The organism is Streptomyces sp. NPDC041122 (assembly GCF_055592445.1).
On record NZ_JBVIYQ010000004.1, the window covers coordinates 54639 to 112012 of the forward strand.

At 70.9% G+C, this 57374-nt stretch carries 47 protein-coding genes and 2 pseudogenes (1 of these 49 only partly in view); 12 read left to right on the forward strand and 37 right to left on the reverse strand.

Features of this window, described 5'->3' with window-relative positions:
- Positions 1-65 precede the first annotated feature (65 nt).
- From ACZ6B8_RS16270 to ACZ6B8_RS16345, 16 genes are all read right to left on the reverse strand, one after another.
- Positions 66-1529, reverse strand: coding sequence for a nitrosuccinate lyase (locus tag ACZ6B8_RS16270; protein WP_471607911.1), 1464 nt, complete (start codon positions 1527-1529; stop codon positions 66-68).
- A 100-nt stretch (positions 1530-1629) separates the two neighbouring features.
- Complete coding sequence (locus ACZ6B8_RS16275) at positions 1630-3738, reverse strand: FAD/NAD(P)-binding protein (protein ID WP_471607593.1); 2109 nt, start codon at positions 3736-3738, stop codon at positions 1630-1632.
- Between the two features lie 344 nt (positions 3739-4082).
- On the reverse strand, positions 4083-4292 hold the full coding sequence (locus ACZ6B8_RS16280) for a hypothetical protein (RefSeq protein WP_471070686.1): 210 nt from the start codon (positions 4290-4292) through the stop codon (positions 4083-4085).
- 602 nt (positions 4293-4894) lie between these two features.
- Complete coding sequence (locus ACZ6B8_RS16285) at positions 4895-6421, reverse strand: MFS transporter (RefSeq protein ID WP_471070690.1); 1527 nt, start codon at positions 6419-6421, stop codon at positions 4895-4897.
- A 206-nt stretch (positions 6422-6627) separates the two neighbouring features.
- Positions 6628-7185, reverse strand: a complete 558-nt coding sequence (locus ACZ6B8_RS16290; RefSeq protein WP_471607594.1) for a TetR/AcrR family transcriptional regulator — start codon at positions 7183-7185, stop codon at positions 6628-6630.
- 180 nt (positions 7186-7365) lie between these two features.
- Positions 7366-7503, reverse strand: a complete 138-nt coding sequence (locus tag ACZ6B8_RS16295) for a hypothetical protein (RefSeq protein WP_471070695.1) — start codon at positions 7501-7503, stop codon at positions 7366-7368.
- Positions 7504-7651: 148 nt separating this feature from the next.
- Entirely contained in the window at positions 7652-8557 is a 906-nt protein-coding gene (gene metF, locus ACZ6B8_RS16300) for a methylenetetrahydrofolate reductase [NAD(P)H] (protein WP_471607595.1), read from the reverse strand.
- Positions 8554-8793, reverse strand: a complete 240-nt coding sequence (locus ACZ6B8_RS16305; RefSeq protein WP_471607596.1) for a hypothetical protein — start codon at positions 8791-8793, stop codon at positions 8554-8556. The genes metF and ACZ6B8_RS16305 overlap by 4 nt, the downstream gene beginning before the upstream one ends.
- Positions 8790-9776, reverse strand: coding sequence for a carbohydrate kinase family protein (locus ACZ6B8_RS16310; protein WP_471607597.1), 987 nt, complete (start codon positions 9774-9776; stop codon positions 8790-8792). Before ACZ6B8_RS16310 ends, ACZ6B8_RS16305 begins: the two co-directional genes overlap by 4 nt.
- 541 nt (positions 9777-10317) lie before the next feature.
- Complete coding sequence (metK, locus tag ACZ6B8_RS16315) at positions 10318-11529, reverse strand: methionine adenosyltransferase (protein WP_471070710.1); 1212 nt, start codon at positions 11527-11529, stop codon at positions 10318-10320.
- A gap of 1511 nt (positions 11530-13040) precedes the next feature.
- A complete protein-coding gene (locus ACZ6B8_RS16320; protein ID WP_471070713.1) occupies positions 13041-14627 on the reverse strand; it encodes a class I adenylate-forming enzyme family protein in 1587 nt (528 codons plus the stop codon).
- 761 nt (positions 14628-15388) lie between these two features.
- Positions 15389-16051 carry an NAD(P)H:quinone oxidoreductase gene (wrbA, locus tag ACZ6B8_RS16325; protein WP_471607598.1) on the reverse strand — a complete coding sequence of 221 codons (663 nt, stop codon included), beginning with the start codon at positions 16049-16051 and terminating at the stop codon, positions 15389-15391.
- Positions 16052-16289: 238 nt separating this feature from the next.
- The gene (locus ACZ6B8_RS16330) at positions 16290-17285 is read right to left on the reverse strand and encodes a class I SAM-dependent methyltransferase (RefSeq protein ID WP_471607599.1); all 996 of its coding nucleotides are present in this window, start codon (positions 17283-17285) and stop codon (positions 16290-16292) included.
- Positions 17282-18451, reverse strand: coding sequence for a DegT/DnrJ/EryC1/StrS family aminotransferase (locus ACZ6B8_RS16335; protein WP_471607600.1), 1170 nt, complete (start codon positions 18449-18451; stop codon positions 17282-17284). Before ACZ6B8_RS16335 ends, ACZ6B8_RS16330 begins: the two co-directional genes overlap by 4 nt.
- Before the next feature lie 5 nt (positions 18452-18456).
- A complete protein-coding gene (locus ACZ6B8_RS16340) occupies positions 18457-18996 on the reverse strand; it encodes a cupin domain-containing protein (protein ID WP_471607601.1) in 540 nt (179 codons plus the stop codon).
- A 1993-nt stretch (positions 18997-20989) separates the two neighbouring features.
- The gene (locus ACZ6B8_RS16345) at positions 20990-22054 is read right to left on the reverse strand and encodes a type III polyketide synthase (protein WP_471607602.1); all 1065 of its coding nucleotides are present in this window, start codon (positions 22052-22054) and stop codon (positions 20990-20992) included.
- Positions 22055-23663: 1609 nt separating this feature from the next.
- On the opposite strand from ACZ6B8_RS16345, the gene ACZ6B8_RS16350 reads away from it, so the two are divergent.
- Positions 23664-23984, forward strand: coding sequence for a hypothetical protein (locus ACZ6B8_RS16350; RefSeq protein WP_471607603.1), 321 nt, complete (start codon positions 23664-23666; stop codon positions 23982-23984).
- 269 nt (positions 23985-24253) lie between these two features.
- On the opposite strand, the gene ACZ6B8_RS16355 is transcribed toward ACZ6B8_RS16350, so the two are convergent.
- Positions 24254-25135: a hypothetical protein gene (locus ACZ6B8_RS16355; RefSeq protein WP_471607604.1), complete on the reverse strand. Its 882-nt coding sequence runs from the start codon at positions 25133-25135 to the stop codon at positions 24254-24256.
- Between the two features lie 640 nt (positions 25136-25775).
- Complete coding sequence (locus ACZ6B8_RS16360; RefSeq protein WP_471607605.1) at positions 25776-26414, reverse strand: LysE family translocator; 639 nt, start codon at positions 26412-26414, stop codon at positions 25776-25778.
- Between the two features lie 112 nt (positions 26415-26526).
- Here ACZ6B8_RS16360 and ACZ6B8_RS16365 point away from each other — a divergent pair, with 112 nt between their 5' ends.
- Both ACZ6B8_RS16365 and ACZ6B8_RS16370 read left to right on the forward strand, forming a co-directional pair.
- Positions 26527-27078: a CGNR zinc finger domain-containing protein gene (locus tag ACZ6B8_RS16365; RefSeq protein ID WP_471607606.1), complete on the forward strand. Its 552-nt coding sequence runs from the start codon at positions 26527-26529 to the stop codon at positions 27076-27078.
- 284 nt (positions 27079-27362) lie between these two features.
- Positions 27363-27752, forward strand: a complete 390-nt coding sequence (locus ACZ6B8_RS16370) for a hypothetical protein (protein WP_471607607.1) — start codon at positions 27363-27365, stop codon at positions 27750-27752.
- A gap of 224 nt (positions 27753-27976) precedes the next feature.
- Here the strand turns inward: ACZ6B8_RS16370 and ACZ6B8_RS16375 are convergent, their stop codons facing one another.
- Positions 27977-28798 (reverse strand): AfsR/SARP family transcriptional regulator, encoded by an 822-nt coding sequence (locus ACZ6B8_RS16375; protein ID WP_471607608.1) that lies wholly within the window; start codon positions 28796-28798, stop codon positions 27977-27979.
- Between the two features lie 2557 nt (positions 28799-31355).
- On the opposite strand from ACZ6B8_RS16375, the gene ACZ6B8_RS16380 reads away from it, so the two are divergent.
- From ACZ6B8_RS16380 to ACZ6B8_RS16390, 3 genes and pseudogenes are all read left to right on the forward strand, one after another.
- On the forward strand, positions 31356-32048 hold the full coding sequence (locus ACZ6B8_RS16380) for a ScbR family autoregulator-binding transcription factor (protein WP_471607609.1): 693 nt from the start codon (positions 31356-31358) through the stop codon (positions 32046-32048).
- 749 nt (positions 32049-32797) lie between these two features.
- Positions 32798-32998: pseudogene (locus tag ACZ6B8_RS16385) on the forward strand (SDR family NAD(P)-dependent oxidoreductase); the annotation flags it as partial.
- Between the two features lie 113 nt (positions 32999-33111).
- Complete coding sequence (locus tag ACZ6B8_RS16390) at positions 33112-33222, forward strand: hypothetical protein (protein ID WP_471607610.1); 111 nt, start codon at positions 33112-33114, stop codon at positions 33220-33222.
- Positions 33223-33312: 90 nt separating this feature from the next.
- Here ACZ6B8_RS16390 and ACZ6B8_RS16395 read toward each other — a convergent pair whose 3' ends face one another.
- Both ACZ6B8_RS16395 and ACZ6B8_RS16400 read right to left on the reverse strand, forming a co-directional pair.
- On the reverse strand, positions 33313-33975 hold the full coding sequence (locus ACZ6B8_RS16395; protein WP_471607611.1) for a ScbR family autoregulator-binding transcription factor: 663 nt from the start codon (positions 33973-33975) through the stop codon (positions 33313-33315).
- A 327-nt stretch (positions 33976-34302) separates the two neighbouring features.
- Positions 34303-35031: an HAD family hydrolase gene (locus ACZ6B8_RS16400; RefSeq protein ID WP_471607612.1), complete on the reverse strand. Its 729-nt coding sequence runs from the start codon at positions 35029-35031 to the stop codon at positions 34303-34305.
- Positions 35032-35732: 701 nt separating this feature from the next.
- Here ACZ6B8_RS16400 and ACZ6B8_RS16405 point away from each other — a divergent pair.
- Complete coding sequence (locus tag ACZ6B8_RS16405; protein WP_471607613.1) at positions 35733-36677, forward strand: ScbA/BarX family gamma-butyrolactone biosynthesis protein; 945 nt, start codon at positions 35733-35735, stop codon at positions 36675-36677.
- A gap of 76 nt (positions 36678-36753) precedes the next feature.
- Here the strand turns inward: ACZ6B8_RS16405 and ACZ6B8_RS16410 are convergent, their stop codons facing one another.
- On the reverse strand, positions 36754-38154 hold the full coding sequence (locus tag ACZ6B8_RS16410; protein ID WP_471607614.1) for an AMP-binding protein: 1401 nt from the start codon (positions 38152-38154) through the stop codon (positions 36754-36756).
- A gap of 311 nt (positions 38155-38465) precedes the next feature.
- Here ACZ6B8_RS16410 and ACZ6B8_RS16415 point away from each other — a divergent pair, with 311 nt between their 5' ends.
- The 3 genes from ACZ6B8_RS16415 (at position 38466) to ACZ6B8_RS16425 (ending at position 41285) form a co-directional block, all read left to right on the forward strand.
- The gene (locus ACZ6B8_RS16415; RefSeq protein ID WP_471607615.1) at positions 38466-39572 is read left to right on the forward strand and encodes a BUD32 family EKC/KEOPS complex subunit; all 1107 of its coding nucleotides are present in this window, start codon (positions 38466-38468) and stop codon (positions 39570-39572) included.
- Between the two features lie 115 nt (positions 39573-39687).
- Complete coding sequence (locus tag ACZ6B8_RS16420; protein WP_471607616.1) at positions 39688-40158, forward strand: DIP1984 family protein; 471 nt, start codon at positions 39688-39690, stop codon at positions 40156-40158.
- Positions 40159-40769: 611 nt separating this feature from the next.
- Entirely contained in the window at positions 40770-41285 is a 516-nt protein-coding gene (locus tag ACZ6B8_RS16425) for a lytic polysaccharide monooxygenase auxiliary activity family 9 protein (protein WP_355820430.1), read from the forward strand.
- 199 nt (positions 41286-41484) lie between these two features.
- On the opposite strand, the gene ACZ6B8_RS16430 is transcribed toward ACZ6B8_RS16425, so the two are convergent.
- Positions 41485-41910 carry a pyridoxamine 5'-phosphate oxidase family protein gene (locus ACZ6B8_RS16430; protein ID WP_471083849.1) on the reverse strand — a complete coding sequence of 142 codons (426 nt, stop codon included), beginning with the start codon at positions 41908-41910 and terminating at the stop codon, positions 41485-41487.
- 112 nt (positions 41911-42022) lie between these two features.
- Positions 42023-42937 (reverse strand): NAD(P)H-binding protein, encoded by a 915-nt coding sequence (locus tag ACZ6B8_RS16435; protein ID WP_471607617.1) that lies wholly within the window; start codon positions 42935-42937, stop codon positions 42023-42025.
- Positions 42938-43005: 68 nt separating this feature from the next.
- Between ACZ6B8_RS16435 and ACZ6B8_RS16440 the strand changes: the two genes are divergently transcribed.
- The gene (locus tag ACZ6B8_RS16440) at positions 43006-43815 is read left to right on the forward strand and encodes a LysR family transcriptional regulator (protein ID WP_471607618.1); all 810 of its coding nucleotides are present in this window, start codon (positions 43006-43008) and stop codon (positions 43813-43815) included.
- A 63-nt stretch (positions 43816-43878) separates the two neighbouring features.
- Here ACZ6B8_RS16440 and ACZ6B8_RS16445 read toward each other — a convergent pair whose 3' ends face one another.
- From ACZ6B8_RS16445 to ACZ6B8_RS16470, 6 genes and pseudogenes are all read right to left on the reverse strand, one after another.
- Positions 43879-44238 (reverse strand): GNAT family N-acetyltransferase, encoded by a 360-nt coding sequence (locus ACZ6B8_RS16445; protein ID WP_471083839.1) that lies wholly within the window; start codon positions 44236-44238, stop codon positions 43879-43881.
- Entirely contained in the window at positions 44235-45473 is a 1239-nt protein-coding gene (locus ACZ6B8_RS16450) for an acyltransferase family protein (RefSeq protein ID WP_471607619.1), read from the reverse strand. The genes ACZ6B8_RS16445 and ACZ6B8_RS16450 overlap by 4 nt, the downstream gene beginning before the upstream one ends.
- 485 nt (positions 45474-45958) lie before the next feature.
- Positions 45959-47413 carry an argininosuccinate synthase gene (gene argG, locus ACZ6B8_RS16455; RefSeq protein ID WP_471083833.1) on the reverse strand — a complete coding sequence of 485 codons (1455 nt, stop codon included), beginning with the start codon at positions 47411-47413 and terminating at the stop codon, positions 45959-45961.
- Between the two features lie 183 nt (positions 47414-47596).
- On the reverse strand, positions 47597-48010 hold the full coding sequence (locus ACZ6B8_RS16460; protein ID WP_471607620.1) for a hypothetical protein: 414 nt from the start codon (positions 48008-48010) through the stop codon (positions 47597-47599).
- A gap of 252 nt (positions 48011-48262) precedes the next feature.
- On the reverse strand, positions 48263-48856 hold the full coding sequence (locus ACZ6B8_RS16465) for a hypothetical protein (RefSeq protein WP_471607912.1): 594 nt from the start codon (positions 48854-48856) through the stop codon (positions 48263-48265).
- A 186-nt stretch (positions 48857-49042) separates the two neighbouring features.
- Positions 49043-49237, reverse strand: a pseudogene (locus ACZ6B8_RS16470) (HAD domain-containing protein); the annotation flags it as partial.
- Positions 49238-49420: 183 nt separating this feature from the next.
- On the opposite strand from ACZ6B8_RS16470, the gene ACZ6B8_RS16475 reads away from it, so the two are divergent.
- On the forward strand, positions 49421-51451 hold the full coding sequence (locus ACZ6B8_RS16475; RefSeq protein ID WP_471607621.1) for a hypothetical protein: 2031 nt from the start codon (positions 49421-49423) through the stop codon (positions 51449-51451).
- Between the two features lie 68 nt (positions 51452-51519).
- On the opposite strand, the gene ACZ6B8_RS16480 is transcribed toward ACZ6B8_RS16475, so the two are convergent.
- From ACZ6B8_RS16480 to ACZ6B8_RS16510, 7 genes are all read right to left on the reverse strand, one after another.
- Positions 51520-52947: an MFS transporter gene (locus tag ACZ6B8_RS16480; protein ID WP_471607622.1), complete on the reverse strand. Its 1428-nt coding sequence runs from the start codon at positions 52945-52947 to the stop codon at positions 51520-51522.
- 126 nt (positions 52948-53073) lie between these two features.
- Complete coding sequence (locus ACZ6B8_RS16485; protein WP_471607623.1) at positions 53074-53433, reverse strand: ArsR/SmtB family transcription factor; 360 nt, start codon at positions 53431-53433, stop codon at positions 53074-53076.
- A 55-nt stretch (positions 53434-53488) separates the two neighbouring features.
- On the reverse strand, positions 53489-54565 hold the full coding sequence (locus ACZ6B8_RS16490; protein WP_471607624.1) for a DUF8094 domain-containing protein: 1077 nt from the start codon (positions 54563-54565) through the stop codon (positions 53489-53491).
- 139 nt (positions 54566-54704) lie between these two features.
- Positions 54705-55925 carry an MFS transporter gene (locus tag ACZ6B8_RS16495; protein ID WP_471607625.1) on the reverse strand — a complete coding sequence of 407 codons (1221 nt, stop codon included), beginning with the start codon at positions 55923-55925 and terminating at the stop codon, positions 54705-54707.
- Positions 55926-56006: 81 nt separating this feature from the next.
- On the reverse strand, positions 56007-56234 hold the full coding sequence (locus ACZ6B8_RS16500) for a hypothetical protein (protein ID WP_471607626.1): 228 nt from the start codon (positions 56232-56234) through the stop codon (positions 56007-56009).
- A 100-nt stretch (positions 56235-56334) separates the two neighbouring features.
- Positions 56335-57057 carry a hypothetical protein gene (locus ACZ6B8_RS16505; protein ID WP_471607627.1) on the reverse strand — a complete coding sequence of 241 codons (723 nt, stop codon included), beginning with the start codon at positions 57055-57057 and terminating at the stop codon, positions 56335-56337.
- A 70-nt stretch (positions 57058-57127) separates the two neighbouring features.
- On the reverse strand, positions 57128-57374 hold the 3' end of the coding sequence (locus tag ACZ6B8_RS16510; RefSeq protein ID WP_471607628.1) for a diadenosine tetraphosphate hydrolase. Its footprint extends 254 nt past the window's final position; 247 of the gene's 501 nt are visible here — the last part of the coding sequence; the start codon falls outside the window, past its right edge; the stop codon is at positions 57128-57130.

Sequence of the window (57374 nt, forward strand, 5' to 3'; positions counted from 1 at the left end):
CGCACCGCCCGGCGGGTCCGGGCGGGCCGGCGGCGGCGCGGGGGTCCACCGGTGCGGCGCCGGCATCACTCCGGGGTGGTGCCGGCGCCGTCGGGTGCCGGGCCGGTGGCCAGGGTGCGGGTCAGGGCCCGGTCGGTGAGTGCGGCGGCGGCTCCGGTGTAGTTCTCGGGGGCGAACAGGTCGCCGCCGGGCCCCTGTTGGGCCAGGGCGGCGACCTGGGGGTCGGCGCGCAGCACGTCGGCCAGGGCCAGGCCCTGCTCGGCGGCGCGGGCGCAGGCCCGCTCCAGCAGGGCGCGGGCGGGGGCCGGGCCCAGGTGGCCGGCGAGGACCGCGGCGATCTTCTCGGAGACGATCTGCCCTGCGGTCAGGGCGGTGTTGGCGCGCATGCGGTCGGCGTCGACGCGCAGGCCGGCGGCGAGTTCGGCGGCCTGGCGGGCCGCTCCCCCGGCCAGCCGCAGCAGGGCGCGCAGCGGCTCCCATTCGGCGTGCCAGGCGCCGGCGGAGCGTTCGTCCTCGCTCAGCATGCAGCCCAGGACGCCCGCCGCGAGCGGGGGTGCCTGCAGGGCGGCGGAGCGGATCGCGGCGGAGAGGACGGGGTTGCGTTTGTGCGGCATCGCCGAGGACGCGCCGCGCCCGGCGGGGCCCGGTTCGTGGACCTCGGCGACCTCGGTGCGTGCCAGTGACAGCACGTCCACGGCGATCTTGCCCAGGGCGGTGCAGGTGAACGCGGCGGCGTGGGCCAGGTCGGCGACGGGGGTGCGCAGCACGTGCCAGGGCAGCAGGGGTGCGCTCAGGCCCAGTTCGGCGGCGAAGGCGGCGCTCAGGTCGCGGGTGTGGGCGGCCGTCTCGGCGGTGGCGGGGGCGTGCTGGAGGTAGCCGGCCAGGGTGCCGGCGGCGCCGCCGAGCTGGACGGGTGCGCGGGTGTGCCAGTGGGCCAGTTTCTCCTCGGCGTCCAGGACGAGGTGGCGCCAGCCGGCCGCCTTGCAGCCGAAGGTGGTGGGCACCGCGTGCAGGGCCAGGGTGCGTCCGGCCATCAGGGTGTCGCGGTGGGCGCGGGCCAGGCGTGCCAGGTGGTGGGCGGTGCGGGCCAGGTCGGCGCGGATCAGGTGCAGGGCACGGTGGGCCACCAGGACGCAGGCGGTGTCGAGGATGTCCTGGCTGGTGGAGCCGCGGTGCACGTAGGCGGCCGCCTCACCGTCCCGGGCGGCCACCTGTGCGGTCAGGTCCTTGACCAGGGCCACCACGGGGTTGGCGCTGTGCCGGGCGCGGGCGGCCAGGGCAGGCAGGTCGAAGTGTTCGGCGCGGGCCGCGGCGGTGATGGCCGCGGCGGCGGTCTGCGGCACCGTGCCCAGGCGGGCCTGGGCGCGGCTGAGGGCGGCCTCGGCGTCCAGCATGGCCTGCAGCCAGGCGCGGTCGCAGACCGCCGCGGCCACCGGGGTGTCCGCCCAGACGGGGGCGAGCAGTCCGCCCTCGCCCGCACCCACCGGCCCGTACGCCGCACCGCTCTCCGGCACTTCGGCGGCAGGCATGCCGCTCTGCGGCATCTCCTCCCGCGGCATCTCCTCCTGCGGCATCTTCTCCTGCGGCATCTCGGCGGCGGGCGCGCCGGCCGGCGCGAGGGGGGCGGGGTCAGCGGGGGGCATGCGGGCTCCTTGGGTCTCGGCCGGATGCCGGCCCGGTCGCCGGCCGGCCCTCGGCCCCGACGGGAGCGGCAGGGCGGGCGATGAGGCGGGTGAGGGCGGCGGCGGGGTGGGTGAGGGCGGCGCGGGCGATGGCGTCGGCGTCGGTGAGGGTGAGCGAGCCGACGCCGGGCCGGATGCCCGCGGCGGTCACCCAGTGCACGCCTTCGGTGGGCACGCCGAAGGCGAAGCGGCGCGGGTGGGGGCGCCCGGCCGCGTCGATGAGGTGGAAGGGGCGGCGGGTGACGGCCAGTCCGTCGCTGTCGTGGGGCTGCTGGGTGCGGGCGGGGATGCGGTGGGTGGTGCACTGGCCGCGCTCCAGCAGATCGCGCAGGAGTACGTCGCCGGTGCGCGCCAGCGTGGTGGCGGGCAGCCGGGCCTCGATGAGGAGGTCCGCGCGGCGGGCGGAGCCGGGCACCATCGGGGAGTGCGCACGGTAGCCGCCGGCCTCGGCCCTCACCCGCAGGCCGGGCCCGAGCACGCTCAGGACGCCGGCCTCGATCAGGGCGGTCATCTCCTCGATGCGGCGGGCCGGCGGGCCGATGGAGAGGTGGGCGTTGAGCGGGGTGTACCAGCCGTCCAGGTCGGTGCGGTGGGAGTCGCCGTGCAGCCCGGCGTGGTCGACGGCCAGGCGGACCTCGTTGCGCACGTCGCGCAGCACGTCCAGGGCGGCCTTGAGGGGGTTGCTGACGTTGCCGGCGCGGGCCTCGGCGACGTCCTGGCGCAGGTGGTCCACGAGCCAGCCGGTGAAGTCCTCCGGGCCGGTGAACTGCCGGTCGCGGTAGGGGCGGGCCAGCGTCTGCCAGTCGAAGCGGTACTTCTCGCCGATGCCGTAGGCGTCCAGGACCGCGGGGCGCTGCTCGGGGGCGGCCGCCAGGTAGTCGGCCTGCAGCTCATCGGCGCGGGTGCGGTGGCCGCGGGAGGTGAACAGGGTGCGGTAGTAGACGGTCTCGACCTCGTGGGCGATCAGCGGCCACAGGTGCTCGGTGAAGTCCAGGCCGTGCGCGCCCTGGGCGCGGCGCAGCGCCTCCAGCCGCTCGGCGGTGAGCACCAGCGGTTCGTGGCGGCCGTGGGGGCCCTTCTCGTTCTCCCCGCGGGCCTGGTGGGGGATGCCGCGCCGGGAGCCGGCCAGCAGGCGCGGCTCACGCCCCGAGGGCTGGTAGAGCAGCCGCCCCGCGCTGCGGGTGAAGGTGCCGCCGCGGCCGTGGGTGAGCTGGGCCAGGTAGTCGAAGAAGTTCAGCCCCAGGCCGCGCAGCAGCACCGTGGCGTGCTCCGGCACGGCCTCCAGGCCGACGTCGGCGGGGTTGGCGGGCGGGATGTGGGCCAGCGACAACTGCCGTGCGCGGGCGGCGAATTCCGCCTCGGCCGCGGTGGGCCGGGCCGGGAGGTGTCCCTGGCACAGGATGACGGCGTCCAGGTCCTCCAGCAGGCTCTCATCGCTCAGCCGCACCCGCTGCAGCGGCGCACTGCCCTGCCCGCGGGGTGCGCCGGCGGGGCGGGGGTCCTCCTCCAGGGCCAGGGCGCGGCAGCGGTGGGCGGTGATCGTGACGGAGGCGGGGGCCTCCCGCACGATGCGCCGGTAGGCCCAGCGCAGGTAGTGGCCGTAGAAGGCGCGGGTGGGATAGGAATCCGGGCCCAGGGCGCGGGCCTGGTCCAGGACGCTCTGCGGATACCCCTCCCCCGCGCCGCCCCCGGCGTCCCCGCCGGGGCCCTCGTCGGCGTCCCCGCCGGGGTCCTCGCCGGGGTCCTCGCCGGTGTCCCCGTCGGCCAGGGCGGCGGCCCAGGCGTGGAGGCTGGGCCCGGGCTCCAGGGGGCCCTCCAGGTCGACGGTGGCGTCGGTGAACACCGATATCTGCCCGGCCACGGTGTTCATCAGCAGATGCGGTGACTGGTCGGTGCGCCACACCTGCCCGGCACCGGGCGGGTAGGGGTCGACGACGTGGATGTGGACGGTGTGCTCCGCGGGCTGCGAGCGGGCGTTGGCGCACAGCCGCTCCAGGACGGACAGCCCGCGCGGTCCGGCACCGATCAGGCAGATCGTGCGGTGGAACATGGTCATGTCGGCCGTTTCTGCTGGTCTCACCAAGGGGCGGGAGCGCGGCGCGGGCCGGCGCCGCACCCGAAGGCGGCGCCGCTCACGTCCGGTCCGGGGAAAACACCCTCCCGTTGCCGCCGCCCCGTACGGGCCGGGCTGCGTGGGGATCGGGTGCTCCGGCACGCACGCCCCGCCCGGCCCCTGCACGGGGCAACTCCCCCTTGAAGGGGCGGGCATGGAACACGTGCGGCAGGGGTGGCTCCGAACGGCCGAGGACCGCGGCCCGGGCAAGCGGGGCCGTCCAGTCGGTCCTCGGCGCGGTGGTTGCGCGCCCCGTCACCCGCTGTCGCGGGGCGGGCGGTAGCCGTTCACCATGCCGCCTCCCGCATGACCGGCAGCGGCACAGAGCCCCTGCCTCCGTACTCCTTCGTCGGCCCGTTGCGGGCCCCGGCAGCCGGCGGGCAGGCTCCGCCACCGATACCGGGCGCGGGGCCGCCGCTTCGGCCGCTGCTGCCGTCATGGCCGGCGTGGCGGCCGTGGCCGTAGGTGGTGCTGGTGGTGCTGGCGGTGGTGTTCACGGGCCTGCTCCTTTCCGTATCGGCTCCGGTTCCGGCGTCTCTTCGCATTCCCCGGCCGTGCGGGTCAACTACGTTTCTTTCAAGGGCAGTTGACGGTCGCCCGGTCCATTCGCCCCGGCCTTGGCGCCGGGGGCCGGCGCCCGCGCGGGCCGCCGCGGAAGCAGGAACGACGGGCGGGCGGGACCAGCGCAAAGGGCGCGGCAGACACAACGGGCGGGGCAGGCCGAGCGCGCGGGGCGGGGGAAGAACACCGCCCCTTCTTTCCCTTGCAGGTATTCCGCGCCGGGTCCAGGAATGAGAGAGCGCCCAATTCCCTTTCCCGGTACGGCGTTCGGGCAGGGTGGACGCACCAGAATCGTGACACGCGGTCCGGCCCCGCGCCTAGAGCGCCTGGGCGTGGTGTGGGTCACGCACCCGCAGCACGCCGGCCAGAAGGCCCCCGGGCCCCCGGTACGGGGCGAGGACGTGGCGCCCGCCCCCTGGATAAGACGAGACGAGATGAGGCGAGGTGAGGTGCGGCAGGCGCCGGGCACAGGGCACCGCCCCCGGGGGGAAGCCGGCTCCCCGGGGGCGGTGCGTGCAAAAGGCGGTGCGGGTGGTGCTCAGGTGGTGGCGCCGGTGGCGGTGGGCTGGGCCACCGCTTCCTCGCCCGGTTCGGCGTCGGCCTCGGCGAGCACGTTGCGCGGGGTGGCGTCGACCTTCTGCATCAGGGCGACGACCAGGGCGGCGGCGACGGCCACCAGGATGGCGCCGATGCGGAAGGCGCGGGAGGCGCCGTCGGACTGCGCGACGGTGGGCAGGACGCCCTCGCCGATGTGGTCGGTGGTGTAGCGGATGGCGACCGGGACGAGGGTGGCCAGGCCGAGCGCGCCGCCGATCTGCTGCATGGCGGTCTGCACGCCGGAGGCCAGGCCGGAGTCCTTGCCGGTGACCTGGTAGAGCGCGCCGTTGACCAGGGCGGGGTAGCACATGGCGCTGAAGATGCCGAAGACGAGCATGCCGGGCAGGACGCCGCCGACGTAGGAGGAGTCGGCCTCCAGGGTGCTGGCGACGAACAGGCCCACGGCGGCGCCGCCGAAGCCGATGGCCAGGACCGCCTTGACGCCGATGCGCGGCATCAGGGCGGAGGCCGCGCCCATGCCGGCGCCCATGGCGAAGGCCAGCGGCACCACGGCCATGCCGGACTTGATCGCGGAGTAGTCGAGGACCTGCTGCATGTAGAGGATGAGCAGGAAGGCGTAGCAGTGGAAGCTGGCCAGCAGCGCCAGGGTCACCACGTTGGAGGTGACGCGGGTGCGGTTGGTGAAGAAGCGGATGGGCACCATCGGGTCGGGGGTGCGCACCTCCCACAGGGCGGCCAGGAGCAGCACGCCGACGCCGGCGAGCAGCGGGATGAGGACGGTGGAGGAGCTCCAGGAGTGGTCGGCGGCCTTGATCAGGCCGTAGACGACGGCGACGAGGCCGCCGGTGATGGCGACGGCGCCGACGACGTCGACGCTGCGGCCCTCGCGCTCCATGCGGCTCTCCGGCATGACCCGGGGCACCAGGATGAGTGCGGCGATGGCGATGGGGATGTTGATGTAGAAGATCCAGCGCCAGTCGACGTACTCGGTCAGGGCGCCGGAGACGACCGATCCGATCACGCCGCCCAGGGCCGCGGTGCCGCCCCACACGCCCAGCGCCTTCATCCGCTCACGGGCGTCGGGGAAGAGGATGGGGATCATGCCCAGGGCGGCCGGGCCGCACAGTGCTTCGCCCAGGCCCTGGACGAAGCGGCTGGAGACCAGCATGCCCGAGGACATCGCCGCGCCGCAGGTGGCCGAGGCGAGACCGAAGCAGACCACGCCGACCATGAAGATCTTGCGGCGGCCGAACATGTCGGCCAGCCGGCCGCCCAGCAGCAGGAATCCGCCCGCCATCAGGACGTAACCGTTGATCACCCAGGCGAGGTCGCCCTTCGGATTGAAGGTGAGGTCCTTGTCGATTTCGGGGAGCGCGACGAGCACGATCGTGACGTCCATGACGAGCATGAACTGGATCGCCGCGAGAACGGCCAGTGCTTTCCATCGCCGCGGGTCGCCGGCGGGGGCCTGTGCCCCGCCCGTGGACTCTTTGTCGAGAGTACTCATGGCCTGGTTACTTCCTCCGGATAAAGGTGCGACCCAACTAGGCCGTCCGCGCGGACATTCCGGCCGGCGCCGGTCGGTGGCCGCGCCCGCTGTGCGCGGGGTGGCGGCGTCTTCACCGGTACGACGAAACAGGGCCGCCGAATGTGAGGGGGCCGGCGCGGTGGGCGGGAACCGAACGGGGGTGGGAGCGGGGCGGGGTGGGGTGGTCAGCCGACCAGGTAGCGCTGGATGGTGGGGGCGACCAGAGCGATGACGTCGTCGACGGAGGCGGAGGCGAGCGGCTCCAGTTTCACGACGTAGCGCAGCACGGCCACGCCCCAGACCTGGGCCTGGGCGGCGTTGATGTTCATGGGCGGCACGCCGAGGGCGCGGGCGACCTCGTCGAAGTCCTTGGCCGGCTCCTGCAGGGAGTCGGCCAGCTGGCGGAAGATCTGGCGGGACATGAAGTCACGCATCCGGGCCGCGCCGTCCTCGCCGCTGAAGACGGCGCTGAAGGCGGCCAGGAGCTGGGGGCGGGCGGCGGGGTCCTCCCACTTGGACAGGGCGGCCCGCAGCAGGCTCTCGGCCAGTTCGGCGCGCTGCCCGCTCAGCGAGGCCGCCCCGGCCTGGGCCAGGGCGTCGCCGATGTCGTCCAGGGCGCCGGCACCGTCCGCGCCCGGCCCGGGGCGGGCGTCCTGCCCGGGGTGGGCGTCCTGCCCGGGGTGGGCGGGCTGGCCGTCCTGCGGGGCCGGTGCGGTGCGGGCCTGGTGTGCGGCGTGGGACATCTCTTCTCCTTCTGGGACGGGGAGTTGGGCAGGGCGGGGGCCTTCGCCGCTCCTTTCCTGCCCGCCTCGGCGTGAGGCCTGCCGGATACCGGCTCGACTCCGGCCGGATGCGGGCTGGGCCTCTGCTGGACGGCCGGGGGCGGCTCAGAGGGAGGGCGGCTCAAGGGGGGGCTGGAGGGGTCAGTCGATGCCGCGTACGACGTGGGGTTCGACGATGTCGTCCTCGTCGATGCCGGCGAGCCGGAGCGGCGGGGTGCGCGGCGGTGCGAGGGCGGTGTCCCGGGAGGGCCGGGGGTGGTCCTCTTCGCTGTCGTGCACGTGATCCTCCTGCCGGTTGGGGCCAGTAGCGGTAGTGGTCGTCGGACGTACAACAGGGGCCCGCGGCGTCTAAGGGCGAGGGAAGGCGGGCGGGTTCACGCCGGGCGCGTCGGGGCGGCGGCGGGCGGCGTTCTGGGCCAGGGGGGTGTCAGTTGTGGGCTGCGAGGCCGTGCGGGGCGCTCTGTGCGTGGGTGATGTTGCGGTGGATCTCGAGCGTGGCCGTCGAGCGGTTGAGGGTGATGTAGTGCAGTCCGGGGGCGCCTTCGGCCAGCAGCCGCTCGGCCATGAGCGTGGCGTGCTCGACGCCGATGCGGTGGCCCTCGGCGGGGTCCTCGCGGGCGGCCTCCAGGCGGTGGGCCAGCGCTTCGGGGAAGGCGGCGCCGCTGAGTGCGGCGAACCGGCTGATCTGGCGCACGTCGGTGGCCGGCATGATCTCGGGGATGATCGGGGTGGTGCAGCCCGCGGCCGTCACCCTCTCGCGCAGCCGCAGGTAGTCCTCGACGTGGAAGAACATCTGGGTGATGGCGTAGTCGGCGCCCGCCCGGCACTTGGCGACGAAGTGGCGGATGTCGCTGTCCCAGTCGGCCGAGCGGGGATGGCGTTCGGGAAAGGCGGCCACGCCGACGCTGAACTCCCCCGACTCCTTGACCAGGCGCACCAGTTCATGAGCGTGGGCCAGGCCCTGGGGGTGGGCGGTCCAGGGCCCGCCCGGGTCGCCGGGCGGATCACCGCGCACAACCAGCACGTCACGGACGCCGGCATCGGCGTACTGGCCGATGATGTGGCGCAGTTCGGCCACCGAGTGGCCGACCGCGGTCAGATGGGCGACCGGGCGCAGCGTCGTCTCGGCGGCGATGCGCTGGGTGAGCTCCACGGTCCGCTCGCGGGAGGAGCCGCCGGCGCCGTAGGTGACCGAGACGAAGGCGGGGGCGAGGGTCTCGATGCGGCGGATGGTGCGCCACAGCTGGCGGGCGGCGGACTCGTTCCGGGGCGGGAAGAACTCGAAGGAGAAGCTGGGGGCAGGGCCGGCGACGACCTCGCGCAGGCTGCTCATGTCCGCTCCTGCGGCGGGAACGGAGAGGCAGGCGAGCGCAGGCCGCCGCTCGGCTCCGGCCGGGGCGGGGCGGTGATCTGCACACGGGCCTCCAGGACGGAGGTCTTCAGGACGGAGGTCTTCAGGGCGGGGGCCTGCGCCCGCAGCGTGGGGCCCGCCGTCCTGCGGGTCGCCATCACGCGGCGGGCCAGGGCCCGGCGCGGGGCGGCGGTGTGTTCGCGGGGCGGGCGGGTCATGAGGTGCTGCCCGTGAGCGGTGTCTGCAGGGTGCGGGCGGCGGCGGGCCCGTAGGTGTCCTCGATGCGGGTGAGCAGGTCGGCGGGCAGGAGCTTGTACTCCTGGGTGCCGACCGATTCCAGGACGGTGGTGGCCAGGGCGCAGCCGAGCTGGGCGGCGCGTTCCTGGGGCAGTTGCCAGGCGGTGGCGGCCAGGAAACCGGAGCGGAAGGCGTCGCCGGCGCCGGTGGGGTCGGCGATGGTGCCGGCGGGGACGGCCGGGACGTTCAGGCGGGGGCAGCCGGCGCGGTCCAGGCTGACGCCGTCGGCGCCCCGGGTGGTGATCCAGGTGCCGGTGCGCTCAAGGAGCTGGGCCCGGCTCCAGCCGGTGCGTTCCTGGAGCAGGGCGGCCTCGTACTCGTTGGTGAACAGCCAGCGGGCGCCGTCGACGAGGCGGCGGGCCTGGCCGCGGTCGAGGCGGGCCAGCTGCTGGGAGGGGTCGGCGGCCAGCGGGATGTTCAGGGCATGGGCGGCGGCGGTGTGGCGCAGCATCGCGGCCGGGTCGTCGGCGCCGACCAGGACGAGGAGGGGGGTGCCGGTGCGGGCGGTGACGGCGGCGAGGTCGATGTGGGCGGCCTCGGCCATGGCGCCGGCGTAGAAGGTGGCGATCTGGTTCTGGTCCTCGTCGGTGGTGCACACGAAGCGCGCGGTGTGCAGGGTGTCGCTGACCTGGACGGCGGAGGTGTCCACGCCGTGTTCCTCCAGCCAGCGGCCGTACTCGGCGAAGTCCAGGCCGGCCGCGCCGATCAGGACCGGGTTCAGCCGGAGCAGGCCCAGGCCGAAGGCGATGTTGGCGGCGACACCGCCCCGGCGGACCTCGAGCCGGTCGGCGAGGAAGGACAGGGAGACGCGCTCCAGTTGCTCTTTGATCAGCTGCTCGGCGAAGCGTCCGGGGAACACCATCAGGTGGTCGGTCGCTATCGATCCGGTCACGGCGATACGCACGGAAGAAAGCACTCCCTTGAAGCTGGGCCCGGCGGTGGAGAGCGGCGAAGGCCGGCGGGCAACGGGCAGGGCGGGCGAGACGGCGACGCGGCGAGGGGGCGGTGAGGCGGGGGCCGGTGGCGACGCGGCGAGGGGGCAGCGAGGCGGGGGCCCGGTGGCGGTGCGTGGTCGGTGGCGGGCGGGCGCGCGGAGGACAGGGGCGGGCCGCCCGCGGCACCGGCATACGGCAGGCGGCAGGCGGCCACCGGGCCGGGCCCGCCGGGGCGGGCCGGGCGGCAGGTGAGGCGGGCAGGCCACGGATACGGGGGGGGTGGGGCGGTACGGCGCCGGGGGTGCGGCCACCGCCGGGCGGGGCGGCGGGTATTACGGGCGCGGCGCCGGCCGGGGCCGGGGATGCGGATGTGGACGTGTGGCGGGGGCGCGCGTGGGCGGGGCGCCCTCCTGCCCGGCCCCGCCCGCACCCGCGCCCCGCGCCCGCCCGGCCGGGTGGCCGGGTGGCCGGGTGGCCGGGTGGCCGGCGGGTGTGCGGTGGGAGGAGGGGTCAGGCGGCGCCGGCGGCCGCGCGCAGGGCGTCGGCGCGGTCGGTGCGCTCCCAGGTGAAGTCGGGCAGCTCACGGCCGAAGTGGCCGTAGGCGGCGCTCTGGGCGTAGATGGGGCGCAGCAGGTCCAGGTCGCGGATGATCGCGGCGGGGCGCAGGTCGAAGACCTCGCCGACGGCGCGTTCGATGTGGGCCTGGGGGACGGTGGCGGTGCCGAAGGTCTCGATGAACAGCCCGACCGGTTCGGCCTTGCCGATGGCGTAGGCGACCTGGACCTCGCAGCGGGTGGCCAGCTGGGCGGCGACGATGTTCTTGGCGACCCAGCGCATCGCGTAGGCGGCGGAGCGGTCGACCTTGGAGGGGTCCTTGCCGGAGAAGGCGCCGCCGCCGTGGCGGGCCATGCCGCCGTAGGTGTCGACGATGATCTTCCGGCCGGTCAGGCCTGCGTCGCCCATCGGGCCGCCGATCTCGAAGCGGCCGGTGGGGTTGACGAAGAGCCGGTAGTCGTCGGTGTCGAGTTTGATGCCCTCCCTCGCGAGCTGGGCCAGCACGTGCTCGACGACGTGTTGGCGCAGGTCGGGGGTGAGCTGGTCGTCCAGGTCGATGTCGGCGGCGTGCTGGGAGGAGACCACGAGGGTGTCCAGACGGGCCGGCCGGCTGCCCCGGTACTCGACGGTGACCTGCGTCTTGCCGTCGGGGCGCAGGTAGGGGACGGTGCCGTCCTTGCGGACCTCGCTCAGGCGCCGGGCGAGACGGTGGGCCAGCTCGATCGGCAGCGGCATCAGCGTGGGCGTCTCGTCGGTGGCGTAGCCGAACATCAGGCCCTGGTCGCCCGCGCCCTGCTTGTCCAGCTCGTCCTCATCGCCCTCGACCCGCTGCTCATAGGCGGTGTCGACGCCCTGGGCGATGTCGGGGGACTGCGCGCCGATGGACACCGACACACCGCAGGAGGCGCCGTCGAAACCCTTGGCGGAGGAGTCGTAGCCGATCTGAAGGATCTTCTGGCGGACCAGGGTGGCGATGTCGGCGTAGGCGGCGGTGGTCACCTCGCCCGCGATGTGCACCTGGCCGGTGGTGATCAGCGTCTCGACCGCGACCCGGGAGGCGGGATCCTGGCTGAGCAGGGCGTCCAGGATGGTGTCGCTGATCTGGTCGGCGATCTTGTCGGGGTGGCCCTCGGTCACGGATTCCGAGGTGAACAGGCGATGGGACATGACTCTCCAGGGCGTAGCAGGGTGAATGGATGGACGGTGCGCGGCGGCCGGGCGGGCCCCGTACGGGCGGGAGCGGCCGGTCAGACCACACACGGGCCCGTCGGGCACGGGGCCGTTCCGCCCGCGGGCGTGCGCGCGGGCAGGCGGGCGCGGGGGCGACCCCCCGTATACGGGCCGGGCCTTGGAACCAGCCGCGCGGCGCCGGGCGGAGCTGAGGGCGAACGCAGGGGGCACCCGGGGCCCCTGCCGTGCACGGGAGGGGTTCCTGGCCCGGACCGCGCGCCGGGGGGGGCCGGGGGCGGGCATCGGATCCACGGGGCTCAACTCCCGCGTACGTACGGGACAGCCCGCGCACTGAAACCTTGCCGGGGGCGCAGCCGGGGCCGGGACCGGCGCCGGGCATGAGGCCCGCCGGGACCAACTCACCTGTGCGGGAACGCACTTGGGCCAAGCCGCGCACCGGGCGAAGCCTGGGGGCGAGTAGAGGGATCGTCAGGGGCAAGTCCGCGTGCGGAACGGGGCCTTGGGAAGCAACCGTGTGCCGGACGGAGCTGAGGGCGTGCACCGGAAGGCGACCGGGGTGGGGCCGCTCCCGTGCACGGGAGCGGGATGGCGGGCCGGACCGTGCGCCGGGCGGGCTCGGGCACGACGGGCTTGGGGCCCCGTGCCTGGGCCGGACCGCGCGCCGGGCGAGAGCGGGGGCGGGCGCCGGCTCACCGGACTCACCTCCCGCAGACGGGCACAGCCTTTGAGCCGGACCGTGCGCCGGGCGGGAGCAGGGGTGTGCGCGGGGATCTCCGGGATCCCCTCCCGCGCGTCCCTCGCGTACGGGACAGCCCTTGAGCCGAACCGCGCGCCGGGCAGGCCCCGGGGGGCGTGAGGTTCACCGGGGCCAACTCCCGCGCAGGGGCGAGCCCTTGGGCCACACCATGTGCCGGGCGGTCCGGGGTTCGGCGTACCCGGGCGTCCGGCGGTACGGGTCCGGGGGCGGACGGCACGGCCCCGGGGCTGCCCCGCCGTGCCGGTGCACCGCGACACTCCCCTGCGGCAGGCCCGTACGCCTCTCCCCCGCCCCCTGGCACGCCGAGTGCTCGTACGCCACTCCCCCGCACTTGGACCGCAGAGGACTCCTACTCGCCCCCCCGGGGCTCGGGCCGCAGGCCTCTGCTCCAGGCGGTGCGCCGGTGCCGTCCGGGTTAGTTTTCGGGCAGCACCGTGTACGCGGGCCGGGTCTGCCCCGCGGGGTGCCCCCCCCTCCGGCAAGGGGGGGTGGGGCGCCGGGCGCATACCGGCCCGCTCCCGGCCCGTACGTTTCTGGGCCGCCTCGGGCCCGGCCGCACCTCGCGCGGCGAGCCCGCCCCCCCCGGCCCCCGGCCCCGGTCCCTGCTGGGTGTGTGCGCGTCCCGGGGCCGTGTGCCCGGCGGGTGGGTTTCGCTGCCGGGGTGAACGCGGGTGCGGGGCGCCGGTGGTGGTGGCCGACCGCTCCGGGATGAGGGGTGGGTGGGGTGGTTTCAGGCGGGGTCGGCCAGGCGGGTGTGGAGCTGGTGGGCCAGCGCGCTGCGCTGGACCTTGAGGGTGGCGGTGCGCGGCAGTTCGGCCTGGGGGATCTGGACGGGGTCGGCGAGCTGGGGGAACTCGGTGACGGCGGCCTGCCAGCGGGCGTGGTCCAGGGGGGTGTCGTCGGTGGTGCAGATGACGGGGACGGGCCGGTCGCCGGGGCCGGTCACCACGACGAGTTCGGTCAGTTCGGGCAGCCGGCCCAGGACGACGTCCTCGACTTCCAGGGAGCTGCTGACGCCTTCGATCATGTCGACTTCCCGGTCGAGCATGTGCAGGCAGCCCAGCCGGGTGCGGTAGCCGACGTCGCCGGTGCGCCACCAGGCGCCGTTGCGGTTGGCGGCGTAGCGGTCCTGTTCGGCGAAGTAGGTCTTGGCCAGGCCGTCCCAGGCGACTTCGATGAAGCCGGGGTTGTCCTGGGAGGGAGGCCGGCCGTTGCGGCTGGTGACGCGGACCTGGGCGGCGCCCAGCGGCATCGCCCAGCCCACGCAGCGGCCGTTGGCCTTGTGGGCGGAGGAGCGGAAGTAGGCGCGGCCGACGGCGGGGCCGACCTCGCTCTGGCCGTAGATCTGGAAGAACAGGGCGCCGGGGCGGTCGGAGGCGTTCAGCAGCCGGCTCATGGTGCGCGGGTGGATGGCGTCGAAGGTGCTGCTGAAGATCTTGACGGAGGAGAAGGGGCGGCGCGGGTCGGCGGCCAGTTCCTCCCAGTCCATCAGGGAGTTGGGCAGGGCCTCGATGAAGCCGGGCCGGTGGGCGGCGAGCTGCTCGGCGACGCTGTCGGGGTCGGATTCGTTGAGCAGCAGGATCGGCAGTTCCTTCAGCAGCGCCAGGGACATGGCCGCCACCATCCGCGAGTGCACGAAGGGGATGTGGATGGCGACGGTGTCCTTGCGGCGCATCAGGGCCAGCAGCCGCCACTGCGGCAGCAGGCGGATGCCCTGGGTGCGGGGGGTGTGCACGACGAGTTTGGGCAGTCCGGTGGTGCCGGAGGTGTGGGTGATGACCGCCGCCTCGTCGATCGGGCGGACCCGCGCGCGGATGCGGGGGGAACCGGCGAGCGCGGCCAGGGACTGGGCGCCGGGGTGTTCGCCGGCGGTGAGGATGATGCGGCGGGTGATGTCCTCGAGCCCCACCTGGGCCATGCCCTGCAGCTTGGGTGTGTCGGTGAGCAGGCTGGGCCGCTCCAGACGCTGGATGAGGGCGCCGACGGTCGAGCCGTCCAGGGCGGGCGAGAGCATCACCGGGATGGCGCCGATACGGGAGGCGGCGGCGCCGAGCATCCAGATGTCGGCGTTGGCGCTCTTGTGGACCACGATGTGCTCATCGGGCCGCACCCCGGCCGCCCACAGCCGGGCCGCCAGGTCGTCGACGGCATGGGCGAACTCCGCGACCGTCAGGCGCCGTCCCAGATGGGGCAGGACGTCCAGGTCGTGGTCGAGGGTGAGCGGCGTCGAGCCGTTGACGGCCGCGGCCATCTCCGGCAGGAGTCCGAGGTGCAGGCCGCGCTTTTGTATCGATCGGTAGACCGTGGAGCCCTTCATCGGGCTGCCTCCTTCTGCGGGATCGGGTGGACGGACGGCCCCGGCCCAAGCCCAAGCCCCCCCGGCCGGGCGAACCCCCGGACGGAGACGGACGGAACAGGCAGGGCAGGCGGAGCCGACGGGGCAGGCAACGCAAAGGGGGGTGATGGGGGCAGGGATAAGCAGGGCACGGCGGGGCACGGCAGGGCACGGCGGGGTACGGCGGGGCGGGGGAAGCAGGATGCCCCCCGGGGGGGCCTCACATTGCGTGCGGCTGCGTCGTCGAAAGCATTGAGGCGGACGAGGCGGACGCCGGCGGCCCGGCACCCTTCACAGGGCGCGGGCCCGACGGCCGCCTGGACCGCGCCGGGACGCCGGGGGCGCCCCCTCGGGCCGGGCCACGCAGCCGGCCGCGCCCCCGGCCTGGCCCGTGACCACCCGCCGCCTGCAGGACACGACGCAGAATGACGCCCCACACCCGCCCCGGGCCGGGAGACCGACCGGACTCCCCCGCCCCGGGCCGGGGGGTGCGCACCGCAAGGGGTCCGGCACGGCAAAGGGGACACAGCAGCGCCAGGGCGCAATACCCGTTAGAGCAGCACCCGTTAGGGGTGCGCAGCACCGCAAGGGCTGGAGCGCCCGCAAGGGTGGAGCGCCGCAGGGCATGGAGCGCCGCAGGGGGGGTGCAACCGGCCTTCTGCGGTGGGGGGTTGCCGCTGCTCCTCCCGTGCCGGCCGTCCTCGTACCGGCCCCTGCTTCTTATCCCGGGGGCGGGTGTCTGTTCAGAGGGTGGCGCGGCCGGTTTTGAGGGCGGCGGTGGTGTCGACGACGCGGCGGGCCTGGTGGCGTGCGGCCTGGAGGGCGATTTCGCCGGGGGCGCCGTCGCCGGCGACGTGGGAGGTGCCATAGGGGTTGCCGGACTGGAACTGGACGGGGTCGGTGTAGCCGGGGGGCACGATGATGCCGCCCCAGTGGTAGAAGGTGTTGGACAGGGCCAGGATGGTGGATTCCTGGCCGCCGTGGGCGGTGTTGCTGGCGGTGAACGCCGAGAACACCTTCCCGGCGATCTTCCCGGCGAACCACAGGGGTCCGGTGGTGTCGATGAAGGCCCGCAGCTGGCTTGCGGGGTTCCCGAACCGGCTGGGGGTGCCGAACAGGACCGCATCGGCCCAGGCGAGGTCCTCGTGGCCGGCCTCGGTGACATCCGCGGTGGCCGCACGGTGGGCCGCCCAGGCCGGGTTGGCCTCGATCGCCGCCTGGGGGGCGGTCTCGGCCACGGTACGCAGCCGCACGCGCGCACCGGCCTTCTCCGCGCCCTCGGCCACCGCCTGGGCCAGCGTGTGCACGGTGCCGGTCGCGCTGTAATAGATGATGGCAACGTTCACAGGTTCCACAACTGAATCCTTTTCTCTGCTTCTCTGCTTCTCTGCATGACATTCCGGCATTCCGGCGTTGCGGCATTCCCGCGTTGCGGCGTTGCGGCGTTCCGGCGTGCCGGTGTGGTGCGGGGCATGGGGCCGCTCCCCGCGCGCGGTAGCGGCGCCGCCGCTGCCTGATGCCCCCGCCTGCCCCTGCCCCCCTGCCTCCCTCCCCCTGGCCCCTGACACACCCGACGTGTCTGACGCGGTGATGCGGCTGACGCGTCTGGTGGGCCGGGCAGTTGGGGGGCCCGGGGGTGGGTGGTCAGCGGGCGATGACGAGGGTGGCGGGCGGGGCGGAGTGGAAGGTGATGTCGCTGAAGCCGGCCTTGGTGAGCCAGGCGTGGTAGTCCGCACGCCGCCAGGTGCCGCCCTGCTTGCTCTTGAGGAGCATTTCGGAGGCGAAGAGGAGCGGGAAGGCGGGTCCGCCGCGGTCGTCGTCGACGACGTAGTCGCACACGACGAGGGCGCCGCCGGGTTTGAGGGCGTCCTTCAGGCGGGTGAAGACGGCGATGTTGTCCTCAGGTCCTTCCTGGTGGGCGATGTGGGAGTACAGGGCGACGTCGTAGGTGTCCTGGCCGAAGTCGGTGTGGTGGAAGTCGCCGTCGATGCAGGTGAAGCGGTCGGCCAGGCCGCGTTCGGTGAGCAGGCGGCGGGCGATGGCGTTGATGGGTTCCCAGTCGAGCTGGGTGGCGCGGGCGGCCCGGTTGCGTTCGAGCCAGGTCGCGGAGTAGATGCCCGAGCCGCCGCCGATGTCCAGGATGGACACGGCTCCGGCCTCCTCCAGGCCCAGGACGTCGGCGGCGACGGCGGCGGCGGGCACGGACTGGGCGGCGATGGCGGGCACGACCTGGCCCCAGTGCGGGTTGTCGGCGACCTCGGTGGCCGGGTCGCTGACCGGGCCGCCGGCGGCGACCACGTCGGGCAGCGCCGTCAGGCTGCCCATGTGGGTCAGCTTCAGGCGGGCCATGGCGCTCAGGTCGGCCGGCCGGCCCTCCACGAGGTAGGCGTCGGCCTCGGCACTGTTGCGGTAGGTGCCGTCCTCAAGGACGACCAGGCCGATGCTGACCAGGCCGTCCAGCAGGCTCTGCGCGCCGCGCGGGGAGATACCGGCGCGGCGGGCGAGAGCGTCGGCGGTGCCGGCGCCCTCGTTGAGGTGGGTGAAGAGACGGTGGCCGGCCGCGGCGCCGATGATGCCGGTGGACCAGTAGCCGTTGATCAGGCGCAGGACCGTGTCCGGGGTGGGCTGCTGCTCGCTCATGGGGTTCCTCCCAGGCCCCGGGCGGGGGCCGCGTGGGTGTGAAGGGCGGTGCGCAGCCGGCTCGCGACCCGTTCGACCTGCTCGGGGGTGAGTTCGGCGTGCATGGGGATGGCCAGGTGGTGGTGGTAGAGGTCGGCGGAGACGGGGCAGGTCTGCTTGGACTCAAAGACCGGCTGCAGGTGGGTGGCCCAGGTGCCGTGGCCGCAGCCGATGCCCTGGGCGCGCAGGTCCGCGGCCAGCGCCGCGCGGTCCACCCGCTCGTCCAGGCGCACCAGGTAGGACTGCCAGGCATGCGTACGGTCGTCCGGCACCGTGGGCAGGCTCAGCAGTTCCTCGTCCGCCAGGAGCTCGCCGTAGCGGGCGGCCGTCTCGGCGCGGCGCCGGCGCAGTTCGCCGATGCGGCCGATCTGGACCTGCAGGATCGCCGCGGCGATGTCGGAGAGCTTGAAGTTGTAGCCGATCTCGGTGAACTGCGGGATGGGCAGGCCCACGACCTTGGACTGGTCGAAGATGCTGCCGATGCCGAAGGAGGACCGCAGCCGTGCGTCGTCGGCGAGGGCGGGGTCGGCGGCCAGCAGGGCGCCGCCCTCGCCGCTGGTGGCGCCCTTGCGGCCGTGGAAGGACAGGCAGGCCACCTCGGCCAGCGCGCCGGCCTCACGGCCCTGGTAGGTGGCGCCGACCGCGCAGGCGGCGTCCTCGATAAGGAACAGGCCGCGGGCATCGGCCAGGGCCTGCAGTTCACGGTAGTCGGCGGGCAGGCCGACGGTGTCCACCGCGATGATCCCCACCGTCCGGGGCGTGATGAGGTCGGCGACACTGTCGGGGTCGATGGTGTGGGTGTCGGCGCGCACGTCGGCGAAGACGGGCACCGCGTCCAGGTAGCGCACGGCGTGGGCGGGCGCGGGGAAGGTGTAGTCGGCGACGATCACCTCATCACCGGCCCGCACGCCCAGGGCGAGCAGCGCCAGGTGCAGGGCGGCACCGCAGTTGCTGAGCGCGACGGCCTGGCGGGCGTAGCGCTGGGCGAGCTGAGCTTCCAGGGCCTTGCCCCTGGGGCCCTGCCCGGCCGGCCAGCCCGAGGCGAACACCTCGGCGACAGCGGCCAGTTCCTTCTCGCCCAGGCTGGCATGGACCAGGGGTATGGGGGTGGTGTTCACGGTGGTCATGGCTCTCACTTCCCGCGGGTGGCGGTCGGGGGCGGGGTGTAGCGCAAGGGGGTGAGTTCCTCGACGTCGTAGCGTTGGCGCATCTCCTCCACCGCCGCGGGATCGACGCTGGCCCCGCGCGCCCAGATCTCGGTGATCTCTTCGAAGTACTGCTCGTGATCGGGTGAGGGATAGCTCTCGAAGAGCATCGTGACGGGCTTGTCGGTGGCGTTGCGAAAGGCGTGCGGGATACCGGGCGGCACGAACATGCAGCCGCCCGCGCTCGCGCGGATGACGCGTTCCCCGGCGGCCGAACGCCAGTGGTGCCAGGTGTCCTTGGTCCGCTCCACGGGCTCGAAACACATCAAATCCAGCTCACCGTCAAGGACGTAGAAGAACTCCTGGGACTCGCGGTGCACGTGAGCACCGACATCGAAGCCGGGCGGCACGACCACCTCGAAGATGGAGATGGAAGAGCCCTGCGCCTGGGTGGCCTTGAAGGTCACTTCCTGCGCCGGAGTGATCAGCTTGCGTCCCCCACCGGGCGGGACGATCAGGCCAGTCATGTGATCGGTTTCCTTCATGGACGAGAGGAACAAAAAGAGAGAGATCAGGGGGTGGCGGCGGTGCCGGCGCGGGCTCACGCCCCGCCCGCACGGGCGAACACGCTGTGCACCCCCCGCCCGAGGACCATCACCACAGGCCACAGGCCACAGGCCGCAGGCCACAGGCCGCAGGCCGTGAGCCGTGGACCATGGACCACCACCACAGGCCGTGGCCCGTGCACCGTGCGCCATGAGCCGTGCGCCATGGGTCGTGCGCCATGGGCCACCACCACAGGCCGTGGCCCGTGGGCCGTGCGCCATGGACCACCACCACAGGCCGTGGGCCGTGGGCCGTGAGCCATGGGCCCTGAGCCGTGACCGCAGGCCGCGAGCCGCAGGCCCGTGAGCCGAAAACAGCGGACCTGCACCGAGGGCCGAGAGCCCGCAGGACAGAGACCACCGGCGCGAGCCGGAGACCACGGCAGCAGCTGGGAGCTGGAGACACCCACCCGAGGACCCGAAAACCCTTGAGCCGAAACCCTGGTGGGCCCGACTCCGGGGCCAAGAGCCCGCAGACCGGAGGCCGCGAGCCACGGCCACAGGCCGTGAGGCGTGGCCACAGGCCGTGAGGCGTGGCCACAGGCCGTGAGGCGTGAGCCATGGCCACAGGCCGTGAGGCGTGAGGCGAAGGCAGCGGACCATGAGCCGGGGCCGGAAACCCTTGGCCCGAAGGCCTGGTGGACCCGAACTCCGAGGCCAAGAGCCCGCAGACCGGAGCCAACCCGTGGCCGCAGCCGGAGTCGGTACCGGAGCCGGGAATCGTGGCCGCAGGCCCGTGAGCCGAAGACGGCAGACCGTGCACCGGGTTACCAGCCGGAGCTGAACACCGGGGGCCGAGGCCGAGGCAACGGGCCGCGTGCCGGACCGAACGAAGGGCCACAACCCGAAAGCAGCAGCCCCCGACACCAAGGGCCGTCAGCCGAAGACAGCGGACCACACGCCAGCCGGAGGCCGCAGGCCGCAACCCGAGACAACGGGCCGTGCACCAGAGGCCGCAGGCCGTAATCCCACAGCCACGGACCACACGCCGCAGACAGCGGGCCGCAAACCGTGGGACAAGGCCAAAGGCCCATAACCCGACAGCGGCAGACCGCACGCCAGGGCCGGACCAGAGGCCGTAACCCAAAGACAACGGACCACGTCCAAAAGGGGACAGCAGCCGTTACCCGAAAGCAGCGGACCCTGCACCGAGAGCCGGGAGCGAGGCCGCACCCCGAAGACAGCAGACCGCACGCCGCGGGCTGTGAGCCACAGACCGCAGACCATGCCGAAGGCCGTACTCCGAAGGCCGCGACCCGAAGGCAACGGACCGCACGCCAAGGCCAGGCCGAAGGCCGCACCCCGAACACAGCGGACAGCACCCCGAAGGCCGCGACCCAAAGACAACGGCCGTACGCCAAGGGCCGGAAAGCCGTAACCCGACCCGACCCGACACCAACGGGCCCTACACCCGGAGGGGACGGGGACCGGAGGCCGTAAACCGAAAACAGCGGACCGGACACCGAAGACCGTAGCCGGAAGGCTGCAACCCCAAAGCAGCGGACCCTACGCCAGGAAGGGCGGACCGAAAACCGCACCCCGAAGACGGCAGACCCGACACCGGGACCGGGACCGAAAACCGCACCCCGAAGAGGCAGCAGACCGTACGCCGGGGCCGGGACCGAAGGCCGCACCCCGAAGACGGCAGACCCGACGCCGAGGCCGGGCCGAAGGCAGCACCCCGGAGACAGCGGACCGGACGCCAGGGGCCATGAGCCAAAGACGACAGACCGTACGCCGGGGCCGGACCGGAGGCCGTAGCCGGAAAACCCGTGGGCCGTGCGCCGGGGGCCGGAGGCCGTAGCCGGAAGGCCCCTGGGCCGTGCGCCGGGCGCCGGAGGCCCGGGGGCCGTGCGCCCGGGGCCCGGGAGGCGGGTAGCGCCGGTCGGGGTGGTGGGGGCGGACCGGGGCGGGGTCAGGGGGCGGGCGGGGCGTCGCTGTTCCAGCGGCCCAGGGCCATCTCCGCGGTGATACCGGGCCCGAACCCCGCGATCAGCCCCCGCGCATCAGGCATCGGGGTGTCCTCCTCGAACAGCCGCAGCGCGGCGTCCAGGACGACGGCGGAAGCGATGTTGCCGTACTCCGTCAGCGTCGACCAGCTGTGCCGGAAAACCTTGCGGTCCACATCCAGGAACTTGGCCAGATCGTTCAGGATCCGCGGGCCGCCCGCGTGGATGATGTAGAAGTCGAGATTGGAGGCATCCCAGCGGTGACCGGCGGCGAACTCCCGCAGCACCGGCGCCAACGGCTCCATCGTCCCCGGCACCCGCCGGTCCAGCTGGAAATGGAAGCCGGTGTCCCGCACCGCATAGGAGATCCAGTCCTCGGTGTGGGGAATGAGATAGGAGGAATTACGCTCCAGCTCGATCCCCGTGCCACCGATACCGCGGACCACCGCGGCCGCGACCGCGTCCCCGAACAAACCGTCGGACAGCAGCGAGCCGATGTCGTCCATGTCCGGCTGGTAGCACAGCGAGCACAACTCGCACGAGACGATCAGCACATTGCTGCCCGGGTGAGCCAGGCAGAAATCATGGGCCCGGTTGATCGCCGCACCACCGGCCGCGCAGCCCAGCTGCGCAATAGGAATCTGCCGGGTGTCGGAACGAAAACCCAGCGTATTGATCAGCCACGCCGTCAACGACGGCATCAAAAACCCCGTGCACGACACATAGATGATCGCGTCGATGTCCCCCGCACCCACCCCCGCGTTGGCCAGCGCCTCCTCGACCACGGCCGGAGTACGCTTCTTCGACTCCGCCTCATAGAGACGGTTGCGCTCAGTCAGCCCCGGATGCTTCAGGGTCTCCTCGATCGGCTGCACGATATGCCGCTTCAACACCCCCGTGTTCCGGATCAGCCGCAACGCCAGCGGAAGCTGCGGCTTCCCGGCATGAACCCTCTCGGCGAACTCCAGCGTCTCATCCGCTGTGATGACGTATTCCGGTACACGCACTGACGGCTTGCATAGCCTGGGCATAACGGGAATCCACTTTCTCTAGAGTCTGCCTGAGACACACGAACGAAACACCCACACACACCACAACCGCACCAGCCAGGCCAGCACGAACACCCCCAACCATCCCCCTCCTTGAACCCCAACCCGCCCCTCCCCCAACCCCGCCTTCCTCAGGAACGCCCGTAGGAAGGAACGCCCGTAGGACGAGCCTTCGAAAACCAGCCCCACAGGCGGCGCAGAGGAACAACAGCAAAGGAAGAGGAAAAGCAGAGAGAGGAGACGACAGGCGAAGAGGAATGCAGGAAACCCACCACAGAGGGGCGCGCAGGAAAGGCCCGGGAAAAGCAGCGGGCTGCAGGCTCGAACATGCTGGAGGCCCTGCCGGAACGGAACCATCCGAGGGCGTACTGGACGTACCGGGGGTGTGCAGGAGACACCGCGGATGTTGCGGATGTGCTGGACGTACCGCGCGACACGCGAAAAGCACTGCAGGTGCAGGAGGCACCGCGAGCGCTGGAGGCACTGCACGACACGCCAGAAGCACTGAGGAAGCCGGAGGCACTGCGGGACTTGCTGCACGACACACCAAAGACACTGAGGGTGCTGAAGGTGTGTACCGGGGCGGCCGGGACACAGCCTGAAGCACTGTGCAACGAATACCCGCCGCCCGGGGGCTGGACGGTGACCGGGGGCTGGACGGTGAAACGACACCAGACCCGAACCCGAACCCGGCACACCCCCCCCTTCCTGCCCCCTCCCCCTTCCAGCGGCCGGCGCCCGCGATCCGGAACACACCCGAACCCGACCACCCCGACAGAACAAAACCCCCCTCCCCGACACCAGAACAAGACGAGGCCAACAGGGCAACAGCACTACACAGAACGGGAAACGAACCCACCCAACCCAACAACACCCAACCAAGCCCACCCCCGGAGGAGAGCAGAACAAGGCAGAACAAGACAGGGCAGGGCAGAGCCTTCGGTTTGGGACCAGCCCAGATCAGTACGCCGGCCCCCATCCGGGCCACCGCACCACGAACGAAGGCACCATGACCCAGCCACGACGAGCACCAAGCCCCAGCCACACAGAACATGCCCCAAGGCAAATGCGGCCGGAGAACTCCCAGTCACAGGGCCGACAGCCCAGAACACCCCGACACACAGACGTCACCGCATACAGGCGCGCAAACACCAGGAGCAGGCAGGAGGGGAGAAACTTCGGCGCCGCAGAGGCCAGAAAACACGGCACGACCCGGGCGGGGCGGCGGTGACGAACCCTCAACCCACCGCCGCACAACCGGCTTTGGGCAGGGACGTCGTGCAGGAATAGTGACACGCCCACCACCCCGACACCAAGACCCCCCGAAAGTGACGTAAATCACCAGCGAAGATACTTGTGCTTCATAAGCTCCAACTACCCGCAGAGCAAGCCCCGATGACACCCGCCCTGCGTACCGCCCGCTGCCCCACCACCGGTCACCACCCTCGACAGCACCTCGACCGCGTACCCCACCTGCACCACAGGCTCCCCGGCTCGCCGTCACCGTCGCCTACGTGGCTGGCATCCTCGCCTGGTGCGCCACCCCTGAGTACGCCAATCACCGCTGCACACTCGCCGAGCGCGGGAGGGCGTGGCCGACCGAGTGGACGCGGCGGCGTCCCCGACCCACGCGGTCGCGACCGCCGTGCTGAGTGAGCGGGCCACACCCGACTGCGTCGAGCCCCTGGTGGCGCTGCTCGATACCGACGTGCATCCCCATACCCAGGAGGCCGCCGTACGCGGCCTGCTGCGGATCGGCACCGACGAGGAGCACGAGGCTTGCTGGCCCACTGCCTCACTGCCGGGCACCTGCACCGGTGGCACGTCGAGGCGCTGGACGTCATCGCCGCGGCCCGAGGAGCCGGTGACCTGCACACGCGGGCGGGGGGCGCTGGGTCTCGTTCCAGGCTGATCAGGTCCCCTCCGCACGTCACGCTCGGGCGTGCGTCCGACTTCTGGGGCAGACAGGAAGGGCGATCAAGGCTCTCACGATGCCGGCAGCGAACTCCATGTGCCGCGGCTCCCCTTCGACCCGCGAGCTCTGCCGACGCAGTGGCTGCCAGCTGCACGCTTTGCTCGACGAGCGGCACCAATCCGGCAGAACGGCGACTCCGTGGAAGCGCTGCCCGGCTGAACTCACGTGCTGCTCGTGCGGCTCGCAGTCGTACGAGTCAGCCCGCCTCAGCCAGTGGTGGTCCATTGGGGTGTGGGTCCGGGGCGGGCCGTGATCGGCTCGCCTTCGGTCCAGTCCCGGTACTTCACCTCGAAGGACTCGTCGCCGGTTGCCGTGTCGGCCGCCGAAGGCACCCGCGTCTTCAAGCTCTTGGGCAGGTCGCGCGTGGTGACGACCAGGGTGAAGCGGACGGTGCCGCCGGGGCGGTCGGCCGCGTAGGGGCGGTAGAGGGCGCCGACGGCCGGGTCGGCGGCCAGGGCGCGCAGCGGGGTGTTTCCGGTGAGGGTGCGGGTGCCGCCGTCCCGTTCGGTGCGCACACCGGTTGCGCCGTCGAGGAGCGCCTCGATGTGGGCGGGCTGGGCCAGCCAGCGGGTCTCCAGGGCGGCGTGCACATCGGCGTCGTCCTCGGCCGCCGCGGTCGCGTCGGGCTCGGTGCGGTATCCGCCGTCCGGGCCGGCCCCCGGTCCGGCCACCGCCTCGTGGGGCGTGATGGCGGCGCGGTTGCCGATCAGCACCACCTCCGGCGGATACCAGGGGTGGCCTTCGCCCCCGTCGTAGGCGACATGGGTCGCCGCCTTCGCGGTGATGGCGTCGACCAGGTCGAGGCGGGCCTGGCCGTGGAACGAGTCGGAGGCTCCGAGATCGCGGGCGCTGACGTCGACGCCGACCAGCCGCTGGGCCAGCATCGCGGAGCGGACGGTCTCGGCCCGGGAACCGGACGGTGCGGCGACGGACCGCTCGGGCTCGGACCCGTCGTCTTCGCCGGGCCACCACAGGTGGGCGGCGAGGCCTCCCAGGGCGCCGAGCACCAGCCCGATGGCAACCGCCGCCGCCATCGCACGGCGGCGCCGCAGTTGCGCGGACCGCTGCGGGGACTCTTCCTCGGACATGGCCCAGCCCCCTTCGGCACCGCCCGGCACGAGAAGCGCCGCGTTCCGTACACGGTAGGGCCGCCGGGGCGCAGACCATGGCGCTTCGCCGGATTCTTCGCGGGCCGGTGAACGGACGCGCCGCGGCCACAACGGCCGAGCGTCCCGCCTGCCTGCCGTGCCGTCAGATCCGCAGCAGCCGCTCGGCCGTCACACGGTAGTCGCGCAGAGCCAGGCGGTGCTGTTCGGTGTCGGTGGTCGGGGCCTCGGAGGGCGCTCCCCCCCTCCCCGCCCCCAAGGCGCCTCCAGGGACGACGCCACCGGTTGGTGTGACACGGGAGTGACCGCAGCCCGGCCGGACACGAGCTGAGGCAACAGGAAAAGCAGCAGATCAAAGCGCTTTCGTCAGACAGCGAAGCTGAGAACCCATATTTTCACGCTGCGCCAGCGGGCCGCCCTAGCTGTCTCAACGACATGTCAGTCCCGCAGTAGGGCCCCAACTGCCTCCCGATGCCCCCAACGATCGCCACTCGAACGCGACCGGCATCGTCCTGCCGCACAGGGTCTCCGCCGCGCCCGCAGTCACCAACGGCAGGTTGGACCACGAGATTCAAGAACGCCGTCGTCAAGCATGATGTGACAAGCCCGAGTAGCGCACGCGTCACGCCACGACGGCGGTCAGCACGTCTTTCAGCAGGAAGGCGGCGAGGACGGCGAAGGTGACTCCGGCGACCATGTTCACCGTCACGGCAGTGCGGCGACCTCGTACCAGTCCCTGACCCAGCCGGCCGGCGCACAAACCGATCGTGCTGTCCCAAACGAGCCCCATCACCAGGAAGATCAGTCCGAGGGCGAGCAACTGGAGCCAGAGCGGGCCGCGTTCGGGGTTGGTGAACCGCGGCAGGAACGCGGCGAAGAACAGCACGATCTTCGGATTGAGCAGATTGGTGAGGACGGCCCGGCGCAGCAACTGGCGCCCGGGCAGCGCCTTGGGGGCCTGCGTCGGCGTCTTTCGGGCCGAGCGGATCGTGGTGAGCGCCAGCCACCCCAGATAGAGGCCGCCGACCAGTTCCACCAGCGTTAGCACCACGGGCGTGGAGCGCAGCAGGACGGCGAGGCCAAGCACCGCGGCCATCACGTGCACGACCATGCCGAGCGCCATGCCGGATGCGGAGACCAGGCCGGCCCGCGGGCCTCGCTCCAGGGCCACGGCCACGATGTACGCCACGTCGGGCCCCGGAGCGACGGTGATGATCGCGACCGCCGCCAGATAGGCCGGCAGAAGAGTGAGGTCCAGCATGTCAGCTCCCGAGAGTCAGCCACGTAACACCCTTCGTACGTTCAACACGTTACTCACCCGACCCGGAGTCACGCAACGCGAAAACTGCTGTCAATGCGTTACGCTGGGATGCATGGCTGTCACTCTCACGGAGATCCCCCTCGAGACGCTGACGGAACTGGTCAACGGCTGGGGCACGCTCCCACGCCAGGAGGACGGCCGGGGAGAGAGCCCCCACCGCCCCGTCGCAGACCTCGCCGAACACCTCGGCCTGCCCGCCCGCGTGAGCGACGCGCTGAGCCCGGAGGCACTCGCCGACGCGGCGGACCGCCTCCACGTGGTCTTCTGCGCACCGGACGGTGCGGCCTGCGCGCGGCGCCTGACGCGGCTGTTGCGCGACAGCGGGGTTCGCCCCGTCATGCAGTCCGGGGCCGACGGATCACCGCGCGCCGCGTGGAGCGTCGACGACGCCCCGCACGCCCTGGTCGCGGCGGCGGCGGTCACCCTGCGCAGGTACGTCAGCGATCACGGGTTCGCGCGGATCGGCATCTGCACGGGAAGCCATTGCGCGGACGTCTACCTCGACCAGTCGCCCGGCGGCCGGCGCCGGTTCTGCTCGGTGACCTGCCAGAACCGCACACGTGTGGCGGCATTCCGCAGCCGCAGGGCCGCCACAGAGCGCTGAGCCCAGGGCCGCGGCGCCGCCGGAACCTGAGCGAACGGCCGCGGTGGGCCCGTCACGAGCGGCTGAGATAGATGCCGCGCTCAGCTCCTTCACGCGGACCAAGTGTCGCCGCCGAGCAGACTACGGCCGTGGCTTCCACATCGTGCACACGGGACAGTCGCAGTCGGATCCGGTCGGCCACAAGAGAGTCCAGGTCGGCCCTTCGCCGGACTGATTCGTCCCAACGTGCGCGTTGTTGGGACGGTCAGCACCATCGAACGGCCGCCGGCCCTAGGCTAGCCAGCATGGCGACCAACGACTTACGAGACGACGAGCTGTGGCCGCTCCCTCCACCCTGGCTGATGGCCTGCGACGAATGCACGCGCCTGTATCAGCGCATGATCACGATGCGGGACGCCGTCGCAGAGGCTGAGCTCGTGTCGCCGCCCGGGGTGGATTACGACCCGTTCGACTCCGGGCTCTCCGCGCAGCTGGCCCTCGGACAGCACATGGCGACCGAACACGTCGAGCTTCTACCGGATTTCGTAGCGGCGTGCCCGCGGTGCACGACGTGCCGGGAGAGTCTGGAGCGCCCGGCCATGTCGGACCAAACCACCAACTGGGCAGTCACGGCGGCAGCCGAACATCGGGCGCGGCATCTGATCGTCCCGGCGGCGATGGCCGAGCGGCTCTGATCAGGTCGCCTCCTCGTGGTGTTCCGTTCTTGCACCGGATCAGGTGTGCAGGTTGGCGGGGAGCCGAAACGGCTAGGAGCCGCCTGCGACGCGGCGGTTGAGGAAGTGGGTTCACCCCGCCCCACACCGGACCGGAAAGGGCCGAGACACCGACTGGCGACGCCCGGCCAGCGGCAGAGCCCTGGCCACCGGCGCGCGGAACGACCCCGGCAAGCGTCCGGACCTCAGGCGGCGTACAGATCAAACGTGGAACTGCGCCGCGGCCCCGCCACCACATCCAACTGCGGGTCCACCGCCAGCATCGCCTGATGCAACCGCTGCACCTGCGGCGACGGCTCCACCCCCAAACCCTCGATCATCCTGATCCGCAACCTGCGATAAATCTCCAACGCCGACGCCTGACGCCCCGACCGGTACAACGCCACCATCGCCTGCGAATGCAACCCCTCATGCTGCGGATACCGCGCCGTCAACTCCGTCAGCTCCGCAATCAACCCCGCATGCCGGCCCAACCGCAGATCAGCGTCGATGCGCCGCTCCACCGTCCCCAACCGGCTCTCCTCCAAACGCATCACCTCAATCTCCAGAATCGGCCCCACCCGCACATCCACCAACGCCGGCCCACGCCACAACGCCAACGCCCGCCGGAAACAATCCGCCGCCCCCGCATCATCACCACCATCAAAAGCCGCCCGGCCCTCCCCCGCCAGACGCTCGTACACCTGCACGTCCACACTCTCAACAGGTATCTGCATCAGATACCCCCCATGCCGCGTCGCCAGCACCTCCTTCGCCGACCCAGAACCACCCGCCCCCAACGCCGCACCCAAATGCCGCCGCAACTGCAAAATGTAGGTCTGCAACGTCGTCAACGCACTCTGCGGCGGCTCCGTCCCCCACAACTCCTCCATCAACGTCGGAACAGGCACAACCCGCCCCGGATAAAGAGCAAAAAGAGAAAGAATCTGCCGCGGCTTCCCCGCCGTCGGAACAATCGACTGCCCATTGACCTCAGCACTCAACGGACCCAAAACCTGAACCTTCATGGAAAACTCCCCCGTACATCATCGAATTCCAAGCACAACGCTCAATCCATCGACCACCAACGCACCCCGCTCCGCCAACACCCCCCACCACACGACTCGAGGACAACCCCGGACCTACGACACATCAGCCACACCTGCTCCGCGACGACGCGGCATCTCGTGCGACTCAGGAACAGCTAACGCCCGCACCTCGCGTGCGTCTCGCCCCGCGGCGATCCCTACCCGCACCAATACGCGAGACAGACACCAACTCAGCTAACAAACCGTCAACATGCCCTGTACGCACGCACGTTAGAGACTCAACGCCAGGAGCGAGCAGCCTCAAACGACGACCACGCGACCACCAGGAAAACGTTGCCCCCCAACACCCCAGACGGGACAGGACGAACAAGAGAGACGAGGGAGCCGGAACACAGCCACCCCCACCAAGCGCCAGCGCACGGCCCGCCCAGACGGCCAAGCACGCAACAAGCCGCAACACGCAACGAGCGGAGGGCTGCTGGCAGGAGACAGGGCGGCGGGCAGCACAAGAGACCCGAGAAGGGCCAAACCAGAGAAACCGAGAGGGCCGGAGCGCGTCACACCAGCCGCACTCAGCCACACCAGGAGCCGGACCGCGCGCTACCCCGCAACAGCCGACAGCCCCCCACCGTCCCGCCGAGCACATCATCGTCCACAGCGTCCCCCTGAAAGCGAAGATCAAAAACTCCCGCACAACCACGGCGCTGAACCGCACCCAAATTCAATTGGATCCCCCACTTCCTGTCAATAGAAAACCGCGTAGCTGGTTTCTACCCCCGCCCTACCCACAGCCCGCCACGACACCACCCACACTCCAGAAAACCCCAGCTCAACAACCTGGCATCACGGCAGTCCGCACCTCACAGAAACAGCGACCACCCGCTGTTTCCAGCCAACCACCCCCCGAGCCCTCCCCCGGCCGACGAGCGACGAGTGATGAGCAGCTACAGAGGCAAGCGCAGGATGCGGGCACAGGAGGGCAACAGGCCCGCCTCGCCCGGGACTCGACCCCTCGCGGGGGACCCACAACAGCGAGATCGGCGAGCCCAGAGCGGCACAAAGGCTGCGAGCGAAGCAAGGGCGACGGAGACAGCGGCCACCAGGAGGCCTGGGCGTCCCTGAGGACGTAAGCCACGACGCAGTCGACATGCCGCGGTGGCGTGTGGCGCTCGGCGACGTCCGACAGGCCGAACGCGAGGACGGGGAGTCTGGCGCACGGCACAGAACGTCGCTGCCCCAAAGGCCGAACGAGCGCGCCGCGCCGGGCCGGGCAGACGGTCCGGCGATCGAGCGCGCGAGGTTACATCGAAACGAGGCGGGCAGCGGCGCCATGTGTGACCGCCTCACCGAACTGCCGGAAAGCACAGGAGTCCAGTGCACGCGGCAGGCCGAGACGGATGCCGCCTCCGAACAGCAGCGTAGCCACGGCCATCCCGACGACCTGCTGAGCGGAAGAGGCCTCGGCCGTCCTGAAGAATCGCGCATTCGACCAAGCGGAAGACCACAGACGCAACGCAGCTGCAACCCGCCCGACGGCAAGCGAGTCGGGCCCACGGGTGCAGGGCTCGCCAGCCCCACAGCAACCACCGGATACACGACAGGCGCGCTGGCCTCAACTAGCCGCAAGATCAATAGCTTTGCGGCAACACAGGGCCTTAGGAAGCGAGGCAGAGGCCGGCGACTCGGCCACCGGTCACGCACCCCCTACGGCGAACCTCGCACCTGTGCACCGCGCATCACGCACTGAATCCCGAGTCTCAGATGCGGCGATCTCCTGAGGCGCAACGGGCGGGACGGCCCCCGTCGCCGCCTCAGCCGGCCCGGAGGCTCATCGCCAACTGTGCGGCGCCCTATACGCGGTGGCTTCTGGCGCGCGCCAAGAGGCCCTCCCACCAACCCCGCCACCTGCACCTGAACCTGCTGACACACCGGCACCTACACCAGCGCCAGCGACAACCGATCGACTCTGTCCCGCCGCGAGTGAGAACAACGTGACCGCGACCGCAGCGAGTTCCTCCTCAGAGGCTCGACCGCGCACCACCTTGAACAGTGCGACCTCAACGGCGTCCACGCGCCCCCCTCCCTGCGGTACGCCCACAATCGACCAACCGCCTCAAAACACACTCGGATACCGCTGGACCACGGGACCGCCCTTCACGCTCCCCCCTCCCCTGCTCGCCAGCCACCATCCAGCACTTCGGGCATCTGGTCGGCCGTTTCGAAACGTTGAACATACCATCGACCCGGTTTCTTTACGGCCCCCATACCAGGGCGATCGTTCGATCACCTCTCCCCCGCATCCAGGCCTGACCAAGAAGAACGGAAGAGCAGCCATTCAAGCCAATTGGCCGTCCCGACCCGCCACTCCACCGCTAGGCAACCACCAGGGTGGCCATCACCGCGACCCTCTCCCTCGGCAAGCGGAATGCGATACATCCGACCCACGAGGACAAGCCGCAGTGACGCACCTCTAGATACGAAACCGCCATGCTGGTTTTATATGGTGACCGGAATCCACCCTCGACAGGAGTCACCCGTGAGCAAGCAGGAACGGGCCACCCGTACCCGCAACGCCCTGATTCTTTCCGCCGCAAGACTCTTCGAGCGGCACGGCTACACCAGAACCAGCCTCGACGACATCAGCAGCGGCGCCGGCGTCAGTCGCGGCGCCCTCCACTTCCACTTCGAGAACAAGGCCGCCATCGCCCACGCCGTGGAACAGTCCGCCACCCAGGCCCTCCATCAGACCGCGAACGACATCCCCCACCGCTCCAACTCTCTCCAGACCCTCATTGACCTCACACACCACCTCAACCACCTCCTACATCACAACACCACCGTTCGGGCCGGATTCCGCCTCAACACCGACACCGCCCCGCACACCACGCACAACCTCCGCCAGCAGTGGCACACCTGTATCCATCAACTCGTCACCCGCGCCGCCAGCCAAAACACCCTCAACAGCAACATCCACCCTGATCACCTCACCACCACCATCGTCGCGACCACGACCGGCCTCGAAATCCTCAGTCGCACCAATCAGCAATGGCTCACCCCCGCCCCCCTCACCACCTTCTGGGAACTCCTCCTCCCGACCATCACCGCCCCCACGGCCCACAGCGCGTTCGACCCGCACGGCACCGACGGTCCTCCCGGCGAGGGCGGCATCCACCATGACGAACGTGGAGCAGAGGCGAAGAGCGGCGGAGCAGGAGGCACACGCTCCTGACATCGCTCGACAAGGCGGGTTCAGCTTTCACTACCAGCAGTCGGCAGCCCAGCCGGCGCGCAGTACCACGCGCCGAAAACCGCCCTAGGTGCACCCGCTGCGCCAGGCTCCTGGCGGTCACTGCGCGGCCCTCGTACGGAGAGGCCCCCCAAGCCCAGGAATTAGCCCAGAGCGATGGTCAACTGCTTCGGAGTCGTGCCCGGCCAGCTCCTTGCGCCGGTCCCCAACACGGGCCGGTCCCCAACACGGTAGGAAACAGCCTGCCGCCTGCCGCACACGTCAGGCTTTCGGGAACCTTTGCGACCTGGGACGGGGTTGTGTGCGGCGTAGGCGTTGCCCGTGTAGGGGGCGGGGAGGGATGCGGCCAGAATGCTGACGCCACGATCGTTGTCGCTGCCCGCAGCGATCGCAGTCGCCTGCCCGCAACGGCCCTCCTGTAGCCCGACTTTTCGACGGTAGGGGCCACACTACTCACAGCACCGTCCAGGGGCGGTGCGGAACAACTAGCGGGAATCCGAAGCCTGTTATCGAACAGACACGCTAAGCTACCAACGTTGTGATCTGCACACCGTGGGCGGAGCGTAACGTCGCGGCGTCTGCCGCTCAAGGCGCATAGGGAGAAAGCAGGTTGACGCACGCTCAAGGGTCGCACGACGGCAAAGTCGCCCTCATCCGGCCCTCAACAACGCGGGCACCGCCGTGGAGAAGAGCCCCTTGCCCTGATGGATGACACCGTCTACGACCTGATCATGGACACCAACGTCCGCGGGGTCTGGAACTGTTTGCGCCCCGAGATCGGCGTGATGATCGGGAACAGTGGTGGAGCGATCGTGAACACGAGCAGCGTGGCCGGCATGGTCGCCACCTCAGCGGCTGCCGCCTACATCGTCGCCAAGCACGCCGTGGTCGGTCTCACCAAGGTTGCCGCGGTCGAGTACGCCTCCAGCAATATTCGAGTCACCGCCATCGCCCCGGGCCTGGCCCGCTCCGAAATGGTCGAGGACTGGTTCAGCCGTTCCCTGCCCAGGAAGCCAGGAGCAAAGCCTCTTCACCGCAGAACCGTATGGCGGGAGCCGATGAAATCGTCGAAGCCGCCGCATGGCTGTGCAGTGACCGCGCCTCCTTCGTCCCCGGCGCCCCTTCGCCCGTCGACGGCGGCGCCACCACCTGGTGAGCCGTGGTCCCGCCCAGCACGGCCCCGACACGGCCCTGGTTGCCCGCAGGCTTCACGCCTCCCGAAGGATGAGGCGGTGGGCGGAGCGTTTCAAGAAACACTGTCGGTCAGGACGGGGCGCGGAACGGACACGGTCTGCGCGAAGAGGCGCGCCCCGCGGTCCGGCGTCAGATCCAGACGGGCCAGGACCGCGGGCACCGCGATCGCCGGTACCACGTGGTCGTAGAGCGTCGCGATACGTCGCTCGACATCGGTCAGGCCATGCTCCAGTTGCGAGAACAGCTGAACTCCGTGGAAGGCACCGACGAGAAGCTCCGCGGTCTGCCTCGGCACCACATGCGAGAGGATCTCACCCCGTTCCTTGGCATCGGTCAGCATCCCGACGGACAGTTCGACCCACGCCGGCCAGGCACTGCCGTAATGTTCCCTGCCCAGCGCATCGGATGAGAGCACGGCGCCGGCTCGAACCACCGGATCCCTCGGCAGCCGGTGCGCGAGCAGCAACCCTACATCGATCCATTCCTGGAGCTTGAGGTCCTGCGGCGGTCCCGTATAGGCGGTCTGCGCCTCCAACACTCCCCGGGCCAAGGCTTCCTTGGAGTCGAAGTGGAAGTACAACGCCCCCTTGGTGACTCCGGCGATCTTGAGGATGTCCGAGACCGTGGCCGCCGCGTATCCATGCTGGCCGAACACGATAGCGGCTGCCTCCAGCACCGCGCGGCGCGTCCGAACCGCACGCTCTTGCTGCGCCACGTGACCTCCCCTGCACTCCGCGCCATATCGGGTATGCAGCGGACCCGAAAACAATCGTCGTGGGCGTACCTTACCCACAACTTCCCCGAGCGACCCCGCCAAGGATCTTGAGCATCGTTCTGCCCGCATCTGCCCACCTGAAGGCATGTCTCTGCTCTCAAATCCATTGCACTCCGTGCCGCTGAGGCCGCCCGGCGCATCCGGCATTCAGCTGCACCCGGCCACGCGAAGGATGCGGTGCACGCGCATGGGCAGGGGCGGACGGCTGCCGCCCAGCGTCAATATATGGGCGGAGGGCGGGAGTTGCCTTGCCCGGGCGTTGACCCGCTAGCCCCAAAAGTCTCCGGCAGCTGCCTCCGCGTCCACTCTGCGCAGCAGCTCCTCATCGATCTCCCTCAGCGCACCGACCACGTGCCGGACTCCGGCCCGCTCCATCGACCGCCGCTGGAAGCCTCTCCCGTCACCACTGGGATGCCCGATGAAGGGCGTCCCCAGCTCCCGCGCCGCCTCCGCCACCCGCGCCACATCGTCAATGAAGAGCACTTGATCCATACGGAGTGCGAACATCTCCGCGATCTCCCGGATACCCGGACGGAAATCATTCGTACAGACATATACCGGACCGTCGAAATACCCTGCCCTGTCTCCCAAATAGCGGTCGAAATGCGATCTCTCCAAACCTCCATAGCAAACAGCGGGAACGTTCAGCGACCGCAGCCTCCGCAGCAACTCATCCGCCCCCTCCAAGATCCTGACCGGATGCTCGAGCACATAGCGCGCCCGTTCCTCGAAATACGCTTCCAGCAGCTCTTGTGCACTCCCACCCAAAACTTCCGCGGCAACATGCGCCGCCACCATCTGCGGCTGCGACAACAACGCCCTCTCGAATTCCTCCCCGTACACCCCGCCTCGCGATTCCACCAGGCGCCTGATCACCGGACCGAAACTGTCATCCAGCAGAACGCCGTCGATGTTGACCGCCACCAGGCCCAGGTGGGCCAACCCCTGCCCTTGCCCCTCCTCACGTCTACCCTCGCCACCACCGGTGCGGCTCATTTGCCCAGCTCCACGATGCACACTCCCGTCACCGACCACGACAGCTTCCAAGTCTCTCCGGCGCCTCCGACCGCCACCCCACCGGCGAACCCGACCCCCACGCAAAACGGAGCAAGAAAATCTCCTTCCAGTTATGACCTTAAGGAAGACCGGTATCCGATCTCTCTCAGCCGACTCTCCGTAGAGAATCACGAGCACTGGTGGCACGGCCAGCTGCAGTTCGCGGAGGCCACGACCAACACCACGGCGATATCAATGAAACCGACCGCCCGGTTTTGTGCTAAACGGACGTCACGGATCCCCTTACGCTGAACCCTCCATCAAAAGGAGCTACGCAGCGTGACAGAAGCCTGGTTCCTCTGACTGGCTGCCATTTCCTACGCCGTCGCATGTAATCGCCATCGACTCTTGTCTCAAAAACCGGTGGGTATGTATGTTATGGCCTCAGTTTCATTCACCTCCAGGGGGAGAGGTTCATGAGCGGTCTTGTCCTGACGCCACGGAACAGTTGCAACAGCGGGACCACACACGACGATCAGGATCTACAGTGCCCGGAGGACCTGATCGGGCTCTTCGAGGCGCAGGACGAGCCCCGGACACCGAGCCTGACGCCCCCCCTACGCGAACAGGAATCGCAGGACGCCGCGACGACGGCCCACTCCGCCGCAACCGTCCCCGCGTCGGCGAAGCCCCGGAGCGCGATGCCGGCTCAGAAGTCGCTGGCTATACCCGGTCCCCTCACCGTTCCCTGCACGCCGGCACCACCGTCCGCGCTCGCCAGCACCGTCGCCAGGCAATACGTTCATCGCGCGGCGCATGCCGAAGTCTTCCTCACCGGACACCACAAGACCGGTGAGAACACTTATGTCCTCACCGGTCAGTGGCCCCGCGCCCACGCCTTCTTCTCCACTCCGGACGGGCGCAGCCACGATCATCTCCAAGCGTGCGAAACGGTCCGCCAGTCCGGCATCTATCTCGCGCACACGGAACACCAGGTCCCCCTGGACCATCACTTCGTCATGCAGGACCTGACGGTCACCACGCATCCCCAGCACCTCGGCATCGAGACCACACCCACCGATCTCACCCTCAACGCCATCCTCACCCGCAACGCCCACGGTGCGCACTTCGCCATCTACCTCACCATCACCAACGCTCACCAGCACATCGTCGCAACCGGCCGTGGACACTTCACCTGCGTCTCCCCTGCCGTCTACCGACGCATCCGTGCCACTCCGATGGCCACCCTCAGCGCTCTCCGTCACACCCCCACCGACCAGAACCCCACCGCCTTCGGTCGCTCCCACAGCCACGACCTCGTCCTCGCCCCCACCTCCCGGCACGACACCTGGCTCCTCAATCCCGACCCCATGCATCCGATCCTCTTCGACCACGACACCGACCACATGCCCGGCATGGTCCTCGTCGAGGCCGCCCGCCAGGCGACCCGCCCCCACCTCCCACCCGACGCCACCACCACGCACACCCGCACCCAGTTCCACCGGTACGTCGAGCTCACCGACCCCTGCTACATCTCCATCACCCCCCAGCCCACCACCGCCCCGCAAACCCGGACCCACACCATCACCGGGCACCAGAACAACCAGCCCACCTTCACCACCCACCACACCGCGACCACCGCGTGATGGGGCGGCATCGTGTGAGCTACGGGGTTGCTGGAGAAGTCGACCTGGATGATCAGTGGTCGGTCGGTGCTCAGTTCTACGCGAGGCCGTCTCGCGACTCCAAGTCGCCCATCACGACCACCTCGCCCTCCGGAGTACTCCTTGCGAGGATGCCGGTGCGGAAGTAGCCGTCGGTGGTGAAGGCGCGTGTGTTGTGGTCGGGTGCTCGGTAGTAGCCCCTGATCGTGCACGGGCCGCGGGTGAGGAGTTCGCCGGGCTCGCCCTCGGGCATCTCCTTGCCGTGCGCGTCGACTATGCGGATCTCGTCGTCGGGTGAGAGTGGACGGCTCTGCATGGTGCGGATGGGGTCCTGCGGGTCGTCGAGCGGGTCGACGGCCCGGGTCAGGGTGAGCAGCCCCTCGGCCATGCCGAAGAGCCGTTGGACACCGCAGCCCAGTTCCCTTGCCATACGCTCCGCGGTCGCAGGCGCAGCCGCCGTCGTCTGGTGCATCGGCCCGCCGGCGAGCTGGACCAGGCGCAGGGTGTTCACGTCGGCCTCAGCCGTGGGGAGGACGTCCAGCCAGCGCTGGGCAGCGGTCGGTTCCAGTGTCGTGACGGTGACCCGCTCTCGCTCCACGGCCGTCAGGCACCTCTCGGCTTCCGGGTCCTCGACCAGGACGACGGTGCCGCCGACGGTGAACGTGCCGATGATGCCGGGGCAGCCGAACGCGAAGTTGGACTCGGCGGGCAGGGCGGCGAGGTACACGTCGTCGTCAGTGAGCGAGAGCAACTCGGCGGTCGCACGGGCCTGGTAGGCGTAGTCGTTGTGCGTGCGCGGGACCAGCCTGAAGCTCTCGGCACCGGTGCCGACACCGGAGAGCAGAAAGAACGCCACCCCGTCCGCGCCCCGTACTTGCGGCCGTTCAGGCGGCGCGTCCACCGAGGTCAGCGGGAAATAATGACAGCCCGTGGGGTCGATCGTGAGGCCGCCGTACGGAGAAGCCGTACCCGGTGCCTCGTACGTGAACACCCGCCGCAGAAAGACCCCTTGGGCCGCGACGTCGGCGACCATCGCAGAGTGGTCGAAGCCCTGGTAGGTCGACGGGCCGACGTAACCGGCCGCCTCCGTGATCCGTACGAGGTTCGAGATCTCGGCGCCGCGGTGTGACATCGGGCAGAACACGGGGATCGCGCCTGTCCGCATCAGCGCGAACACGGCGACGACGAATTCGGGAACGTTCGGCATCTGGACGACGACCCGTTGGCCCGGCCGCAGACCGCGCAGCCGGAAGCCGGCGGCCATGCGGTCGGCGCGCCTGTTCAGCTGCGCGTACGTGAGGCGGGTGCTGTCCTGGACCAGCGCGGTCCGTGCTCCGTGCTGCACGGCCCAACCGCGCAGCAGGTTGTCGAGCGTGTTGCCGCGCCAGTGACCGACCTTCCAGTACCGGTCGACGAACTCCTCTGGCCAGGGCGTGCAGCCCACGAGCACGGATGTCATGCGGTTCCTTCCGTACCAGGCGTGCCGGGAGGTCCGGGCGCTCCGGTACGTACTGGTCGCACTGGCTTCCCGACCTCTTGATCCATTCATCCCAGTCGGCCCACGCGGTCGCAGGCAATCCGCTGTACGAACCATGGGTGACGATTTCCCTCGGCAGAACATCCAAGGTGCCCCGCTCCCCTGGACTGGATTTCGCGTCGGCAACTTCCCGCGGCGGGACGAGTGGCCTCGCCCGCGCGGCTCTGCCCTCTCTCCAGGCGCCCGACACATCGCACAATCGCTGTAGTCCATGAAGCGAAGGTGGTACACCGATGCACTCCAGTCCCGGCCCCAGCTCCGGCCCCGGCCTCACTCCAAGCCCCCGCCCCGCCAACTACAGTCGCGTCTCCACCGACCTCGCCCTGCGCAGTGACCGTGAGCTACAGCGCCTTCTGGATGCGGCCTCGCCTCTCGGATCCGGCATCGGCGGGAGCTCCGCGCTTCTCCAAGTCGCGGGTCTACCGGTCTTCGTGAAACGTGTGCCTCTCACCGAGGTGGAGTTGGAACCGGATCATCTCCGCTCCACCGCCAACACCTTCGGGCTGCCCCTCTTCTGCCAATACGGCATCGGCGGACCGGGCTTCGGCGCGTGGCGCGAGGTCGGCGCTCATACGATGACCACGAACTGGGTGCTCGCGGGCGCACATCAGGGGTTCCCGCTCATGTATCACTGGCGGGTACTCCCGAACCCGGCGTCCGTCTCCCTGCCGTCGGAGCTCGCCGACGTCGAGCGGGCCGTGGCCTATTGGGGCGGAGGGAGCGCCGTACGACGCCGTATCTCCGCCCTTCAGAAGTCCTCATCGAGTGTTGTCCTGTTCCTCGAGTACATTCCCCAAACCCTGCACACTTGGCTCAGCGAGCAGGTGCGAACGGGCCACGACGCGATCGTCCGGGCCTGCGCCCTCATCGAGAAGGAACTGGTGACCGGGACTTCCTTCATGGACGACCGCGGGCTTCTCCACTTCGACGCCCACTTCCAGAACATCCTGACCGACGGGCAGCGGCTCTACTTCTCCGACTTCGGGCTGGCACTCTCCTCGCGGTTCGATCTGTCGTCCGCGGAACGAGACTTCTTCGAGGCGCACAGGACGTACGACCGCGCGTATACCCTCAGCTACCTCGTGAACTCGCTCCTCACCGCCCTCTTCGGCTGCGGGCGAGCCGAACGAGAGGCGCTGATACGCGCGTGCGCCGAAGGTCGGCCTCCATCCGCCGGCCTCCCGGAAACGGCTGCGCTCCTCGCTCGTCTTGCACCGCTCGCGGCGGTCGTGACCGACTTCCTCGGGCGGCTGGAGCACAAGAGCCGGAGCGTCCCGTATCCCGGGGAGGACATTCGACGGATCCTGAGCCGCGAAAGCTCGACCGGCGCAAGAACCTGAGGAGTCGCGAGTGCCGCGAAAGCCGCGAGTGCATGAGATAACCCCGTGCGCACGCGCCATCCCTGTGTTCCTATACTCGTGCGATCTTGCGCATTCAGTGAACGGGGGGAAGACAGTGAAACTTGCTGAGGCACTGGCCGAGCGGGCCGAAGCGGCGCGTCGTGTGGAGCAGTTGCGCTCGCGCGTCGTCAGCAGTGCGCGGTACCAGGAGGGCGAGACGCCCGCCGAGAACGCCGCCCAGTTGCTGTCCGACGCCGGCGAGGCACTGGACACCCTCGAGTCGTTGATCCGACGGATCAACCGCACCAATGCGACGGTCGACTTGGGTGAGGGCGACACACTCACCGACGCGCTCGCGCGCCGGGACGTCCTGCGGCTGCGCCACTCGGTGGTCACCGCGGCCGCCGACGCCGCGGCGGGCACCGGCGATCGCGGCTACGGCCGGCAGTTGCGGTCCGAGCTGATGATGCTGTCCGCTCTCCCCGTCGCCGAACTGCGCGGGCAGGCGGATGCGCTCGCACGGGACATCCGCGAGATCGACGTACGCATCCAGCGTGCGAACTGGGAAGTCGATCTGCTGGACTGATCCGTCCGGCGGACGCGAGCGTTCCAGCTGGAGGCGATGGGGAGCAGGTAGCTGTTCCGGAGGCGTGCACACACCGAGAGCCGCGGTTTACGGCTCACTCCTGGCGCGTGGAGAGCAACGCAGGGGTTCGATTCCCCGTTAACAATGCAGCTCCGCACCGCGTACAGGTGACAGTGCACATTGCACAGCACATCACCACGTGCAGATCCGGACAGTGAGGGCGGGCTCGGGGTTTCCCCATCGTATGCAGTCGGCGGCGATTGCACCGCGTCGCAGACCACCGCGTTGCAGGCCACCGTGGGCCGCCGTAGGCGTTCGCACGCGGTAGTCCCATTGAGGTGCTCGGGCGCCTGACGCGACTGCCGTACGCCGCCCCGAGGGCCGAGTTCCTCTGCGTGGCGTGAAACCGACCTTGACCGCGGCTCGCCGAAGTCTATGGTCCGGACTAATCAGCAGTCGCGCCCACGTGGCCACATCCCTCGATGCGGTCACCCCCCTATACGCCCTCCCCGTTCCTCCCTCGCCCGCACCCGCGTCCCCACCCGCCCCCTCCCCCACAAGAGCACTTCGCGCTGCACACCCCCATGAAGCAATGCAGTGAAGGAGTACGTATGGACAAGAAGCGGAAGATAGCCGCCGCGATCGGTGCCGGTCTGGCACCGGTCCTCGCCCTCACGCTGCCGACCGGTTCGGCCAGCGCGCACGGCTATGTCAACGCACCGGCGAGCCGGCAGGCGCAGTGTGCGGCCGGCACGGTGTCGTGCGGTGAGATCAAGTACGAGCCGCAGAGCGTCGAGGGGCCCAAGGGTCTGCGCAGCTGCAGCGGCGGCAACGCCAGGTTCGCGGAACTCGACAACGACAACAAGGGCTGGCGGGTCAGCGACGTCAGCAGGACACAGACTTTCACCTGGACGTTCACCGCACGTCACCGCACCGCGAACTACGAGTACTTCGTCGACGGCACCAAGGTCGCCACCATCGACGGGGGCAACCAGCAGCCGCCGGCGACCGTCACGCATCAGGTCAACCTCGGCAATGCCACCGGCAGGCACAAGGTCCTCGCGGTGTGGAACATCGGTGACACGTCCAACGCGTTCTACGCGTGCATCGACGTCAACATCCGCTGACGGTGGGCCTCTTGCTCGCACATCTCGTCGACCGCACACCGCGGTAACCGACCGCCCCGGTGACCGTACGTCCGCCGGCCGCATGACCGCCGGTCGTGCGTCGGCTGAGGCACGTCCCCACTCCGGCCGCTCAGTGGGGGCGTGCCTCAGAGCTCGCCGTCTGACGCCTCAGTCCCTGCCCCGTCGGCCGGGCGAGGCGTCAGACGGCCCCGAGGTCCGACGAGTACCAGCGCTCGGGCCGCAGGGTGAAGACGACCTCCTCGCCGTGCGCCTTCCAGGCGCTCTTCACGTACGGCTCGACCTTGTCGGCCGGGAGGTAGCGCGCCGTCATCTCCCGCAACTGCTCGATGGTCGCCGCCTCGGTCCGGACCACCGGCCCCTCGACGGACACATAGCGCACGGTCGGCTCCAGGCGGTCGACCATCAGTGAGAAGCGTCCGGCCTCGGCGATCAGCTTGCCCTTCTTGGAGTCGCGGGCGGTCATGACCCACAGCTCGCCGCCCGGTGCGTACTGGTACCAGATCGGCAGCGTGAGCGGCGCTCGCCCCTCGCCCGCCGTCACGGCCAGCGCTCCGATGTGCGGCTCGGCCAGGAACTGCTCGCGCTCTTCGACGCTGAGAGGCATCGCGGGTCTCCTTCGATCGTGGGCGTGCCGTCATGATCCCCAACTCGCCCCGTTCCGGAGGTATTCCACGCCCCCGTGTCGTCGTATGAACGGGCCCGGATCCTCCGTGGCCCTAGCTCTGTCCGTGCCCCTCCGCGTCGATCGTCGGCTTCAGGACCTCCTCGCACCAGGTGCGGAAGCTCGTCGTTCCTGCGGTCTGCGGGGTGCGCCGTACGCCGGTGTCGAGGCCGGCGTCCTTGGCGCGCATCATGTCGAGGTAGCCCTCGATGAACGCGTCGCCGGCGCCGTACGCGCCGAACGTGGCGCGGCAGTCGTCGTACGACTGCCGCTCGTAGCGGACCGGGCGATCGAGCACCTCGGACATGATGCGCGCCTGGTCGTTCGGTGACAGGTCCTCGGGGCCGAGCACGGGGACCTCGCCCACCCCCGTCCAGGAGCGGTCGAGCAGCAGGTCCGCGGCGGCCGAAGCGATGTCGCGGCAGGCCGCCATCGGCGCCTTCCGGTCGGCGGACATGATGTCCGTGAACACGCCGTGGTCGCGGATCGACGGCACCTGCCGCAGCAGGTTGTCCATGAAGGTCGGGTTGGCGAGGGCGCGGTAGGCCACCCCCGTGCCCGCGATGAGGTCGTCCATGTCCAGTGAGGCCGTCACCTGGCCGGCGCGGCCCGCGACGGGGGTGCCTCGGCCGAGCGCGGAGACGCCGACGACGTGCCCCACCTTGTGGTGGACGAACGCCTCAGCGGCGGCACGGGTGAATCCGGAGTAGACGGCCTCCAGGCTCGGGGCCCGGGAGTCGGGCGGGACGAGCCAGAAGACCGCGTCCGCCCCGGCGAAGGCCCGGTCGACGACCTCCGCGTCGCCGTGGGAGCCGGTGATCACGTCGACGCGGGTGCGGACCGACTCGGGGAGTTTCGCCGGGTCACGCACGATGACGCGCAGGTCCTCCCCTCGGGTGAGGGTCTCGTCGTAGAGGATGTCCAGGAGCCGGCCGCCGATCTGGCCGGTGGGTGTCGTGATGACGATCATGTGTCGAGTCTCGGGGCCTGCCATCGGTGGCGTCCAATACCCTTTGCAGGGATTGATACCTTGAGGACATGGATCTCGATCTGCGCAAGCTCCGCTACTTCGCCGCGGTGGCCGAGCACCGGCACTTCGGCCGGGCGGCGGAACAGCTCTACATCACGCAGCCGGTTCTCAGCCGTCAAGTCCGTTCGTTCGAGCAGGAGTTGGGGTGTGCGCTGTTCGTGCGTACCACCCGCAGCGTGGAGCTCACGGCGGCCGGCAAGCAGCTGCACGAGGAGGCACAGGGGATCCTCGCGGCGGCCGCGGCGGCGGTACGCCGCGTGCACGACGTCGACCGTGGCGTGCAACGGCTGTCCGTCGCCTTCTCCCCCGGCCTGTACGTGGCGGACGCGATCCGAGCGTTCGCCGCACTCCACCCGCAGGTGGAGACCGACGTCGTCCCGGCGCGCTGGTGGGAGCAGGACGCGCCGCTCCGCGACGGCCGGGCCCAGATCGGCTATCTGCGACGCCCCTTCGACGAGACAGGGCTGCGCGTCGTACCCATCGGCCATGAGCCCCGGGTCGCCTGTATGCCGGCGACGCACCCGCTGGCCCACCGTGACGAGCTCACCTCCGCCGACCTGGCCGACGAGACCATGCTGGACTCGCCGAGACGGAGGACGGCCTCCCTGGAAGAGAAGTTTGAGCTCATCGCCTCCGGTCGCGGCATCGCCCTCGTACCGCTGAGCGTGGCCCGCTCCTACTCGCGCCCCGACCTCGTGCACGTGCCCGTCACGGACGCTCCCGGGGTCGAGGCGTGTCTGGTCGCCCGCGCGGAGCGACAGGAGAAGCTGCTGCGCGACTTCGAGGAGATCGCCGTCGCGACGCTGCGCGGCGCCTGAGGGACTCGGCCCGGAGCCGGCTGGTGTGGGTGTGTCAAGCGGGCCGACGGGTGAGGCTCCGATTCACGGCGTCATGTGCGGGCAGCGGGCCCCGTCGGGCGGGAACGCGATCTCCAACTCGTCCGCCATGGCGGTGAAGAAGCGCTTGCCCTCGGCGGACTGGCGTGACGTGGACCAGGTGTAGCCCGGGCAGGGGGCGAGGGCCGTGTGCAGTGCGTGACGGCCGAGGCCGAGGCCTTGCCAGTGCGCGGCGACCGCGATGTTGCCGATGTATCCGCGTCGGCAGGGGTGGCAGACCTGGTATTCGAGGCAGCCCACCGGCCGGTCGCCGTGGTCCAGCATCGTGAGGGCCTGGCGGCCCGCGGGCGGGGTCTCGATGACGCGCTCGAAGTGGACGGCGGGCGGCCGGGCCGGGCGGCTCACTCGGCTCTTCCACCCCTTCTGCCCTGTTCGCGACCCGTGGCACGGCGGTTGGCGAGGCCGGCCGTGTCCTGTCGGAAGGCCCAGGCCATCTTCGGCTCCATGGTGAAGCGGAACATGCGTTGGACCGGCGGGGTGCACAGCAGCGTGATCACCGTCCCGGCGAGGAGCGTCACGGTGATCTCACCGAGCGGCCGGTGGATCCAGCCGGCGTCGTACCAGTCCCCGAAGCGGGATCCCTTGGCGAGGAAACCGTGCAGCAGGTAGCCGTACAGCGTCCCGGCGCCGAGGGCCGTGAACCAGAGCGTGCGGCCCGGCACCCAGGCGAAGAAGCAGGCGACCAGTACCAGCGAGCAGCCGAACATCGCCAGCGTCATCACGCCGCCCGCCCAGCCGGGCGCGGCCAGCTCCTGGGCGCTGTCGCGGCGGTAGAACCACGCCGCGTTCATCCGGGGAGCGGCCCAGTAGGCGAAGACCAGCGCCGCCGCGACGACGGGGAGTGCCAGCAGACGTGCCTCCGTGCGGCGCACCAGCTGGAAGTGTGCCGGCTTCAGGATCAGCCCGAGGACGAAGAAGGGCAGGAACTGCAAGACTCGTTGCAGGTCGAGGTCGTCGCCGATGTCCGGCGAGACGGACGCCAGGACGGCGATGGCCAGGGCGAGCGGCAGCGGCCACCGCACGGCCTGCCAGATCGGCGTGGTGAGCCGCCAGATGAACAGTGCGGCCAGGAACCAGGTCAGGTACCAGGGGTCAAGCAGGCTGATGGGGTGGTCCGGGTCGCCGCCCGCCCAGCGCTTGAAGAAGGTGTACGCGACCTCGAAGATCACGTAGGGCACGGCGACGCCCGTGACCAGGCGTTTGATCCGGTGCGGGCCGGCGTCGAAGCTGCGGGAGAAGTAGCCGGAGATGACGATGAACGCCGGCATGTGAAAGGTGTAGACGGTGATGTAGAGCGCGGCCGCGGCCCGGCTGTCACCGCGCAGCGGCTCCCAGGCGTGTCCCATCGCGACGAGGACGATCGCGAGGTATTTGGCGTTGTCGAAGAACGCGTCCCGCCGCTTCGGCGCCCGGTCTCCGCTACCGCCCCTCGCGTCTCGCGCGTCGTCCTTCGCCTCCCCCGCACGAGGCCTCGCAGCGGGTGCCCCCGCCTCCTCACCGGGCTGGGCGGTTCTCGTTCCCGGGCCCGCGCCCTGGCCGGTGGCCGGGGTCGCGGCGGGCCGCTGCGGAGGGAGCGGCATCGCGTGACGGCCGGTCGGGCGTGACGTCTCCTTCAAGATGCCTCCCACAGTGAACCCGGGCCCGCGAGACCGTGCCGTGCAACGCGTCGTGCCGAAGATGCGGGTGGTGCGTCATCGCGGTGCGTTCCCGGCACCCTAGCCAAACTTCTACAGCCGCGTAAAACTCCGTCGATCGTGCGCTCACCCCCGCGCCACGCGGGTCATGTGGCGTTCTGTGCCAGGTCGGTGGGGTCGGCCGACACAGCGCACCGAGTCCCCGCGCGGGGGTCAAGTGCGCTCGTTCGGGTGGTGTCTACTCACACCCGTTACCCCGTACCGCGCGCTTCGCACCTGGCGCCCCCGCCCCCCCCGCGCTCTGCACCCTGACGGCAACGCGCAGGGGCCGGTACGACGCCTCATCCATGGCGTCGTACCGGCCCCTCCCCGCAGTGCGGGTGGCGATCAGCCGTTGCCCACGCCGCGTTCGGCCCGAGCTCGTATGCAGGTCAGTCCGTGCCGAACTCCATGGCGGCGCGGTCCAGCATCTCGTCCTCCTCGGAGACCTGGCCGCGGGAGGCGATGGCCTGGGCGCCGCCCTCCGGCATCTCCGGCATGCTGCCGATCAGACCGGTCGCCGCTGCCTGAGCGGCGCCGATCGACGGGTTGGCGGTGCCGATCAGGCCGAGGCCCGCGTACTGCTCCAGCTTGGCGCGCGAGTCGGCGATGTCCAGGTTGCGCATGGTGAGCTGGCCGATCCGGTCGACCGGGCCGAACGCCGAGTCCTCGGTGCGCTCCATGGACAGCTTGTCCGGGTGGTAGCTGAAGGCCGGACCGGTCGTGTCGAGGATCGAGTAGTCCTCGCCGCGCCGCAGCCGCAGCGTGACCTCGCCGGTGACGGCGGCGCCGACCCAGCGCTGGAGCGACTCGCGCACCATCAGCGCCTGCGGGTCCAGCCAGCGGCCCTCGTACATGAGGCGGCCGAGGCGCCGACCCTCGTTGTGGTACTGGGCGAGGGTGTCCTCGTTGTGGATCGCGTTCACCAGGCGCTCGTACGCGGCGTGCAGGAGGGCCATGCCCGGCGCCTCGTAGATGCCGCGGCTCTTGGCCTCGATGATCCGGTTCTCGATCTGGTCCGACATGCCCATGCCGTGGCGGCCGCCGATGGCGTTGGCCTCCATCACCAGGTCGACCGCGGAGGCGAACTCCTTGCCGTTGATCGTGACCGGCCGGCCCTGGTCGAAGCCGATCGTGACGTCCTCGGCGGCGATCGCGACCTCGGGGTCCCAGAACCGCACGCCCATGATCGGCTCGACCGTCTCGACACCCGTGTCCAGGTGCTCCAGCGTCTTCGCCTCGTGCGTGGCGCCCCAGATGTTGGCGTCGGTGGAGTACGCCTTCTCCGTGCTGTCCCGGTAGGGCAGCTCGTGGGCGAGCAGCCACTCCGACATTTCCTTGCGGCCGCCGAGCTCGGTCACGAAGTCCGCGTCCAGCCACGGCTTGTAGATCCGCAACTGCGGGTTGGCGAGCAGCCCGTAGCGGTAGAACCGCTCGATGTCGTTGCCCTTGAAGGTGGATCCGTCGCCCCAGATCTGGACGTCGTCCTCGAGCATCGCCCGGACCAGGAGGGTGCCGGTGACGGCGCGGCCGAGCGGGGTGGTGTTGAAGTACGCGCGGCCGCCGGAGCGGATGTGGAACGCACCGCAGGTGAGCGCGGCCAGGCCCTCCTCGACGAGCGCCTCGCGGCAGTCGACCAGGCGCGCGATCTCGGCGCCGTAGGTCTTGGCGCGGCCGGGCACCGAGGCGATGTCGGGCTCGTCGTACTGGCCGATGTCGGCGGTGTAGGTGCAGGGGACGGCACCCTTGTCGCGCATCCACGCGACCGCGACGGAGGTGTCGAGACCGCCCGAGAAGGCGATGCCGACACGTTCGCCGGCGGGAAGGGAGGTGAGGACCTTAGACATAGGAAGAGTATGCATCATCTCGCATGGTCATGCAAAGGAGTCGTGCGGAGGCGCCGTGCGAAGTCTCTGCGAAGGGTCCGCGAAGGGGGGGCGTGCGGCGCGCGCGTGTCGCGAGGGTGGCGCGGGTGAGGCCCGGAGAACCGGGGCCGAGGCCTCCGATCCGGTGCGCGGGGCCCGGCAGGGTCAGGCCGCGCCGTCGAACGGAGTGAGGCGGCGGTACGCGGCCCGGGCGTACCAGACCCGGGCCGTCGCCGTACCGATGAGCGCGGCGCCCAGCAGGCACGCCACCCAGCCCGGGTCCCGGTGCCCGGCCCAGGAGAGCTCGCCGGTGGGGTGGGCGGCGAAGACGTTCAGCAGCGCCCAGCACAGCACCGCGGTGCCGGGCGCCGCGACGAACCGGCCGAGCATGCCGACCAGGGCGGCCAGCAGGGACAGCGCCGCGAGGGCGAGCCCGGTGCGGTCGAGCGCGCCGAGCAGGTCGAAGGTGACGACCAGCGCCAAGGAGCCCGAGCAGGCCGTCGTCCAGACGAACGGTGTGGCCATGGGTTCGGGAACGGCACGTGCCCCCTTGGCGATGCCCCGCCATTCCAGCGCCATCGGTTCCTCCCCACCACCGGGGGCCGGTAGCGACCCCGGCGCCCGGCCTCACCCCGGCCGAATCCTCGTGCGACGAGACCGGCACCGGCGAGGAAGCACGGGCGCGGTCTTGCCGGGCCCGATTCTCCCACCCCGTCAGGGGAGTACCGAGATCGGTCCCGGCGTCGCCGCACCCATCGGATCCGGCCGGAGCCAGGGGCAGTGGAACTCGTCAGATCTCGCCGGCGACCGGGTGGGCGGCCGGCAGCGCTCCTAGTAGAGCTTGTTGACGGCCGTGGCGGTGGTCTTCTTGAAGTCGGCGACCTGGGCGTCGGCGAAGCCGCCCATCTGTCCCCAGTGCACGAGCGTCACGGTGTTGCCGTCACGCCCGACCGAGAACATGTTGATGTCGGAAGCGCCCCACGTCGCGGTGGTGTGGACGCCGTACACGTGGGCGCCCTCCTCGACGTCGACCTTTCCGTAGTACTTCTGCGCCGCGGTGATGTCCGGGTTCTCGGCCATCACCTTCTTCGCGCAGCCGTCCAGGTCCTTGCGCAGCAGCGCCGCGAAGTCCTTGGCCCGCTGCTCGTTGCGCTCCACGACGGTCACCTGAAGGGCGTTGGTGTCGAGGTCGGTGCGGTAGGCGCGGTGCACGGAGATCGACGGCAGCGCCTCCCCGATACACATCGGCAGCGGGTCGGGCTGTCCGGAGGTCACCGGGCCGGCGGTCCACTCCGACGACGCGTGCGGCGGCAGTTCGGACGCGGCCAGGAACCGGGGCGTGCCGGCCGCGGCGGCGGGCACCGTGCCGACCGCGACACCTGCCGCCGCCAACGCGGCGCCCATCGCGAGCAGTCCCTTGCTCATACGCATGTTCATCTCCACTGTTTCCCCCAGCTCACTCGGTCAGACTGCTTGTTCGAAGGGCGGACGGTCCCGCTCTTCCTTCCCACGCCACATACGACCCGCGGGCCGGCGAACTCGTTGCCCTCGCCCACGTCACAGCTCTGTCTTCCGTGTCACCGAACGGCAACAGCGGCCGGCCGGGGGGAGTCACTCCGCGCGCAGCCAGGCGTCCAGGGCACGGAAGTCCGCGTCGCGCAGGCCATGGCGCGGGTCGACCCGGTGCAGCAGGGCCCGCCCCGCGTGGCGCGCCGCCACCCAGGCCCGGTCGGCCTCGGACATCTCGTCGTCTACCCAGACGAAGTCACGGCCTGCGGCCCGGTCGGCGAGTGTGCGGGTCGCCCAACGGCGCTGCCCTTCAGGAGAAGAGGCGCCGCATCGAGTCGATCATGGTGTCACGCTACCGGCGCCCCCGCCCCGTGCCTCGGCTCCGGCTCCTGCCGGGCCCAACTGTGACCATCGCAGGATTCACTCGTTTGACGGAGGTCAGGACGGAACGTCGTCAACCTTCGGAAGGCCCCTTGACCGATGAGCACATCGCAGCGGCGCCGGGCGAAGAAGACCGAGCCCGTGGCCCTCGACCAGGCCGAGGCCGTCATCCTCGACCGGTACACCCGGCTCGTACGCCTCGCGTATCTCACCCTGCCCACCGCTCTCAGCCGCCACCGACGCGTCCTGGTCGCGCACGCCCTGGTACAGCGCGCGCTGCCCGGCTTCCGCGCACGGTACGCCCCGCCGAGGGTCCCGATGCCGAGAGCGGGCGGGGCGCGCAACGAGACCCGGGCCGGCGCGAGCCGCACCGGCGCCTCCTGGTCGGCCGGGGCCGAAGCCGCGTGGGTGACGGAGCGGGTGCTGTGCGCGGCGCTGGCGCACGAGCGGCGTCCGCGCGGGTGGCCGGACCGGGTGCCGCCGCCCCGCACCCTGCGGCCGGCGCTGCCCGTCGTCTGGGGGCTGCGCCTGTTCCCCCGCGCAGGCGGCACCGAGGAGATCGCCCTGGCGCGGCTCCTTTCGGAGGTGTCGGCGCCGGCCCGCGCGGCCTTCGTGCTGTGCCGCCTCGACGGGCTGCCCCGCGCGGAGGTCGCTGACCTGCTCGCCGCTGCGGGCGTGGCCGACCCGGCGAAAGCATTGGATGCCGCCTCCCGGGTCGAGGAGACCGTGGGTGACGCGGCCGACGCGCTGCTCAAGTCGCAGGAGTTCGACGCCTGTTCCGTCCAGACCCGGCCCACCGATCTGCTGCGCCGCAGACGCCGGTTCCGTCTCGTCGGGTGCGCCGCGGGCATCGCCGCCATCAGCTGTGTGGCACTCGTGTCGCTCGGCTCCGCGCCGCGGGACGAGCCGTCCCGCCCCTCCGGCGTGCGCGCCGCGATCAGCGCCGACGCCTTGCTCCGCACCTCCCCCGGCACCTGGGCCGACACCTCACGGGTGGACTTCAGCGCATGGCCGGCCCGCGGCTCCCGCGTGGACGACCGCACCCTGCTCACGCGCGCCCTCTCCGCATGGACCGACCCGCCGCGCGGCACCCGTGTCGGCGCCGCGGCGGCCACGACCACCGAACCGCCGCCCAGGGGAACGCAGTTGCTGTACGCCGGCGAGGTGGGCGGGGAGGCGGTCGTGGTGTTCCACGACGGCCGCCGCGTGGTCCGTTACGGGGAGCCGGACGACGCTTCGGAACCCGCGTCCCTGGACTTCGCCCGCGCCGACGACTCCGATGTGACGACGGCCGCGGCGGTGGCCGTCAGTCGCAAGGACGGCAAGGTCCGCTACCTCACCGCCCCGTGGATCGCCGAGGCCGGCACGCGCGACCTGCTGCGGCCCAATTCACCCGGCCACCCGCTCGGCGTCTCCGGCGGGGGGCTGACGAAGGCGGTCGACGCCCCGTCGGCCACGGCTTCCTGCACCAGCCTGCCCGTGCTCCAACTGCGCTCCTCCCAGCGGATCGTGGAGAAACACGCCTTCCTCGTCACCGACCTAGGTGGGCTCACCCCCGCGCACCTCAGCTACACACCGCTGCCCGGTCGCGGCGCCCCGGCCCGACAGCCGCGCGAGGCCACCAGCGGCGCGGCGCTGGTGAGTTGGGCGCGGGGTGCGTGCCGACTCGCGGGGCTGCACGGCAGCGGCGTACGAGCCGTCAGCCGCTGGGACTTCGCCGAGCAGGAGCTGCCTGAGGGCGACGGCCGGGCCGTGTGGTCCTGCGTGCGCGCCTCGACCTGGCGCGGCCCCGGCAGCGTACTGGTCCAGTTCCGTACGTCCACCGAATCCCCGACGTCGCAGGCGAGGATCGTGGGCCGCGCGGGGCCGACGGCCGCCTGCAGCCGGTTCGGCCAGCATGTGGTGGCCAGTACCCGCTGGACATCGGGGTCAGGGCATCGGTTCCTGCTCGCCGCCGGGAGCCGCGAGGTCACCCGGATCACCGTGACCGGCGACGTCGACGAGCAGAAGCGCGGCCGCTTCCTCGCGGCCCGTGCGCCGAAGGACGCCCGGGTGACGGTACGGGCGCGGCTGGCGGACGGCGAGGACCTCGCGGAGGTGGGACGCCCTCGGAGTCCCCGTGCCGAGTGAGTACGTTCCCGACGTTCGGGGCGGCCGGAGTGAGGGCTCCTGAAGACCCCGCGCGCTGGTCGATACAGCTAGTACGCGCCCGCGGTACGACCCGGGGCGGGCCAGCGCGGGTGGCGTGCGTCGATGACGTAGTCGTGTGTGTGCCGCCAGCCGTGCGGGCCCGCGTGGGCGTCGGCGAGGTGCGGGTGGTCCGCGGGCAGGCCGGTGTGGAGGTGGCTGAGACGGGCCGGGTCGCCCGGCGGCCACACCCGGGCCGCGACGGTCGCGGCGGCGAGCGCGATCCCGGCGAGGATCACGGCGGCCGCTCCCGTACCCGCGGCGGAGGCCAGCCGGCCCGCGAGGGGGTAGGTGAGCAGCCAGCAGCCGTGGGAGAGGGCGAAGCGTGCCGCGAACGCGGCGGGCAGGTCGGCAGGCGCGGCCGAGCGGCGGACGAGTCGTCCGGCCGGGGTGAGGATCAGAGAGGTGCCCACGCCGATGAGCCCCCAGGTGAGCAGCAGCCGTACCCAGGCCGATGTCCCGTGCGCGGGTCCCACGGCGGACAGCGCGAGGACGGCACCGAGCGTGAATCCGGCCGGCAGCATCACCGTCCGGTCGCCGAACCGCTTCAAGCCGCGCGGCACGACCAGGGCGGCCGCCACGGAGCCGGCCCCGAACGCGGCCAGGGCAAGTGACACATCGCCCGCACCGCGGCGCAGGTGGTCGCGGACGAGCACCACGGTGTTGACGATGACCATGGAGCCCGCGGCAGCCGTGGCGAGGTCGAGTGCGAGCAGCGCGCGCAGCCGGGGTGTGGCCCAGTACAGGCGGGCCCCGAATGTCGCTCTGGCCCAGCCGCCGCCGGTGCGTTCCACGGGGCGCGGGACGGGCAGGGCGACCGACAGGACGAGCGTCGCGGAGGCAAGGAAGCCGAGGGCGGTGCCGACGAACAGCCAGTTGTAGGTGATCAGCGCGAGCAGGGCGGCGGCGAGCACGGGGCTGGCCAGGCTCTCCAGTTCGTAGGCGAGGCGCGAGAGCGTCAGGGCGCGCAGGTAGTCGCGCTCGGCCGGCAGGATCTCGGGGAGGGTGGCCTGAAAGGTCGGCGTGAAGGCCGCCGAGGCCGCCTGCATCAGGAAGATCAGGACGTAGACCTGCCAGACGTGGTCCACGAAGGGCAGCACGAGGGCGGTCCCGGCGCGGGTGCCGTCCATTGCCGCCAACAGGGCGCGGCGCGGCAGGCGTTCGGCGAAGGCGCCGATCACCGGGGCGAGGCCCACGCAGGCCACCATCTTGATCGCCAGTGCCGTGCCCAGGACGGCGGAGGCGTCCTGGCCTGCGAGGTCGTAGGCCAACAGGCTCAGCGCCACGGTCGCCAGTCCCGTACCGGTCAGGGCCAGGACGTGGGCGGTGAACAGGCGGCGGTAGGTGCGGTTCTGCAGGACCGAACGCATGGTGGCGTCCCCCTGGGTCGGCAGCCCGGACTCGACCACGATAAATGACGTGTGCGCATCTGCGCACACGTCATGCGCCATCCATCATCGGCATCGATCACGGTTCGGCGGTGGTGCGAATAAGACGGGGAGGCCCGGCTCTCGGTGTGCCGCAACCCTGCACGGCGTGGCACGGCACGACACGGCACGGCCGGATCAGGGGTGCCAGGGTTCGCCCGTCACCTGGTGGTCCGCGCGGCTCAGGGCCTCGGTGACCAGGCGGCGCAGATGGCCGTCGCGCAGCGAATACACCATGCGCCGGCCGTCCTTGCGGGCCTGGACGAGGCCGGCGAGCCGCAGCTTCGCGAGGTGCTGGCTGACGGCCGGCCGCGCCGCCTCGCTGAGGCGGGCGAGCTCGGTCACGTCCGCCTCGCCCCCGGCCAGCAGCCACAGCAGGTGGAGCCGGGTCGGCTCGGCGAGCAGCGCGAACACCGTTGTCGCGGTCTCCAACTGCGCCCTGGACGGGCTACGTTGATGGCCGTGGTGGGCACCTGACGACGTGTCGCGCTCCGGCATGGCCTCATCGTAGGTCCGTACGAGCCGCACGGCTCGTACGTGAGGGCGGCGCAGGTCAGAGAAGACGGCGCTGCGGGCCCTCCGCCTTGGTCATGTCCCAGCTGTCCGTGACCATGGAGACCTTGCCCTCGGCCGGGATGTACGCCTCTCCCTGGTGCAGGTAGTCCACGTTGAACAGCAGCTCATCCTTCTTGCTGCCGACGAGGAAGGCGATCTGCGGGGACGGGGTGATGCGCGCGCCCGGGTCGGTGGCGTGCATGTACTCCTGCACGACGGCGTCGAAGAAGGTCAGCGTGCCGCCCTGCTTCGTCCGGAAGGCGTAGACCTTCTTGTGGTCGGTCTCGCCCGCCTTGAACTCGGACTTGCCGCCGGGGGTGAGCATCTTGTTCTGCTCGACCGGAAACTGCGTCATCCACTTCGAGGTCTCGCTGGCGCCGACCTTCGAGCCCAGCTTCTCGTCACCCTTGTAGAGCGCGACCAGCGCGTCGTCCATCTGGTCGGGGGCGAGGACACCCTGTTTCTCGGCGGTGTCGGTGACGGGGATCGCGAACCCGTCGGCGTCCTTGGCGAGTTCGGGGGTCTTGGGGTCCTTCTTGGTGGTCCAGCCGCTCCACACGGCCTTCCAGTCGCCGTCCTGCTTGTCGAAGATGACGGTGGCGCGGCTGGTCTTGGGCGAGGTGCCGCTGTGGTCCTTGGTGTCGGTCCGCAGCGCGAACCAGGTGGCGTGGCTCTTCGCGGACGGGATGACGTATTCGCGATTCACGTAGTCGAAGGGCTTGCGCCCCTCGGCCCGGTCCTTCGCCGACAGGAGCTTGTCCTGTTTGTAGCCGTTCGCGCTCGTCTCGAAGAGTCCGCCGCCCTCGACGGCGGACAGAACGTCGCTGTCGCGCCGGGCGTTGGCCCGGTTGTTGACCTTCACGTAGTGGTCGACGATCTTCTTGGCCTCGGCCCGGGAGACCAGGCCCTTGGGCGCGCTGTCCGCAGCGTTCTTCGTGTCGTCCCCGGACTTCGACGAGCAGGCGGTGAGGGTGAGGCCGAGCGCGGCCGCGCCCGCGGTCGTGAGGAGGGCGGCCCGGTTGAGGCGCCGAGTGTGAGGCGAGCGCTGCGTGTGAGGCGAGCCGTGCTTGAACAAGGAGTTCCCCGTTGGTCGGTGCGGTGCTGACGTACGTTCCGAAGCGCAACGTTAGCTTTCGCACCGACTCGCGTTCCGGCCGGGGTTGGGGGCGGGAGGCACCCGTCCCCGAGAAGCGCACGTAGTGGTGCCGGTGGGATCAGGGCGTGCCCTCCGGCGTACTTGAGGCGGTCGCCAGTGCGGGGGCCGTCGTCGCGTGGAGCTGGACGGTCGTCGCCCGTACGGGAATCAGCGCGGCCACGGCCGCCGCCGTCACGGCGACGCCGCCGCCGATCGCCATGGCGACGCGGAATCCGCTCGCGGACGGCAGGGCGTAGCCGCCGAAGTCGGTGGTCATCTGGGCCAGTACGACACCGATGACGGCTGCCGAGACCGAGCTGCCGATCGAACGCATGAGGGTGTTGAAGCTGTTGGCCGAGGCGGTCTCGGAGGGCGGAACGGCGCCCATGATGAGGGCGGGCATCGCACCGTAGGCGAAGCCGACTCCCGTGTTGCAGACGATGGTCACGATCAGCAGGTTCCAGGTGGAGCCGGAGTCGACGAGGGGCACGGCGGTGCCGTAGCCCAGGGCGATCACCAGACTGCCGACGGCGAGGGTGACCTTGGGACCGCGCGCGGCGGAGAGCTTGGCGCCCAGTGGCGACATGGCCATCATCATCAGGCCGGCCGGCGCCATCCACAGGCCCATGGCCACCATGGACTGCCCCAGGCCGTACCCGGTGGCCTCGGGGAGCTGGAGCAGCTGGGGCACGACCAACGACTGGGCGTACATGGAGAATCCGACCAGGACCGAGGCCACGTTGGTCATCAGGACCTGCGGGCGGGCGGTCGCCCGAAGGTCGACCAGAGGGTCGGCCACGCGCAGTTCCCACCGGGCCCACACCAACAGGACGACGACCGCGGCGGCGAACAGGCCGAGCGTGGTGACACTCCCCCACCCCCAGTCGGCCCCCTTGGAGACACCGAGCAGCAGACAGACCAGACCGGCGCCCAGGCCGACGGCGCCGAGCAGATCGAAGCCGCCGGGCGCCGCGTTCTCGTGGTCCGCGGGGACGAGGGCGCGAGTCAGGGTGCCGACCGCCAGGGCCAGGGCCGCGACCACCCAGAAGAGCACGCGCCAGCTGGCGTTCTCGGCGATCGCGGCGGCGAGCGGAAGCCCCAGCGCGCCGCCCACTCCCATGGAGGCGCTCATGATCGCGATGGCCGAGCCGAGCCGCTCCGGGGGCACGATGTCGCCACCGCGACCTTGCTCGCCGCGGCCGTGGCCACCCCTGTCGCCGGGCGCCTCGGTGACGCCGAACTCCCCGAACTGCTCGGCACCTCGGCGTCCAACGCGTCCTGGGTCATCAACCAACTTCACGCCTACACGTCCTTCGGCTCACACCGGCGGCGGCGCTCGGGCGACACTCCTTCGTTCAGGGGGCGCCTGGATACGCGCGCTTCAGGCCGTCCGGCGGGCGGGGCGGGCGCAGCACACGTTCCCGGACGTGATCCCGTCCTGAGGCAAGGAGACCCCGAAGGCGCGCTCCAAACCGGCGAAGAACAACGCGATGCCGTCCGTCCACTCGGTGTTCTCTTCCGCGCGGCGCATGTGCGGGCTGAGGAACCCCAACGGCGCATCTGGGGTGAAGGGCGCCTCGCCGGGCGTGTACCAGATGAGTTCGTACATCTCGCGCTGCTCATCGACGCTGTCGTCGAAGGGGTAGGGGTTCTGGTACTCCCCGTTCCTGCTGTAGCTGAAGTCGTAGATCGCCTTCCCGTGGTCGCCGTCAGCGTGATCTGCTCCGCGGGCGGCGGATCAAGGTGGCGTGAGAAGGCGTTGTCGAAGTCGTGGTAACCCAGCCACGTCCAGCCGCCCGCCTCCCCGAAGACGAGCACCCGGTCGGCGTCGGCGGTGCCGTCCCACGCGTCGCGCTCCCGCACCTGGTGCAGCAGCAGCCCGTCGGTGACGTCTTGAGGATCGGCTCCGTAGGCGAGGCGACCTCCTCACAGGTCCGGCCCTTGATGAACTCGAGCACGGTGAAGGGGCGTTGCTGCTGCCAGCTGTCGGCGATCCAAGCGATCCCGTCACCGACCGGGGCCTGACGGGCGAGGAATTCCTTGAAGGCGGCAGCCTGCTTCGGATCCATGTAGCCCTGGCGGCCGATGGCCGCGTTGCGTTCCAGCCAGTCGAGCTCTTCCACGGACTTCAACTCGGCTACGACCGCACGTTCCCGGACGAACGTCATCCGCACCCCGTCGACATGCAGGTAACCGGTGTACGGACCTTGTGGCACGGGCCCGATGGAGTTCTTCCGTGCCGCCGTCGGCCGGGGCCTTCGCCCGCCATGAGTGCGCTGGGCGAAGTGCTCCAACTCGGCGAGTTCGGACGCGGAGAGCAACACCGCCGTGGGATCGCCGCCATCGGTGCAGGACACCCGCTCGCCGGTCTCCACGACGTGGGCGACCGCGCCGGTGAAGTCCGCTACGAATGCGCTCAGTTCGACACTCATCACGGGCCAGAACCCTACCGACGGTGGTCCGTGCGCGAGCGAGCCGCGGTCCGCACCCGAGCGAGGCGTCCTACGGGCTGGTACCGCCCGCCACCACCCCGTCCAACTCCTCGGCGATCGAGACTCGGAGCTCGTCGTGCCGGGCCGCCAGCGCGTACCGCTCGTCCGTCCAGTTCTCACGCGGGTAGAGCCAGACCGGCAGCCGCACCAGGTCGGCCGACTCCCATGCGTACCGAGGCCAGACATGCGCGTGGAGGAATCCGTCGGCGTTGCCGAGGATCTCCAGGTTCACCCGGCGGAACCCCGCGTCGTGGCGT

Excerpts from the sequence above, each read along its gene's own strand:
- ACZ6B8_RS16360 (WP_471607605.1), bottom strand. The coding sequence starts at position 26,414 with ATGCTGGACCTCACTCTTCTGCCGGCCTATCTGGCGGCGGTCGCGATC.
- ACZ6B8_RS16465 (WP_471607912.1), bottom strand. The coding sequence starts at position 48,856 with ATGAGCAAGGGACTGCTCGCGATGGGCGCCGCGTTGGCGGCGGCAGGT.
- ACZ6B8_RS16410 (WP_471607614.1), bottom strand. The coding sequence starts at position 38,154 with ATGACATCCGTGCTCGTGGGCTGCACGCCCTGGCCAGAGGAGTTCGTC.
- ACZ6B8_RS16485 (WP_471607623.1), bottom strand. The coding sequence starts at position 53,433 with ATGCCGGAGCGCGACACGTCGTCAGGTGCCCACCACGGCCATCAACGT.
- ACZ6B8_RS16335 (WP_471607600.1), bottom strand. The coding sequence starts at position 18,451 with ATGACCACCGTGAACACCACCCCCATACCCCTGGTCCATGCCAGCCTG.
- ACZ6B8_RS16475 (WP_471607621.1), top strand. The coding sequence starts at position 49,421 with ATGAGCACATCGCAGCGGCGCCGGGCGAAGAAGACCGAGCCCGTGGCC.
- ACZ6B8_RS16365 (WP_471607606.1), top strand. The coding sequence starts at position 26,527 with ATGGCTGTCACTCTCACGGAGATCCCCCTCGAGACGCTGACGGAACTG.
- metF (WP_471607595.1), bottom strand. The coding sequence starts at position 8,557 with ATGAGCAGCCTGCGCGAGGTCGTCGCCGGCCCTGCCCCCAGCTTCTCC.
- ACZ6B8_RS16345 (WP_471607602.1), bottom strand. The coding sequence starts at position 22,054 with ATGCCCAGGCTATGCAAGCCGTCAGTGCGTGTACCGGAATACGTCATC.
- metK (WP_471070710.1), bottom strand. The coding sequence starts at position 11,529 with ATGTCCCATCGCCTGTTCACCTCGGAATCCGTGACCGAGGGCCACCCC.
- ACZ6B8_RS16440 (WP_471607618.1), top strand. The coding sequence starts at position 43,006 with ATGGATCTCGATCTGCGCAAGCTCCGCTACTTCGCCGCGGTGGCCGAG.
- ACZ6B8_RS16290 (WP_471607594.1), bottom strand. The coding sequence starts at position 7,185 with ATGTCCCACGCCGCACACCAGGCCCGCACCGCACCGGCCCCGCAGGAC.
- ACZ6B8_RS16430 (WP_471083849.1), bottom strand. The coding sequence starts at position 41,910 with ATGCCTCTCAGCGTCGAAGAGCGCGAGCAGTTCCTGGCCGAGCCGCAC.
- ACZ6B8_RS16450 (WP_471607619.1), bottom strand. The coding sequence starts at position 45,473 with ATGCCGCTCCCTCCGCAGCGGCCCGCCGCGACCCCGGCCACCGGCCAG.
- ACZ6B8_RS16415 (WP_471607615.1), top strand. The coding sequence starts at position 38,466 with ATGCACTCCAGTCCCGGCCCCAGCTCCGGCCCCGGCCTCACTCCAAGC.
- ACZ6B8_RS16500 (WP_471607626.1), bottom strand. The coding sequence starts at position 56,234 with ATGTACGAACTCATCTGGTACACGCCCGGCGAGGCGCCCTTCACCCCA.
- ACZ6B8_RS16270 (WP_471607911.1), bottom strand. The coding sequence starts at position 1,529 with ATGCCTGCCGCCGAAGTGCCGGAGAGCGGTGCGGCGTACGGGCCGGTG.
- ACZ6B8_RS16425 (WP_355820430.1), top strand. The coding sequence starts at position 40,770 with ATGGACAAGAAGCGGAAGATAGCCGCCGCGATCGGTGCCGGTCTGGCA.
- ACZ6B8_RS16375 (WP_471607608.1), bottom strand. The coding sequence starts at position 28,798 with ATGAAGGTTCAGGTTTTGGGTCCGTTGAGTGCTGAGGTCAATGGGCAG.
- ACZ6B8_RS16285 (WP_471070690.1), bottom strand. The coding sequence starts at position 6,421 with ATGAGTACTCTCGACAAAGAGTCCACGGGCGGGGCACAGGCCCCCGCC.
- ACZ6B8_RS16275 (WP_471607593.1), bottom strand. The coding sequence starts at position 3,738 with ATGACCATGTTCCACCGCACGATCTGCCTGATCGGTGCCGGACCGCGC.
- ACZ6B8_RS16400 (WP_471607612.1), bottom strand. The coding sequence starts at position 35,031 with ATGAGCCGCACCGGTGGTGGCGAGGGTAGACGTGAGGAGGGGCAAGGG.
- ACZ6B8_RS16460 (WP_471607620.1), bottom strand. The coding sequence starts at position 48,010 with ATGGCGCTGGAATGGCGGGGCATCGCCAAGGGGGCACGTGCCGTTCCC.
- ACZ6B8_RS16505 (WP_471607627.1), bottom strand. The coding sequence starts at position 57,057 with ATGAGTGTCGAACTGAGCGCATTCGTAGCGGACTTCACCGGCGCGGTC.
- ACZ6B8_RS16390 (WP_471607610.1), top strand. The coding sequence starts at position 33,112 with ATGGCGGGAGCCGATGAAATCGTCGAAGCCGCCGCATGGCTGTGCAGT.
- ACZ6B8_RS16355 (WP_471607604.1), bottom strand. The coding sequence starts at position 25,135 with ATGTCCGAGGAAGAGTCCCCGCAGCGGTCCGCGCAACTGCGGCGCCGC.
- ACZ6B8_RS16340 (WP_471607601.1), bottom strand. The coding sequence starts at position 18,996 with ATGACTGGCCTGATCGTCCCGCCCGGTGGGGGACGCAAGCTGATCACT.
- ACZ6B8_RS16370 (WP_471607607.1), top strand. The coding sequence starts at position 27,363 with ATGGCGACCAACGACTTACGAGACGACGAGCTGTGGCCGCTCCCTCCA.
- ACZ6B8_RS16435 (WP_471607617.1), bottom strand. The coding sequence starts at position 42,937 with ATGATCGTCATCACGACACCCACCGGCCAGATCGGCGGCCGGCTCCTG.
- ACZ6B8_RS16330 (WP_471607599.1), bottom strand. The coding sequence starts at position 17,285 with ATGAGCGAGCAGCAGCCCACCCCGGACACGGTCCTGCGCCTGATCAAC.
- ACZ6B8_RS16405 (WP_471607613.1), top strand. The coding sequence starts at position 35,733 with ATGCCGGCTCAGAAGTCGCTGGCTATACCCGGTCCCCTCACCGTTCCC.
- wrbA (WP_471607598.1), bottom strand. The coding sequence starts at position 16,051 with ATGCCGGAATGTCATGCAGAGAAGCAGAGAAGCAGAGAAAAGGATTCA.
- ACZ6B8_RS16320 (WP_471070713.1), bottom strand. The coding sequence starts at position 14,627 with ATGAAGGGCTCCACGGTCTACCGATCGATACAAAAGCGCGGCCTGCAC.
- argG (WP_471083833.1), bottom strand. The coding sequence starts at position 47,413 with ATGTCTAAGGTCCTCACCTCCCTTCCCGCCGGCGAACGTGTCGGCATC.
- ACZ6B8_RS16305 (WP_471607596.1), bottom strand. The coding sequence starts at position 8,793 with ATGACCCGCCCGCCCCGCGAACACACCGCCGCCCCGCGCCGGGCCCTG.